Raw genomic sequence first — 57,671 nt, 5'->3', positions numbered from 1 at the left:
CTTGCTGTGCCTACACAGACAGAGGCTACAAAAAATTGATATCAGCAATACCGTAGCGTTTTTAGGGTACTTTGACTATATCTAGCAGCTAATAAAAATTGGCTGTTTAGAAATCTAAAATTGATAATAAAAAAGACCTCTAATTGATTAGAGGTCTTTTTTGTACTTAAGATAATCAAGGTAGCTGCTATAAATTAACGCTTACGGCCAAATTTACGCTGCTTTTTATTGCTAATCTCAGTAATCGCATGGGTAATCTCTTCTTCATCTAGGCTCGCCACTTGTTGCAAGATTTGCATCATATCAGGCGTTAGGACGTACTTGGCATGATGGGCGATGTCATTGATGCGATGATCAAAGGTTAATACCCCTGTTTCATCATCTTTCTGCAAGTAATCAAGACGCGTCAACGCACTGATAAAGCTGGTAAATAATGCTCGGTCAAAGAAGTCAGGAATGTCGTCGGCATACAGCACAGACAAACGCTGCCCAAGCAGATGACACAAGTCAACGACTTCGTTTTCGGTTAGATTGCCCGAGCCTTGCTGAGCCAGTAGTGCCAGCGTCATAAAGTAACGCTCAAGGCTCTGTTCAACAGGCGTTGCGAGTACTTGTAGTTGCTGATAGCACTTGCTATTGGATTCGGGCACGCTAAGAACACCGTCACTCAATTCGACAATCAATCCATGAGAGAGTAGGCTGTCGATTTTTTTGTTGAGCGTCTCGGCCAAGCCATGTGCTGGATAATATAAGAACAGCTCACTTTGTAAGAATGGATATAACTGCTCGGCAATACTGTCGAGACGACTGCGTTCGATACGGCCATTACGAGCTACTAAGGCAGATAAGAACGACAATAAAATAAAGACATGCAATATATTGTTACGGAAATAGCTTAGTAGTGCAGCTTGCTTACCAGCGACTTGAATGATGTCACCCAAGATATGCGGCGTACGCTCAATGAGCTTGAGCTTAATACCATAATCAATGATTTGCTGCGGGCTCATCTCAGTGATGACGGTATCTTCTGAATAGGATAGCTGCTGAGCAAGACCTTGATAGAGGGCGATTTGCTCACGGCAGATATCTTCATCTAGTGCTGCTTTCGGTGCTGAGAGCAATACCAGCGACAATAGTGATACTGGCGTGACCACAGCGGCTTTATTGATATGCTGCATGACTTTTACGCCGATGTTATCGACCATGGCACTGGTTTTATCATCGAGTGGCGTATCAGTACGGTCGGCAGGCAAGCTATTGGCTGGCACGTCAAACTTGGTCATAAAATCGCTAAGGTGCAGCGGTGTACCAAAGCTTAAATGCACATTACCAAAGATACGCTCAATCTTACGGCCAACTTTTAGTAAACCTATGAGCGATTCAGATTCTTTTGGCTTACCTTTTAACTCACCGACATAGGTACCGCCTTCCATGATGCGCTCGTAACCAATATAAGTCGGTATAAATACCACAGGCTTATTGGTATGGCGTAACTGGCTATGTACCGTCATCGCTAGCATACCCATCTTCGGTGGTAGCAGGCGGCCTGAGCGTGAGCGACCGCCTTCGATAAAGTATTCAATCGGTGTATTGCGGGTAATAAGAGTATGCATGTACTCGCGCAATACTGCGGTATAGAGGGCATTACCACGGAAGCTACGACGAATATAGAAGGCAACGGCGCCGCGTAATAATGGCCCCAATACGGGCACGTCTAAGTTGTCACCAGCGGCGACATAAGGAATGCTTAGACCACGCTTATAGATGACATAAGACAGTAGTAAATAATCAACATGACTGCGATGGCAAGGCACATAAACCAGTTCATGGTCAGCGGCAAGCTCGCGAACACGCTCAAAATGATGGACTTCGACGCCATCATATAACTGCGTCCACAACCACGTTAAGAACTTATAAAAACCGCGTATGATAGAGTGCGAATAGTCATTGACCATCTCATTGGCATAGCCTTTGGCTACCATGCGTGCTTCACGAACACTGGTGCCTGACTCTTCAGCTTCTGCTTCTATCGCATGTTTGATAGCAGGAGAGTACACCAGTTTGTCTACCAAGTTACGTTTGTCTGATAGGTCAGGACCGAGCATGCTGGCACGTTGCTTATCTAAGTAAATCGTAAGCTGCTGCTGTAGCATGCGCACCAGTTCACGATTGCCATCGGTTGATGAGACGACAGCGTAACTAGGCTGTTCCTCTGAACCAGATTTAGCATCAGTATCGTTGGTTTGTGCGTCATTACTTTGCAGACTATTGCTATTTTGCAGGTTAGTACCACCCTGCAAGCTCTCGTCAACGTGTAAGCTGTCATTAATCAGGGTGCGTAAGTCTTGCGGCGGATGGAACTGCACAAAGGTATCACGGCCCATCACACCGATATTAAATAGTTGCTTGGTGATACTTGGGTCTTCCCAGTTATCAGCGGTTAGCAGCTTAAATAGCGAGTCCTCTTTTTCTGGTGCGCGCCCCCACAGAATGGACACAGGGACCAAACGCACTTTTAGCTCTGGATATTGCAATACCGCAGACACCAACCGCGACAGGCGAGGCGATAGCTGACTGTCTTTAGCGCTTGGATGGTTTAAAAAGATAATGGCCGCATTTTCTTTGACATTATGGGCGGCATCATTCACCCCAACCAACGCCGGTGGTAAGTTGTGCTCCTGCGTCTGCAAGTCAATCAAAATACTGTTGGAGCGCGAATAATCTTGCAGCACATAAAATCTGAGCGTCTGATCATCTGTATCGAACTCAGGCAGCTCCCCTAATAGCTTGGGCTTTACTGCGACATCAAGTAGCTGGCCAGACAGCTTGCGATAAAGCTGATTGATAGGGGCGTTGGAGTAAGGGGTGGGAGCGATTGGATTGACGTCAGTAGTAGCGTCGCTGTCAGTGACGACTGGCGCTTTAAAAATCCGTTTTTTTAAGAACTTCGGTATCATAATCAGTATCAAAAATAGTCAAATATGTTGCGCTTATGATGCCATAAAAGCCATCAAAGCGATATATAGTGTCTGTATATACTGCTAATATTAATACGCTCGGTTACTATCTGGTGAGCTAAACGATATTTTTGGCGCTCAATTATTTGAAAGTTCAGATGTTTAGGGTAATAATGGTTTAGCAAAGGTAGGATGAAGACACTCCCTACCCATTCGTGAATTCACTTAATTGAGTTAAATAATATGACGCCAGCTGTCGACCTCGCCAAAAAACACGGTATTGATTACCAATTACATGAATACACGCACGACCCTGCTGCTGCGTCGTTTGGTCTAGAAGCAGCTGAAAAGCTAGGCGTGGAGGTTGGCCAAGTTTTTAAAACACTAGTGGTATCGACCGATGCTGGCGCGCTTGCCGTTGCTATCTTGCCCGTCGATAAAACCTTAAATTTTAAAAAAATGGCCAAGGCGCTATCCTCTAATAAAGTGTCCTCTAATAAAGTGCTACCCTGCAAAAAAGTGCAAATGGCAGATACCAAATTGGTTGAGCGCAGTACGGGTTATGTATTGGGCGGTGTCAGTCCATTGGGACAAAAAAAGCGCTTGCCAACTATCGTAGATAGCTCAGCGGAAGCACAGTCAACGATTTATGTCAGTGGCGGTCGCCGCGGCTTAGAGATTGAATTACCACCCACACAATTGGCAAATATTCTCAACGCCCATTTTGCCGCTATTACTGATGATTAAAATTTTTTAAGGATTATAACTATGCCGCATCTAACCCTTCAAGTGACGCCAAACGTTAGTATCGCTCATGAGGAGTCGCTGCTCACATCATTGAATAAAGCGTTATGGGATAGTGGACACTTTGGTAAGCCGAGAGATATCAAAGCGCGTATCGTACCGATTGAGACGTTTTTGGTAGGGGTGGAGGACGACGAGCAAACCAATGGCTTTATTCATGCGCACTTAAAGATAATGGCTGGTCGCGATATTGTTGTTCGTAATCAATTGTCTGAGCTCTTGCTGTCGACCATAGAACAGCAGATAGGCGAGGAGCAACCAGGGCGGGCAGCCGTACAGATATGTGTGGAAGTGGAAGAAATCAGTGCGGTATATCATAAGAAAATGCTGAGCAGTTAAGGTTTTATATACCTAAATTGAGCAGGCAGTATCTTTAATAATTGGGCTACTACTGTTATCTACCTATATATAGTCAAAATACCCTAAAAACGCTACGGTATTGCTGATATCAATTTTTTGTAGCCTCTGTCTGCGCAGGCACAGTAAGCAAGAAAAATTGATAGCAGCAGCGCGTGATGTATCGATATTACTTTTCACTGACTATAACGCTTTTAATAATTAGGCTACTGCTTTCATCTACTCATCTATTCACCCAAAAAAAAGCGCCTAAATAATAGGCGCTTTTCTTATCAATCATCAATTCATGTACTGATTACTTAGTCATTGCGTCTGCAATCCTAGTCTAGGAAAGAGAAGCTATCGATGTCCATTGCTGTCATGCTTTCGCTTGGGGCAACCATGGCTTCAGCGTGACCTGAGGTACGTGGCAACAGCTTGTCGAAATAGAATTCTGCTGTTTGAATTTTAGCTTTGTAGAATTCTGGTGCTTCTGTACCGCCATTTTCGAGCTTGTCATGTGCAACTGCAGCCATACGCGCCCAATGGTAACCCATCATCACATAGCCTGAGTACATTAGGAAGTCGTCTGAAGCCGCTGAGATGATTTCACGGTCTTTACGTGCCATCAACATCAAGCGTACGGTTAGCGTGTTCCACTCAGCACATAGCTTGGTTAATGCCCAAACGAATTTACGCATTTCTTTATCAAGCGCGTACTCACCACACCATTTCATGATGCTTGAGGTGTAATCACGGATGATTTTACCTTTAGACTGCAAGATAACCTTACGACCTAGCAAATCAAGTGCCTGTACGCCAGTGGTACCTTCATACAAAGTAGCGATACGTGCATCACGAGCGATTAGCTCCATGCCCCACTCTTTGATGTAGCCGTGGCCGCCGTAGATTTGCTGACCATGCTTAGCAGCTTCGATACCTAGCTCAGTTAAGAAGCCTTTTAGGATAGGCGTATAGAAGCCTAATTTGTCATCCCACTTTTCAAACTCTGCTTCATTATCGTTAGCAACGCCTTGAGCCATTTTGTCGGCATAACGTGCTGAGTGATAAATCATCGAGCGACCACCTTCAGCAAAGGCTTTTTGGGTCAATAGCATACGACGTACGTCAGCATGGTGAATAATCGCATCTGCTACTTTTTCAGGGTCTTTAGTACCTGATAGCGTACGCATAGAGCGACGGTCTTTGGCATAGGGTAGCGCGTTTTGGAAAGACAATTCAGTGTGTGCTAGACCTTGGATACCAGTACCGATACGAGCAGTGTTCATAAAGGTGAACATCGCTTTTAGGCCTTTGTTTGGCTCACCGATTAAGTAACCAACGGCGCCATCATAGTTTAGGACACAAGTCGATGATGAGCTGATGCCCATTTTGTGTTCGATTGAACCACAAACCACTGGGTTACGCTCGCCAGCTTCGCCATCGCTATTTGGTAGGAACTTCGGTACGATAAACAGCGAAATACCACGAGTACCTTCAGGTGCGTCTGGTAGGCGCGCTAGGGTAATATGGATGATGTTGTCAGTTAAATCATGCTCACCGCTTGAGATGAAGATTTTGGTGCCGCTAATTTTATACGTACCGTCTTCTTGCGGGATGGCTTTTGATTTTACTTGACCCAAATCGGTACCACACTGTGGCTCAGTGAGACACATGGTGCCTGACCACGTACCTTCAACCAATTTAGGTAGATAAGTGGCTTTTTGCTCATCAGAACCGTACTGTAGCAAGGTATTGATACAACCTGTTGATAGACCAGGATACATCGCCCAAGGCCAGTTAGCCGTACCAATCATCTCAGACTTGATGAGGTTGATTGACATTGGTAAGTTCATACCGCCGTACTCTTCAGGGTATGAGATACCTTGCCAGCCGCCTTCTACAAACTGGTCATAAGCGTCTTTGAAGCCTTTAGGCGTTGTGACTTCGCCATCTTTAAAGTGACAGCCTTCTTCGTCAGCTGGCTGATAAAGAGGGGCTAGAACGTTTTCAGAAAAGTCAGCCATGCCTTGTAGGATCATGTCGACCGTTTCTGGATCAGCGTTTTCGCCATTGTCTAGGCTTTTATAATGCGTTTGATAGTCAAAAACATCGTTTATCAAAAATTTGATATCACGTAAGGGTGCTTTGTAAGTTAACATAATCGCTCTCTTTGGTTGGTTCGCTATCATAGGCTTATGGCGCAGTATTTGAGCCAGTGTTTATGTAAGCGATCTTTACTTTTTTTAAATCGAGGTAGACACTATTGTCGGTCGTCAGGTGGACTCATGAAGAACAGCTCATTCGTTATGAGGGTCGTCACGTCATCCTTGATAAAATTTGGCTGTTATGGCGTTTGTATGAGTATAAATCTTATATGCGCACAAATATATAACTAATAACTAATATTCATAATTTATATGTTAATTAATTACTTTTAGTTTTGTAAAGGGTGGCAGGTATGATACTGAGTCTTAATAAACACAGCATCAGTAGTACTGTTTTTAGCAAGTAAAATAGGTATGGTAAATACAATATGAGCAAAAGACCAGAGTAACGTGAATTTATTGGATAAGGTAAGTGACATGAGCACATCACAGCAGACAAAGCGAGTATCTTGGCTGACAGCATTATTGACTCGTCTTAAGTCTCTAATCGATGGTGAGCTTGATCATTTGCTGACGGTCAATCGCAGTAAAAGACCATGGCATATGCCTATCATCGCGGCAATTGCGATTAGCTTTCCAGTGTTCGTCGGAGCGTACTTTGACGCATTGTCCTCTGGTATCAAAGCATCGCTTGGTGCGATGATTATTTTAAATTTACCATTATCCGGTGCGTTGCCATATCGACTGGTCACTGTCATGGCTTGGGGCTTTGCGATGGTGCTTAGCTTTGCTTTGGGATTGATTGCTCAGCAAATGCCATGGCTCAGACTACCGGTGTTTGCCCTGATAGCTTTTGGCGTGGTCATTTTGGGTCGTTATTATCGGCAGCCACCCCCAGCAGGGCTATTTGTGATGATGGCAGGGGCGATAGCGTTATTTATCCCAGTGCCGATGACACAAGTACTATCTGCGGCTGGGCTTGTAATGTTGGGCAGTGGCTTTTCTATGCTGTTGGCGCTGTTCTATACGCTGTTTTTATTATTGACACGTCCTAATGCGCCTGCGCCTGTCTATCATTATGAGGCAGATACCATTGGTGATAGCTTGATTGTGGCGGGCTTTGTCAGTTTGGCATTGGCCATTGCTGTATTCTTTGAAATGCCTTATCCCTACTGGGCAGCGATGAGCTGTTTTATTATTATCCAAGGTATGCAGCTACGGACGATGTGGATTAAGCAATTACACCGACTGCTAGGAACCATCGTTGGGATGGCGGTCGCTGGCTGGATGCTGTCATGGGGGCTGTCGATATGGGGTGTGGCTGTTTCCATACTATTGATGATGCTACTCATTGAATCTTTGGTCGATAGGCACTATGGCATGGCGGTGATATTCATCACGCCGTTGACCATCTTTATCGCCGAGTATGGCAGCATGACCGTCATACCACCGGTTGCCGATGCAATCATACGGGCACGTATGCTCGATACAGCACTCGGCTGCGCGGTCGGGCTAAGTGGCGGATTGGCCATACACTCGCAGCGACTACGCATACCAGTACGCCGTTTAGAAAATTGGCTACTGGAGCGTTTTAGTTAGGGTGCGTCCTCAATCTAAGCATCAAATTTTAAACGCGCTAATCCGACTTTTAATAAGTTAGTTGCCAGTCAATGCCTCAGTGGCAGCAAGCACATCAATACTGTGACCTGTCCAACGCTCAAAGCTAAGTGCTGCTTGCCCGATAAGCATGCCATAACCATCTGATATTTGCGCATCGTGCGCCGTGAAATGTTCTAGAAACGGTAGCGTGCGTCCATACATCATGTCATAAGCATACTGACAGCTTAAGCCATCACTCAATGGCAAGCGGTCGCCTGATAGTCCAATAGAGGTGGCGTTAATAATAATATCAAACGCTCCAGTTAACTCGCTCATTGCACAGGTTTCAATTGCATGCTCGTTAATATTCTCACTGGCTGCGCTAAGCTCATCTACTAAACTGGTTGCTTTGCTCACTGTGCGATTGGCAATGGTCAGCGCCCCGATACCGGATTGAATCAATGGCAATATCGTGCCGCGAGCTGCACCGCCTGCACCAATCAGTGCCACACGCGCTCCCTGCAGCGGCCAACCTAAGCTCATGATATGGTTGACCAATCCCTGACCATCAGTATTGTCACCATATATAGCTTCAGCTATTGGCGCTCCACTGTCTAGCAGTGTTTTATTTAATAACAACGTATTGACCGCGCCGGCGACTTTAGCATGCTCAGACAAGCCGCCACGTGCCGCGCAGCAATCATAAGCGATTTGTTTAAAGGGGATCGTCACGTTGGCACCCACACCGCCACCATGAAAAAACGCCTCAATCACCGCGGTAAAACTGGCCGCATCATCAGGACAATACTGCCGCTGATAGCGGATGTCTATCTCTGCCTGCACAGCGAATTGCGCATGAATCTCAGGGGATTTACTGTGAGCAATGGGGTTGCCGATAACGATAAAGTGTTGAGTCATAATGAGCCCGTTGGCAAAAGGAGGTGAAGAGTGGTAATCAAAGTTGATGATAAATAGTCAATGAATGAGAGGTAAAGCCCACTTATCATAAGGGATAATGCTGGTATTGACAAACTCGTTGCTTGGTCAGCTTTTGAACGGTTTCTGAGTGATATTCAGAGTAATATTTAGAGCCGTACTTAAAGAGATGTTTAGAGCGTCTGTCAGGAAGTATGAGGCTCATTGAGTCTATGGTTGAACCTGTCATCAAGTCTTTCATTCACTAAGGTTTTTGCCACGTAAAGTCTTTAACAAATCTGTACTCTCTGGGAGTGTTATCTGTAACGTAAAGGGTAGTCAAGGGTTAAGCAGTTGGGTAAACTAGGGAGCATTAAAGTACTATACCAATATAGTCAGTCCATTATAAAAGCCTTGTGGTATTTGCCTTTTTATATCGAATAAACACTGTATGTTAGGGCGTGCTCTAGTAACGCCTAGGTTATAAAATTTATGAAATGCATTCTTGATTGAGTGTGTCCCTTACTAAAAAATTCTTCGTTATCAGCGGCATAGCTGCCAGCTCGTTAATACTATTTTGAGATCAATCTAAAAGTGTGAGTAAATTGCCCATGTTGAATAATAACCTACAGAGCCTTTTGATCGGTACGATAATGGCGGTTGGTGTGTCGTTGAGTGGCTGTAATAGCAGTAAAGACGATGCGCAAAATCAAGACGCCAGCGCAGACAGTAGCGAGCAAACAGTCGCTGAAGTGCCAGTGCAAGACAATACGACGTCTGATGCGGATCTCGATGGCGCAACTGCTCAACAAGGCACGCCTGTAAAGTACGATGTGGCATCGTGGGGCAGTGAAAAAGTAGAGTCGCTCACGGTTGATGAACTAGACGGTATCAAATCAACTTTTGGTAAAGTGCTAAGCACTGATGACAACAGTTTGGACTACGCCAGTAATCCAGCGGCCAAATATCGCTTTATGAAAACCGATGCGCCTTATTTGGATGTCATCGACTCTGAAAAATACCTCGAGCTTGGTTGGTATTATGCCAATCCTACCGACTCTGATAAAGAAAAAGAGCTGAGCACAAATCATGCAAAGAAAGCTTACAAGCTGTCGCGTCAATTGATGGGTGATGATGGTGGCAAGGTGATTGCTGATATGCTGACCGGTCAAATCGTCAAAAATAAAGTCGTCGGTGGGCAAAAAATAGAGCTGGCGAAATGTGAATTTTATAGCTGTATGCTGGTCATTAATAAGTCAGCCGCTCAAGCAAATAATAGCTAAGCGATGCAAACGTCGATGCGCGGTTCTGTCTCTGATTTAAGTGCTGATTTAAGTGCTGATTTAAGTGCTGATTTAAGTGCTGATTTAAGTGCTGATTTAAGTGCTGATTTAAGTGCTGATTTGACCTCTGGCTCGGTAGACAGTTCCTTATCCAATGCGGTATCGGAGGATAATTGGATACGTTTAGGCTCGTCAGATGATGCGGCAGCTGCCACACCCGCTGCATTGTCATTAGACAATCGCGGGCTGGCATACGCTGATGGTTTTTTTACCACCATGGGTGTCATTGATGGGCAAATACTGTGGTCGAAGTATCATCTACAGCGTCTTGATTCTCATGCCGACGCCTTGCAGCTGGCATTAGACAGTCAGGAACTACTAGCCATATTACAGGAGCATGCCAAGCAATTACAGCAAGGCATGCTCAAGCTCGTGGTCACTCGTGCGGCACAAGGTATTCGTGGTTATGGCTATAGCCCAAACGCAGCAGGAAGCGCTTGCGAGATATGGCTCAAAGCCTCTGCGATGACGGTTGCGACAGCCGAGACACTGCGTCTAGCAGATGGGTGCTTCATTCCGCTACAGCCTAGCAGCGCTGCTATTTGTTTGACCTCACAATTGGCCTGTCTACCGCTGCCGCTGGCAGGACTTAAGAGCCTCAATCGCCTTGATAATGTCCTCGCTAGTGGTGAGCTACAGCGTATCAAAGCTCAGGCTTCAAGCCCCAACTCCGTACAAGCTGACTCTTTAGAAAATACCCACTCACAAACCAGCGCAGAGTCAACGATTAGCGAAGGTTTGCTGCGAGATATGAGTGGTCACTGGGTTGAGGGCACGATGAGTAATGTATTCTATCAGTTGTCAGAGTTGCCGCACTCACCAGGGTCAAACAATACGTCTGCCATCAATAGCAACAATGCAAACGGAAATAAATACAACGCAGACTATCTCGGCACTGGTCAATGGTACACACCGTCGATGGCACAATCGGGCGTCGCTGGGGTCATGCGGCAAGTGCTTATTGATGAGTTATCGACCAGCAAAAACCCCGTTATCATCCGGTCGTTATCAGATGAGGACTTGCCTCGGATAACGCAGCTTTTCTTTTGCAATGCGCTGCGTGGCATCATGCCCATGAACAGTTTGACGTTGCTGTCGGGTGAGGTAGTAGGCTTTTAATCAGCTATTTTCGCTTAACAATATTAAAGTTGATGTCAATACAATCATCAGGATACAAAACAATTTCTTCACTGCGATACATATCTTGTGCTTTTAATAGTGCTTCTTGCTCGTTCTCTGCGCTAATTTCCACGAGGTTACTGAGCGTCTCGACAATCTCTATCTTAAATACTTTCTCTACTTTGTTATTTGTCTTTATCATCACTATTTCGAATACACCTTTATCAAAATTTCTTTAGCATTTATCTCTGCTAGGTTAGCAAAGGCGCTTAAAAAGAAGTGATCGTCTTTTGTGACAAAGACTTGTGCGCTAATGCAAATCGATCAATGATATTTTCTCAATCATAAAGGTTCAATAGCGCCTTTTAAAAGGAGAAGTATCGATGCGGCCAATTTATGAAGAAACCAGAATCCCCGTACAAATTCGGCGCCTGATGGTGTTTGATGAGATTTGCCGACTGGCAAAAAGTAAACCTGACCAAATAGTACATTTATCCCCTTATACCCAACTGTCATTTGGCGTGATGTATTTACAGGACTTTAAAAAGTTCATTGCCTTTGGCGGAATGTTTGAATATGCGCACACGCGAGAGGACGTTATCGAGCAAGGTATTGCTATCATTCCTAATGATGAGCTGGTGATGTGTGCATTGACCGTTAAGTTGAAAGCCTTCACTCCGCCTGCACGCAATGCGGTTCAATGGTTATGGCAGTGGAATAACTATGTGAAAAACAGAATGCATGCGTACGTTGATTATCGTGAAGAGCATTTTTTTAAAATTAACGACGAACTTGATTGGGAGTACCCAGCGCATAAGTTTCATCAGCGTCTCGTTGCGACTGCGCGATTGCCATTATGGGATGATAGGGCAGAGCTGATTGCCGATGTGTACCGTGACAAAAAAGGACAGCCAATATCTGAACGCTATAACGAGAAGCGCTTAGTATGATTTTCGATAGTGACCACGACTAACGAACTCGATAATGCCTTTATCACGCAATACCTGCAATTGCTGGCGAATTTTATCGCGAACGTGGTTATTATCAGGGTGTTTGAGCTGTAGCTCATTGGCAAAAGCATAAACCTGCTGCAAAGAAAACTTGTCATCAAGTCTATCAATACACTGCCAAACATCCAATGTCCAACCGCGTGAGGCGGTAGACTGCTCTCGCAAAAACAAAGTTTTTTGAAACTGTTCGGTGACGTTTTTGCGCGGTATCACCTGATTGTCTTTGACCAAAAAAACTTTTCCTGATTCTGGCACTTTACGCAAGTCAATATTGCAACCGACCCAACCTGAACGTCTGGCAGTCGCCGATAAGGGTTTGCGCTTGATAATAATATCGGGTTTAAAAAACTGCTTAGGGATAATCAGAAAATTATTAACGCTACATTCTTGGGAATAAGTCAAAAAGAAAAAGCTTGGATTGTCGTCGCTATTGATACGCTCAATCATGGTCTTATAAGCACCATCATTGATAATGTTGCTTAATTTCGATTTTTTACTTTTTAGCTCATACTGCTCATTGCAATGCGAGCAATAAAAATCAGCGACAGGTTTGCCGTTAGCAAATTCATTCAACGGCTGAGTGCTACAGTTGGGGCAGTAACCGTTGTCTTTTACCCATGCTTCACTGAGCACACGAATAATTTGCGCTTTAGAGTTATAATTTTTGGCAAGACTTTGATTAAAATGTAGATTCATAATAGGTCTTAGTTCATTAATCATTAAGCTTAGGATGTCAGCAGACAGGGTTGAGTATTCAGTCATATAAATGAGTGTCAGTAGCAAGATAATTCATAAGCTAAGCAAATACCATTGAAAATCACCCAGTTCAGTGCTAAATTCTAGCAAACATCTGCCTCGCGAGTTGCTATGAGCAAGCCTACACCTGAAACACCACCTGAACATCCTACTGAGTCGTCATCGGATACGCAAGATAGCAGCGCTCAGCCCAATAGCGTTGAGGGACAGCCTGTCGATAGCCCGCTACCGGATTCACAGCCAGTAGCGGACGGAGTGGAGGAGGTGCCGGCGACGGACGTGTCGCTCATCAGCGGTGAGAGTAAGCCGCGCGAGTACAAAGCGGACAATCAGTCTTTCTTTATGCAGCGTGGTTATCAGGTATTGCTTGTCCTTGGCCTGATTGCAGCGTTTTTCTTGGTGATGGTCTATCAGACACTGTTTGGGCGAATTGAGCAGCCACAGCAGATGGTGACGATTGAGCAGGGTCAGACGTATTATGGCTTGCTGCCGCAGTGGCAACAGCAGATTCCGCTGTTCTCTGCCAGTGTTGCCAAGCTTTATATAAAGTCGCAAGTCGATGCACCATTGCATGCCGGTATCTACCAATTGCCTGAAAACCCAACCATCGCTGAGGCGTTACAAGTGCTAGAGCAAGGCGCAAAGGCGGCCATGGTCAAGGTGCAAATTATCGAAGGCAAAACCTCTAAAGATTTATATCAGGCGCTGCGCGATAATGACAACATTGTCAAAGAAGTACTGACTACTGATAGTGACAATGCCAGTATTGCTCAGGGATTGGACTTGGTCGGTATATTGCCAGAGGCAGTGGTGAGCAGTAGCGACCCTATCGTCAATCACAATCTTGAGGGCTGGTTTGCCCCTGATACCTACTACTATGGTGAAGGTACGAGCGACAAAAAAGTCCTGACTGACTTGTATAAGCGTCAACAGCAAGCATTGACTGAAGCGTGGGAAAACCGTGCGCCTGACCTACCTTATAAGACGCCTTACGAAGCGCTAGTGATGGCGTCGATTATCGAAAAAGAAACCAGTGTGCCAGAGGAACGTCCATTGGTATCAGCGGTATTTAAAAACCGTATGAATAAGAGCATGCGTATGCAGACAGACCCAACCATCATTTATGGTATGGGCAGTCGTTATGATGGTAATATTCGCCGTAAAGACATCGATGAAAAAACATCTTATAACACCTATCAAATCGATGGTCTACCACCAACGCCAATCGCATTGCCATCGGCTGCCTCTATCGAAGCCACCCTGCATCCAGCAGATAGTGAAGCGCTATACTTTGTGGCGACGGGTACTGGCGGACACACATTTACCAACAGCTTGGCGGAACACAACCGTGCGGTGCAAGAGTATCTGCGTGTCATGCGTGAAAAGAAATCGCAAACACCGCCGCAGTAATTTGAGCGTTATAGTTATTCAAACCCTATCGTTTATTGAGCGTTATGCCACTGTTTATGTCTGTATATCGAGATAATGCCATAACGCTCATCAATGACATAAGGTCATATCATGTCAGCATCACAAGAAGCATTACCTCAAATCAACTCGCCTAAGCACGTTATTAATGCAGCGTCCACTCAAGGGCGCTTTATTAGTTTTGAAGGTACCGAGGGCGTGGGCAAAACGACGGCTATAGAGCAGTTGTGCACACATTTACAAGACAATGGTATTGAGTATCTGTGTACCCGTGAGCCGGGCGGTAGTCCGTTTGCTGAGCGTTTGCGCGAGATATTACTCGACCCTGCGACCAACATAAACGATGATACGGAGCTGCTGCTATTATTTGCAGCGCGTTGTGATCATATACAGCAAGTGATTTTGCCCGCCCTGCAAGCGGGAACATGGGTGATATGTGACCGTTTCACCGACTCAACCATTGCTTATCAAGGATATGGTCGTGCGCATGGCGATGAGGCGGTACGCGCTAAGATTGATGCACTGATTGAGCAGTTTGTGCCGCAACTGCCTGAGCTGACCTTATGGCTGGATTTACCCGTGCTAGAGGGTATGGCACGCGCCAATAAGCGCAGTGCGGCTGACCGTTTTGAGCAACAAGCGACCGAGTTTTTTACTTGGGTACATAAAGGTTTTGATACCTTGGCCACTCAGTATCCGGAGCGTATGCAACGTATCGATGCCTCAGGTACGACTGATGAAGTGAGCACACGAATATGGCAGGCGGTCAAAGAAAGCTTTAGTCTAGGGTAGTGCTAGATGAATGATGCTCTGAAGCAATATCGATACATCACGCGCTGCTGATATCAATTTTTCTTGCTTGCTGTGCCTGCGCAGACAGAGGCTACAAAAAATTGATATCAGCAACACCATAGCGTTTTTAGGGCATTTTGACTATAGATGAATATCCCTCTGAAGCAATAGCGCCATTAAGCAAAAAGCCCCAACTCAGCAGTTGGGGCTTTTCTGTTTTAGGACGGGACAAAGATAAGACAAAGAATTATTTTTAAAGAACCGCGCTATTCTTTATCTATATCGACGTTATCACCACTGGAGTCAGGAAGACGGTTGGGGTCAAGCGACCCTTTTTTGTTTTTAGGAGCGTTACCATTGCCGTTGGTACTGCTACTGGTAGCAGCCTTTTTTGATGTCGCTGTTGAATTAGCAGACATCACGCCTTTATTAGCAGGGCTGGCAGCATCGGCTGTTGAACCAGAGGACTGACTTTCAGCGCTGGCAGGTGCATTTACTGATACATTATCTGTGTCATTATCGATATTTTTCTCAGCGGCTTTTGGTTCAGCCCCTTTAGGCTCAACGACTTTCGGTTCAGAGCTTTTGTCTTTAGCGATATCGACATTACTGTCACTATCAGTTGCTTGCTCTACTATATCAGTATTGTCGTCATCTAGCTCTTTTTCTTTACGCTTTTCAGGCGCTTTTGAGCTAGATTCAAAGCTGGCATCCGCTGCCATACGGGCTTGCTCTTGTTTCGGCGTCACATCGACTGGCTTTGGCTGCACTTCATCATCCACCACCAAGGAGATAAGCTTGCGGTCACGTGGCACGGTGCCATCGAATTTATCAGTGATGACGTGTAGCTTGCCTTCTTTATCGACGGTATAGAGCGGTACAAACTGCTTATTATCCGCTTTATACTGCTCAAAGCTATAACTGTCTGTGATGTTAGTGATTTTAATGCGTGCCTTTTTCGACAGCATGCTGGCAAGCTTAGTATAGGTAACGTCTTTGCCAAACAGCCACTGCGAATGGAAGTTGCCTTGCTTGTCATCGCGCTCACTTTTGACTTTTTCATCACTGAATTTGAGACGGTAGAGTTTGCGCTCACCGAACTCATGGCGATAATGAATCTCGGACAGGGTGTTCATCTCTTTGTCCATACTCATGGCAAATAAACGACCAATACCGATAAGGTCCAAATGATGGTCAGCGTGGTCAGAGATAGGGTTGCCAAAGTAAGTGCGCAGACCACTCATGCGGGCACGGGCAATATTGGTATAGTTGTTGTGCGCCACGATGACGTCGAAGCCTTGGTCTTTTAAGGAAGTGGCGACCAAAAGTGCGATGGGGTTTGAGCCGACGATTAAAATACCATTGGTCTCAGGCTCACGAACACCTAGCAGATTGCCAACCATTTTTGCGCCCAAACCCTGAATCATGACTGTGCCGATGATGACCATGAATACCAAAGGGACAAGCAGCTCAACACCTTGGATGTCATACTCTTGCAAGCGGATAGCAAACAGTGAGGAGATGGCAGCGGCGACGATACCACGTGGGCCAATCCAGCTAATCATCAGCTTTTCATTGGTCTTTAAGTTAGAGCCAATCGCTGATGCCCAAACAGACAAGGGACGCGCCACAAACATGACGATAGCGAGCAGCACCAAGCCTGCAAAACCAACACTCAGTAAGCTTGATAGCTCTACACGAGCAGCAAGAATGATAAACAGGACCGAGATGAGCAGAATGGTTAACGATTCATTAAATTCTAGAATGGTCTCACGTGGGAATTTTGGCCAGTTTGCTAATGCCACGCCCAATACGGTCACGGTCAATAGACCGGATTCGTGCTCTAAATGGTTCGAGACTGAAAACAGCACCAACACAAAGGCAAGGGTAAAGACGTTGCGCAAAAACTCAGGAATCATATGACGACGCATGAGGAAAGCAAGCAGCCACGCGCCCGCCATACCCATTGCAGTCGCTAACACTACGATTTTGGCAAACAATAGAATACTGCTGGCCTCACCGCCTGAGATGATGTACTCATAGACCAATACCACCGCGATAGCACCGATTGGATCGATGATAATGCCTTCCCATTTAAGGATGTTGGAAATGGTCTTATTAGGGCGTACACTACGCAGTAGCGGCATAATCACGGTCGGGCCTGTGACACACACTAGCGCACCGAAGAGTAAGGCAATCAGTGGGTCGACATCGAACAATAGATACGTCGATAACGCCACGATAGCGATAGTAATTAGCACACCGACCGACACCAGCATCTGCACGACAGTGCCATGTTGCTTAATTTCATCAAACTCTAAGGTCAGCGAGCCTTCAAATAGAATAATCGCCACACCCAAAGAGATGAACGGAAACATCAGCTCACCAAGCACCAAGTCAGGATCAAAGATGCCCAGTACTGGTCCAACGATGATGCCAATCAGTAATAAAAATAAAATGGACGGTTGCTTTAAATACCAAGCCAGCCATTGGGCGGCGATGCCAATCCCAACCACGCCAGATAGTAATAGGGCGGTATCCATACATTAATCCTTTTGTAATCTTGTCATATTTGATATCTATCAATCGCTTGTTTATCAATAGCCTGTATAGCGTTGCTATCTGTTATCGGTAAAAGATGAATCCGTTATCATGACTGCTTTGATAATCGAGCTATCAAACAGACAGCCATCATGAATCACAACATGAGCCAGATATGATATATATACTATAAAGTAATAAAGACAAAAGCATTGCTCGTTAATCGGCTAAATAAAAATACCAACCTCAAAAACATGATGAGCGATGTCAAAGCGACTCACGTTTTTGGAAATGATTTAAAGCGTCACTAGCAATGCAAAAGATGGAAAATAAAAGTGATAATAGCCAATTTGATACACTTATAGTGAATTAAGGTTATTAAAGCTAACTTTTGTTTGCTTGAAATTTTATTTGGCTTGCTATCATAACATGATTTTATTTGATACTTATCAGAGCGCGAGCCATCACCATTTAGCACAGCAGCATTGAATAGCAGTAATATTGAGCCGAGTAAGTATGAAACAATCTATGCTTGGGTTATCCTGCACTATCGAAATAATGACAAAAAGACCGTATGGTTTATCATACAGTAGCCGCCTTTCTCATGCACGCTCATGCACGTGGCGAGTATGGTCATCACTTTTGACTAATATTTGGTTAAATCGAGGGAGCGATACTCAGAATAAAGGTAGAAACATTCATAGCTGACGGTTGCCCTTGATAAAAACCAGTAACTTAATGCATTGTTAATTTGTCATGAAATAAGCTATAAAAGTACAAATAGATTTTGCCTGTTATTTTACACGGTGTTTTTATACAGTTTTTTTGCATATCATTACAATATTGACGCTCTAATGGATAAAGCGCTAATGAAAACGGTGAGCCACCATCAAGCGATGTAAAAGAAAAACAGGCACTAATCGATAGTAGCCAAATAGAACCATTAACAATAATAACGATCACTTATATGGAGGACCTTATGCCTATCAAGATGTCTACAGCGCGTGCTACGTTCAATATGCAGCATTGGTTACAACGTAGCGCATTGGCATTTGCTGTCAGTACCGCGATGGTCGCTGGTATCAGTGCCACGACGATGAGCAGCGCCCAAGCTGCTGTCACCACCGCAGATTTCTCTGACTTAGTCCAACAAGTCACCCCAGCAGTCGCCCGTGTGAATGTCACAAAAACTGTTAGTGAGGCTGAGCTTGCTAAGGCCCAAACGGCGGAGCTGTTACGCCAGTTCTTCGGCGACCGTCTACGCATTCCAGACCAAGCAGCGACGCCCGCGATTGAGCATGCGTATGGCACCGCATTTTTTATTACCTCCAACGGCTATATGCTGACCAATCATCATGTGGTTGAGGGCGCTGACAAAATTACCGTGACGCTCAATGATAGAACTGAGCTTGATGCAACCTTGGTAGGTAGTGATGAGCGCTCGGATGTGGCGGTGCTGAAAGTCACTGGCAGTCAATTCCCAGCGCTACCAATCGGTGATTCGAATGGTTTACGGGTAGGAGAGCCGGTGCTAGCGATTGGCTCGCCATTTGGCTTTGATTATTCAGCATCGGCAGGTATTGTTAGCGCCAAATCTCGCAATTTTTCGCGTGAGACCAGTGTGCCATTTATCCAAACGGATGTCGCCCTGAATCCTGGTAACTCAGGCGGTCCATTGTTTAATCAACGCGGTGAAGTGATTGGTATTAACTCGCGTATTTTTAGTGGTACTGGTGGCTACATGGGGTTGTCATTCTCTATCCCCATTGATGCGGCAATGGATATTTATGAGCAGCTGAAAACCAATGGGGAAGTGGCACGTGCTTATTTAGGTATCTATCCACAAGATATTGACCGTAATTTGGCTGAAGCTTACAACTTAGCGCGTCCACAAGGTGCATTGCTGACCCGCGTTTCGCCAGACTCACCCGCACAAAAAGCAGGGCTAAGACCCGGTGATATCATTTTAAAATATAATGACGTGCAGATTTTAGAAGCTTCAGACTTATTGAACCTCATCAATCGGGCACGACCTAATGATGGGTTTCGCGCGCAAATTCAGCGTGATGGTAAACAATCTATCATAACGGGCAAGCTCAGCGACGCACCCAATGACATGCAATCACAGAGTTCGGCTCAGCAGAATAATGGCATAAGCTTAGGATTGGCACTGCGCAACTTGACGACAGAAGAACAAAGAGAGATTGCCGCTGATAATAAGACCGGTGTACTGGTCACTGCGATTGAACCGACAGGGTTGGCGGCACGCTCAGGCATATTAGCAGGCGATGTTATTACCAATCTGCATCAAAAACCGATTAGAAAGGTTACGGACTTTTCTAGCGCTGTTTCATCACTACCAGAGAAAGGCGTGGTAACCATTGAAGTTATTCGTCAAGGTATTCCTGGTATTATCGGTTTGCGCATTGAGTAATGGCTAATAAGGTAGGATTGGCTGTATTGGTAATTGTACTTGTCTAGTACAGAGCTAGCCCTTTATAATGGCGGGTTTTTGTCCAATGATTGCAAATAATGGCAAATGACTAAATACTGTTATTAACTTGTTCATTGAGTGATTTAATTATTGCTCAATACGTTCTACTATAGGGTATAGCCGATTGATAGGCTGATACTCTCCCATAACCGCCAGGTAATTATGACTGACCACGCATTTTATACGCTAAGTATCTCTACGGCAGCAGCATTGTTAGCGTATATCGTACTGTGGTCGGGGCTACAAACGTTCAATGCCAATCCAACCAAGCGGTTTATGCGTATTTGGTTGAAGCTCCTGCTGTATTATGCGGCTTATACCATGCCAGTTTGGGCAGCGCTATTGCTGGTCGGTTGGATGCAAGGTTTGCTAGGGCTACTATCGTCGCCACTGGTGCTCATAGCGCTATCAGCTATGACGCTTTATTTTTATACGGTAGTGATACAGCCAAATCGTTTACGTCTCGAGCATCATACTGTTGATTTGGATTTATCAGCACCGCTGACAGTCGCTGTACTGGCAGATTTGCGTATCGGGCTATTTAGTGGCAAGCCGCGTCATATTCGCAAACTGGTCGCTACTATCAATGAGTTGTCGGCAGATGCGGTTTTAATCACTGGCGACTGGCTGTACTACCCGAGTGCGGACTTGGTCGGGCAGCTGATGCTGTTTAAAGGGGTCAATAAACCGGTTTATACCGTGATGAGCACGTCAGATTTGCGTTATCAGTCGATTAATACCACCAAGCAGGGTCAGCCATTACTAGAAGATACCTTGGCAAGTGCTTTTGACGTCTTAGACATCAGTTATATCGGTCAACAGTGTACCTCGCTGCCGCTCAAATGTGCTGGCGCGCACAATGTTCAGTCAATGGTTCATCATGTCGGTGGTCGCATCAGTAACCATGAAACTGGCCAAAATACTTTTAAACAGAATCCTGGTATCAAACAGAGCAGCTTGCCTAAACAAAAAAATACTGAAGACAAAAAAGTCGTCGCCATACTTTGTGGCTGGCAAGACATACCCAAGCAGTTCACTGATATTGAAAATGCAAACGCTGCCGACAAGGCTGCCCTTGGTGTTGAAATTGCTAATGCTAGCTACCCCGTCATTATTTTGGCCTCACGTTTCGATAGTATCAGTGACCTGCCAAAATCCTTACAGCCACGGCCGTTATTGATTACTGGTGCTGCAAAAGCCATTCAAAAGAACATATGGTTGGCACAGAAACAAAAAGATATTCAACGCAGCAGTGAGTCGTCAACACTGTTAGACAACAGTCGTATGGGCAAGCAGCGCGGTCTATACCAGCACGGCAGTGCGCAGATATTTGTCAGTAGCGGCGTGGGCACACGAGGTCTGCCGTTTCGGTTGTATCGGCCCACTATCGATGTGTTGACGATTCGTTAATATTTGCCAAAAGACTTATCAGTACTTATCCATTGCGCTAAACTGACTGTTAATTTATAAAGCTTCCAAATTGATGAGATTGAAGCCCAATTGATTGATAGCGGTCAAATCAAAATATGCTACACTAGCAGGCGTTTTTATTGCTATCTATCAGATAGACAATAATAGAATTAGCAGTCGATAAAAAATAGCGTTAATGACGTTACTATATAAAATACTTAGCATCAATATTGAGTAAGACACAGCAAGCAAGAGCCAGCCAGTAGTATTTATGGATGTATACATTATCAAATGCACACGTAATTATTTTAACGTGTAATTATGTCCATTGATAAACCTACAGACTGGCATTTGCAAACGACCTATCATGTGACAGCTTTGAAAAAAGCTAGGATAATACAGTAAGGCACGGTTATGAGCACAGCATACGACGAGATTAAAACCCGACTACAAGGCTCAATGGTAGCCTTGGTAACGCCCATGCATCCTGACGGCACGGTCGACTATAAACGTCTGGCAGACCTCATAGATTGGCAGATTGAGCAAGGTACCCATTGCCTGGTTGCGGTTGGCACCACTGGCGAGTCAGCGACCCTATCTATGCAAGAGCATAGTGATGTTATTCGCTATTTTGTACAGCACGTCAAAGGTCGTGTACCAGTGATTGCTGGCACAGGCGCTAACAATACGATGGAAGCCATCAAACTCACCCAAGACGCCGCTGATGCTGGCGCAGATTGCGCATTGCTCGTAGCGCCTTATTATAATAAGCCACCGCAAGAAGGTTTGTTCCAACATTATAAAGCGATTGCTCAAGCGGTCAGTATTCCGCAGATGTTGTACAACGTACCAGGACGTACCGTCGTCGATATCGCTCAAGAGACCGTCGAGCGCTTATGTGATATTGAGAATATCGTAGCGATTAAAGATGCAACTGGCTCTGTGGGCCGCGGCGAACAATTGATTAAAGCCGTTGGCGATAGAATGGTCGTGCTATCTGGTGATGACGGCACGGCGCTAGATTTGGTGAAAGTAGGTGGTCAGGGTAATATTTCTGTGACTGCCAACGTCGCACCAAAAGCCATGAGTGAGACCTTTACTGCTGCGCTCCGTGGTGACTTTACAGCCGCTGATAAAGTACATGACGTGGTCAAGCATTTGCATCGTGACTTATTTATTGAATCTAGTCCGATTCCAGCAAAGTATGCCCTACATAAAATGGGTATGATTGATAATGGCATTCGTCTACCGTTGGTTTGGTTAGCAGAGCAGCATCATGCTACTATTGATGAAGCATTAGTACGTGCAAACCTGATATAGACTTGCGCACGCTTCAGCTGTATTCGTGCACAGTGTCAGTACAAACTTGTGATAGAAATAGAGTTTAAGGACGCTAAGCCCATCATCGATGATATAGGCCTAGCCATTGCTTATAAAGTCCTATCAATACGATAAACCAATCGTCTAAATGAGCAATCATTGCCAATTCAGAGAGATAACATGATGAAAACATCATCAACGACTACAAAGATATTCCCTGCGATGCTCACTGTCGTCTTGGGTAGTACTTTAGTATTGAGCGGCTGCCAAAGTATGAAAAACGTACTAGGCAAACGTGATAACGGCAGCTTAGAGTACCAACAAAGCAAAAAATTGGCACCGCTAGAGTTGCCAGCGAATACAGAGCCTGCGCCTTTTGTACCTTTATATCCAACCCCTAATGCGGGTGCCAACACGCTCAAATTACAGAACCAATCAGGTAGCCAGTATCAACTGCCGAAACCTCAGCGTACGGTGAGCACGTCTTCAAATTAATGATTTATCCCTATCTATACCGCTGATTTTTTTATCGTCCTTAATGCCAATATGGTTAAGGCAGTAAAATAAAAAATGAGCGGTAGCTGCGCGTTTTTACCACATAAGCTTGAACGAACAGGAACTCCCATAATGCAAAAGCAAAAACTGCTGTATAAAGGCAAAGCTAAATCTGTCTATGAGACAGAAGACAATGACCTTCTGATTCTACACTTCCGTGACGATACATCAGCACTCGATGGTAAGCGTATCGAACAGTTAGCACGTAAGGGCGTGGTTAATAACCGCTTTAATGCCTTTATTATGCAAAAACTGGCTGACGCTGGTATCGAAACACATTTTGAAAAGCAGCTGTCGGAAGACGAAGTGCTGGTCAAACGTTTGGATATGATTCCAGTTGAGTGTGTCGTGCGTAACTTTGCTGCAGGTAGTTTGGTTCGTCGTTTGGGTTTAGAAGAGGGTCAAGCGCTGACGCCACCTACTTATGAGCTATTTTACAAAGATGATGCACTGGGTGATCCGATGGTGAACGAGTCATTATCCATCTCTCTTGGCTGGGCTACTGAAGCACAGCTGACTAGAATGGAAGAGCTGACCCACCAAGTGAATGAGGTACTCAAGGCGCTGTTTGAAGCTGGCGACTTAATACTGGTAGATTTTAAATTAGAGTTTGGTGTATTCCACGACCGTATCGTCTTGGGTGATGAATTCTCACCAGACGGTTGCCGTATCTGGGACAAGACTACGAAGAAAAAACTGGATAAAGATCGCTTCCGTCAATCATTGGGCGATGTTATTGAAGCTTATGAAGAAGTGGCCAGTCGTATTGGTGTGCCATTAAGCTAAATACAAATGCTAGGTTTTGCAACATATAAAATAAAAAAACTGAGCCATGCGCTCAGTTTTTTTATGCAAAAAATAACTGAATCACCAAGAAAGACGCACGACTCAAACGCTTGATTATGGTGTAATGGACATTATTCATGCTGGCGTAGGGTCTAACGCTATATACTGTCTATATTTGCAAGGAATCAACGCCATGAATCAAAAAACTGCCCTTTTTGTCGTGATAAACACACCAAGAAGAATGGACGCAAGCTTGGCAAACAGCAGTACCAATGTCTGGCTTGCAAACGGCAGTTTTTAGGTGGCAAAAGACTCAATAATCAAACCCTATGGAGGGAATACACTCAGGGTAAACAGACCTACCAACAACTGGCTGATAAATACCACTGTAGTCTTAAAACCATACAAAGGCGCTTAGATAAAGTTGATATTGAGTATCAAGTAAAACGTCCTAAGACTGCTAACATCATCATGGACACCACTTACTTTGGTCGCAAGTTTGGTCTAATGGTTTTTATGGACAATACCACTAGAGCCGTTCTTTACTACGCGATAGTCAGTCATGAAACCAACAGTGCCTACGAGCAAGGAATTGATCACCTAGCGTCCTTAGGCGTTGATATACAAAGCATTACCTGTGATGGTAGACGAGGGCTTAGAACCCTGTTTACCCGCACCCCTTGCCAAATGTGTCAGTTCCATCAGGTACAAATAGTGACTCGTTACCTCACTCGTCGCCCTAAAAATATTGCTAGTATCGAGCTTAGACGGCTCACTTTAGACTTAACTAAGCTTGATAAAGCCACGTTCACAAAATGCTTAGATCAATGGTATTTAACCCATGAAGACTATCTGAGTGAGCGTAGCACCAATGAAGATACTGGTAGAACGTGGTATACGCATAAGCGTCTTAGAAGTGCTTATCGCAGTATCAGAACCAATAGTGATTGGTTATTTGCTTATCAAGAGTATGAGCAGTTAGACATACCAAACACCACCAATTCTCTTGAAGGGTTATTCAGTGAGTTAAAGCGACAATTACACAGTCATCACGGGCTAAATGAGGGACGTAAGTTACGGTTTATTAAAGACTTTCTACTATCAAAATCACTCAAATAGCATGAATTTTGTCCATTAGCGACTACCTTCTACTTTTTAGCATGAATTTTGTCCATTACACCTTGATTATTCATATAATGAATTTTATCGTTATAAACAGGCTGATTATATCTATGTCTAACGTCATTACAAACACTGTGCTAGAGTCAACATGGTTTAGCCGTCCTACCTGTGTGGTCGCGGCTGATCTCGTTGGTAAAGTATTATGCAGACGGCTCACAGATAGCGATGGCAAGGAAAAAATTTTGCGCATGCGTATCTCAGAAACGGAAAGCTATATCGGTGAAGACGACCCTGCTTGCCATTCTCATGCGGGCACTCGAACATCACGCACTGAGATTATGTACGAACAAGGTGGCGTGTTTTATGTCTATCTAACGTATGGCGTCCATCATATGCTGAACTTAATCAGTGGGCCTGCAGAGTCCCCTGAATCGGTGTTGATACGTGCTGGCTTTTTAACAGAGGATAGCGATCGCCTAGTAGAGGAGCAATTGCTTAGTCTAGACAAACAATTGACCCATCCAAAGCAATTTTCGGGGCCTGGTAAGCTGACTAAGCGCCTACAAATCGATCGGCAGTTATATGGTAAAGCGATTGCACCAGAGTCTGCGGTTTGGATTGAAGATGATGGCTGTCAGCCGCCAGTATCACTACGACCACGTATCGGTATCGACTATGCTGGTGATGCCAAAGACTGGCTGCTACGCTATATATGGACGAATCATCCATCGATATCTAAAAAGTAACAGCTGCTAGAAATTTGCAATCTCACGCTAAACCTAAAATAGGAGGTGACCCTATGTATAAGTTAACGGTTTTTGTTCCTGATGAGGCATTAGAGCAGGTAAAGTTGGCACTTTTTGCTGCAGGGGCGGGGACGATTGGTAATTATGAGTCTTGCTGTTGGCAAGTGCAGGGAGTAGGGCAGTTTAAACCCTTAGCAGGTAGCAATCCGCATATTGGTGCGCAGGACAGACTGGAGCAAGTAGATGAATGGCGGGTAGAAATGGTGGTTGCCACCGCCAATATTACTCAAGTCATTAAGGCGTTAAAGCAGGCGCATCCTTATGAAACACCTGCTTATGATGTCATCGAAGTGCTAGATTTTTAGGTACGAGTGATAAGCTGATAGCAGTGACTTGAACCTATTTTATTTTAATCACCTGATAGCTTGGATAGCTCAAATCAATCTTATAATCCTTACCTCCGCGCGTGGCTTTGACTTTGATTTTGTCATCACCTTTTTTATACTTAACGTCTTTGACACGGTAGCCCATGCTACTGACTTTATTAGCCGCTCGTTGCTCAATTGCTGGTTGGTAAAATTCTTTATCAATATTTTTAATGGTCTTTTTATGCTTCTTATAGACCTTGCTGTCTTTATAGACATCTTCGTAAAGGTCTCCGTAAGCGTTATAGCCAGGCGCAGTGACACAGCCTGTCGTTATGGCTAACGCTGCAACCATCGCAGTGGCAGCGGTTGGTTTTAACATTTTCAGCGCAGAATTCCCCTACTTCTAAAGTAGTGGGATGAATGCGTCAGACTTTTGATATGGTACAATAGCTTCATGCCAAAACAAATCCTAAAAGCCCATAAAGTAAGATTATACCCTAATGAGGGTCAGCAAATATTTTTTGCTAAATCATTTGGCTGCACACGCTTTATTTGGAATAGGATGCTTAGTGACAAGATTGAGTATTACAACGAGCATAAGACCGAGCTTAAAAATACTCCTGCTCACTATAAAAAAGAATTTGAATGGCTTAAAGACGTCGATAGTCTGGCACTGGCTAACGTACAGCAAAACCTAAGAGCCGCTTATAGTAAATTCTTCAAAGGATCGGGTTTCCCTAAATTCAAAAAGAAGGGGCAGCGTGATAGCTATACCACCAACAACCAAAAGGGCACAGTGGCGATCACAGACAGCACTGTCAAACTGCCTAAAATTGGTCATATCCCCGCTAAGTTCCCAAGCAAGGTAAATGGCTTAATAAAATCAGCGACCATCAGCCGCACCCCATCAGGCAAGTACTATGTCAGCCTACTGGTTGAAACCATCGCTACAACACTGCCAAAAACCCACTCTAACATCGGCATTGATTTAGGACTGACTGACTTTATCGTCTTATCGGACAGCACGAAAGTTGCTAATCCTACCTTTTTATCTAAGCTGCAACATAAGCTTGCGAGAGAACAGAAAATACTAGCCAAACGCAGAGCCGTTGCCAAAGCGGATCAGCGCAAATTGTCTGACAGCCGCAACTATCAAAAGCAAAAAGTTAAAGTCGCCAAAGTCTACGAGCGTATCACGAATTGCCGAAAAGACTTTCTACACAAACTCTCATTCAATCTCATCAAAAACCACGATGTGATTGCGATTGAGGACTTAAACGTCAAAGGCATGGTTAAGAATAGAAAGTTATCTAAAGCCATATCAGACAGCTCATGGTCAACCTTCACCACCATGCTGAACTACAAGGCTGAATGGTACGGCAAAACGCTTGTCAAAATAGACCGATGGTATCCATCTTCTAAGACCTGCTCAGGCTGTGGTCACTTACTGACTAAGGCTGAGCTACCATTACAGGTGAGATCATGGAATTGTCCGAGTTGCCAGAAAAAGCATGATAGAGACATCAACGCCAGTATCAATATCCTAAACGAAGGATTGAAGTTAGCAACAATCAAAACCGTCGGTGCGACGGGGTTAGCTTAGTCCATTTGCCTAACCGCTGATACAAAACATCGTATCAAGTATGGGTACTACCTAAGAAATCGCCACCTCTTTAGGTGGTGGGTAGTTCATTAAGGTTGTCAGTTTCATAAAAGCCTCTTATCAAATTAAAAATGATGCTTAATTGCTAGATAAAATCGTGCGATAAAAAATAGTCAAACAAACCAAGGGCTGGCTTGTCTGACCGTAGACATCAAGCTATCAGCGATGCCAAAAACTTTATTCGATATGGAATGACTCTCAACATCTTATCGTCTTAAAAGTTAGTCTAAGTTCAATTGATTAAGTATTTACATGTTCAAAAGACCCTAGTCTTTTTCAACCTTAATCACATTTAAGTTTGGGTAACCAAGTAAGATTTCATAATCTTGTGAGCCACGTCTGGCTTCTATCTCGAAGACACCGCGATTGTTCTTCTCTTCCAGCTCAATATCTTTTACACGGTAACCCATCGCGCTAACCTTTCTGACTGCTTTTTGTTTAATCGCTGGGTAACGTGATTCTCTTTTGATGCTGTCTTCGATATCGTCTTTCTTATAGCGATTTTTGTTCTTGTTACCTTTGTTCTTATTTTTGTATTTATCTTTCTTATAATCATTTTTGTTATATCTATCATTATCATATCTGTCATCTTGCCAGATATTAGATAGCGCTGTCCTATTTGAGCTAATGAGCCTTAGCTCAGGGTAAGTATATTTAAGCTCATAGGCTTGATTGTTCTTTTTAGCAATGGCAGTGATTGCTCGGTTGCCGCGATAGCTATCAGATCTGATATCCATGACTTGATAGCCTTTGCGGCGTAAGTCATTGCGTAGCTGCTGAGTGACACGACTGTAGTTGGCATTACCGTAGCCAGCATCGCCGCGATAAATAGGCTGGTTGTCATAACCTGGACCTAAAACCGTACAACCGATGGTAGTACCCAACAGAGCGACAGTCAAACCTGCGGATATTGCTGTTTTGAATGAAAAAGGCTTTAATATTTTCATAATCTGATTATCCTATAATGTTTTCAGATAACTTATTATTTGCTAACGGTATCCAGTTAGGAGTAAGCACTCTGTGAACGCTAAGCGTGATAGTATTTATAGAATAACTACTGTGTTAATCCTTTAACGACTATCATCATATGTGCGGAAATATTTTCTTACATTCTCTATAGTAATCGACAAAACTTGATGGTAAGTGTCATTTGCGTTAATAAGTTGTAATCGAAGTAACGGATATGAACCGTGTAAGCATATGCTTACACGCAATGACGCTTACGCGACTTAACATTGGGTTGGGAATTGGGCATTATAGTCACACGGCATTAGGGAATGTGACTCAAGGATTGAGTTGACCGCATTAAGGATAATGATTCACTTATCAGCATCAGGATGATAACGATAAGTGAAGTAAGGACACATAACCTGTGCTGATAGTCGTAACAAAAAGGGCAGGATGCCCAGTATCACAATATACTGAAGAGTATGCAAGGATGCATAGGAAACAGTCGTGATAGGTAACATGGATAGTTAACAATAAAACCGCATAACAATTAATTGCTATGCGGTTTTATCGTGTCTGGGTTTTGAAAACTCTCAACGGATTATATGACTAATAATAAGAGAACCGCATGAAATTCATGCGGTTCTTTTTGTTTAAGATCAACTATTCATTTTGTATTCTGAGAGTAGATTAGTATTTATTTTCGCGGCGCCAGTCATCTACGGCACGCTCAGCATCATCTTTACTGTGACCATAGCGTTCTTGTACACGACCAACCAATTTATCACGGCTACCTTCGATATGGGTGAGATCGTCATCAGTTAGCTCCGCCCATTTTTGTTTAACGGCGCCTTTCATCTGGTTCCATTCACCTTTTAGAGTATGTTCATTCATTATTATATTCCTTATTATCTAATTAGTTATTAAGACAATTATTCCTTCTGTCTTTATCTAACTGTCTTTGTTGAATGTTGCGCTTTTTTTCTAACATTTTACCCAGTGGTTGTAAGTAAAGTCTCATACGCCAACTGGTGATATCTAATATAGGCATTCACACCGGCGCTGTCTGTATAGGCAATGTTTAGAGTGTTGCACCATTATAGGAATTTGGATGACTGTGTTATGAGCTGCCTCTTTGTGTAATAAACGGTGCGTTTTTCAAATAACTGGGTAAATGAGGTCAGCGAGTTTTATAGAAATATAGGATGATACGGAGGCAGTTTACAATACTACTTTTAGAGGATTCCATCTTATTAAAGATTTAATCATAGACTTGGTGTCTAAATGACTATAGCTTAGAAAAGACTGACGACAGGAATATAGATTGAATCGCGGGATAGGCTATTAAAGTCATAAAACGGAATTTATATAGTGAGAACTATATTGCAAAACAACAGGGAGCGCGACCATGGCTAGTGAACAAACCAAGACGAATGAGCAAACACATTTTAGAACCTGCAATTTATGCGAAGCCATGTGCGGTATCGTTATCCAGCACGATGGTGACAAGATATTATCGATTAAAGGCGATAAAGACGATCCATTCTCCAAAGGTTATATTTGTCCAAAAGCGACTGCCTTGCAGGACTTGCATGAAGACGGTGATCGCCTGCATCATCCGGTTGAAAGAACCACTAACGGTTGGAAAGAGATGAGCTGGCCTGATGCTCTCGATAAAGTGGCGGCCGGTATTCAGTCGGTACAGAAAAAACATGGTAAAAATGCCCTTGGTATTTATTTAGGCAATCCTAACGTCCATAATCTGGGCGGCATGTTAACGATTAAGCATTTACTCACCAGTATAAAGACGCGCAGTCGTTTTTCTGCGACTTCCATCGACCAACTGCCGCACCATATTGTCAGTATGCATCTGTTTGGGCATATGCTGCGCATTCCTGTGCCTGACGTCAATCGTACCCAATATATGCTCATCATCGGTGGCAATCCGCTGGCGTCTAACGGTAGTATTATGACCGCACCGAATATGCGCCAAAAGCTAAAAGATATCAAAGCACGTGATGGCAAAGTGGTGGTAATAGATCCAAGACGAACAGAAACAGCAGATATTGCTAGCGAGCATCATTTTATTCGCCCAGCGACCGATGTCTTACTATTGCTCGCCATGCTCAATGAAATCTATCTGCAAGGTTATGCGGATAAAGCGCGCGCTAAAAATAATAGAGCGGCGGCGCTCTCGCCAGAGATTGAGCGGCTGGTAGACTTTGCTAAAGACTATAGCGCCGAATCCGTAGCTGATATTACTGGTATTTCTGCAAGTGAGATTAAACGACTCGTCAAAGAATTTTGTGAAGCCAAAAGCTCCGTTTGTTATGGACGCATGGGCGTATCGGTACAAGAGTTTGGCTTATTAAGTCAGTATTTGATTATGGTCATTAATATTGTCACAGGGCGCTTAGATGAGGTGGGTGGTCTAATGTTCCCCAATCCTGCAGTCGATGTGGTCAATAACTCAGGCCCAGGCTACTTAGGTAAGCGCCATAGCCGAGTGAGTCATTTGCCTGATTTTAATGGTGATTATCCAGTGGTGGCGATGGCAGATGAGATGCTGGTAGAAGGCGCGGGACAGTTAAAAGGATTTATGACTGTCGCTGGCAACCCTGTACTCAGCACGCCCAATGGTGAAAAATTAGACGAGGCGTTCGCCAACTTAGACTTTATGGTCGCTATTGATTACTTCGTTACTGAAACCAGTCGTCATGCCCATATCATTTTGCCACCAGTCTCGCCACTAGAGCGCGATCATTATGACGTTACCTTTAACAATTTTGCCGTACATAACGTGGCTAAATATTCAAAAGCTTTATTCCGTAAGAAAAAAAGTGCCAAACATGACTGGCAAATCTATTTAGAGCTGGCAAAGCGTTTAGATAAAAAAGCACCACTTGTCATCAGAGTTGAGCGTCTACTAGTAAAAGTCTTGGGACCGAAGTTTGTGCTCAACCAGGGACTAAAGCGTGGGCCTTATAAGGATCTAAATTTAAAGAAACTAAAGAAAAATCCGCATGGCATTGATTTAGGGGCTCTCAAAAGGATGTTGCCAGAAGGGTTAAAACATAAGGACAAGCAGATTCATCTTAACGTTGATTTTTATAAAGCAGATTTAGAGCGCGTACAGGAGATGATGCAGGACTATGATGATCAGCAGATTCTATTGATAGGTCGCCGCCATGTACGTAGTAATAACTCGTGGTTGCATAATAGCTATCGGTTGGTAAAAGGTAAGCCACGCTGTACGCTTATGTTGCATCCTGAAACGGCTAAAGAATACGGTATCGAGGACGGTCAAAACGTAAAAGTTACCTCACGCGTTGGTAGTGTGAATATCGTCGCAGAAGTCAACGATGAGCTGATGCCAAGAGTGGTGAGCATCCCTCATGGTTGGGGTCACGGCCGTAAAGGTGTCAAACAAAAGATTGCGCAAGCGCATGCAGGCGTCAGTGTGAATGACTTGACGGACGATACGCTAATCGATCAGTTAAGTGGTAATGCGGCGGTCAACGGCGTACCTGTGCAGTTAGAAGCAGTTGAGCCTGAAGTGGTTGATTTGGAGACTACCGATTCAAGCGTTGATTCTGATATTGAATCTTCCAACATTGAATCTTCCGATATTGAGTCAGGAAATGCTGCATAAAATTAGCATTGCGCTAAATTGAAAGTCTAACATTTGAACAAAGAAGGCGCTTATTGGAGCGTCTTTTTTATGCCTGTTATTCGCTTACGGTTTATACAAGGTGAATACGTATTACGTATGGCTAGTAAAAATTTTCTTGCTTGCTGTGCGCTATGCCAGACAGAGGCTGCGAAAATTTCTACTAGCCAAAATATATTGGCTTTAAAGATACTATCTATGAGAACTCACACCAACAAAGTCAAAATCGACTGGTGGTGTTTCGCCCTGTATTAACAGACTAATAGCTTTTGCCGAACCACAAGCATGGGTCCAGCCAAGCGTGCCATGACCGGTATTGAGCCATAAATTATCAAAACTAGCGCTTGTATTGTGACTACCGTGACGGACGTGACCCTTATGCGCGCGACCTATCAATGGTACGTTTGATGGGGTCATCGGTCGCAGCCCTGTCCAGTATTGCACAGAATTGGCAATAATGCCTTTCGGGAATAGCTGCTGTACACGGCGAGTGATGGCTTCACAGCGTGTGCTATTCAAATCCAAATTGTAGCCATTGAATTCTGCCGTGCCAGCGACGCGTAATTTATCGCCAAGACGTGAGGTCACGAGCTTAAACTCATCATCAATGAGACTGACAAAGGGTGCTAGGTGAGGGGCGCGCGGATTGATTTGATACGTGGCCGAGTAGCCTTTGGCAGGGAATATCGGCAGATGAATATTGAGCGGCTTCATTAGTGCAACGCTATAGCTGCCAAGTGCTAGTACATGGCTGTCTGCACTAAAGGTTTGCGTGTTTTCGCCCTTGGGACGGATAGTAATACTATGGATATGCGGATTAGTAGAGTGAGCGTCAGCATTTAACGCCAATACCTCGGTATCATATAAGAACTGCACGCCAGCCTCAGCGCAGCGCTTCGCTAAGCGTTGGGTAAATAGATGGGCGTTACCTGATTCATCACGGCTAGTATAAGTCGCGCCTTTAAGCTTATGGGCAACAGGGTAGAGCGCTGGCTCTAAACTGACTGCATTATTAATATCAATGACATGGCGTTCGCAGCCTAGCGCTTGCATACGCTCTGTTGGCGCAATGGCGGCATCAAACTCAGCTTGATCGGTATAAAAATGCATGATACCGCGCTTTTGCTGCTCGTAATCAATACCAATGTCAGCACGCAGCTGCTGCAAAGTATCTCGTGAATACAATCCTAGACGTACCATTTGTACTAGATTGGCATCGGCTCTATCTGCGCGGCACTCCTGCAAAAACTGCATCGCCCACTTAAGCTGCGCCTTGTCAGCTCGCAGACGATATAGTAGCGGAGCATCTTCTTTAAACAACCATTTAAGCGCTTTCATTGGAGCAGCAGGATTGGCCCAAGGGGTCGCATGCGAGACTGATATTTGCCCACCATTAGCAAATGAAGTCTGCATACCGGCGGCTGGCTCACGCTCAATGACGGTCACATCATAGCCTGCTTGGCAAAGATACCATGCAGTGGTTACACCCACCACGCCTGCTCCGAGTACCGCAATATGGGTCATGAGTAAAATCTCTTAGTGACTGTTTTAGCTGCTTATTTGACAGTTTACTGCGGTTCAAACAAAAGCTATTGTGGACGCGCGACATCAGCCTGCAGTGCTGGTGGTAATTCTAATATGGTAAGTTCGCTATTATCAAGATGTGCTGGGCGTGCAACAACCAATGCTTCGAAGCCTTCGGCAGTAACAATCGCATTGACCACCTGAATTTTATCCAGCTTGTCACCTGCTGCTGGGACATCACCTGAGCCTTTTACATAATGTAAAAATGCTTTGGGTGCCGCTTTAAAATAAATGCGAGCGATGACCTCTTGACCGAGATAGCAGCCTTTATCATAATCCATGCCGCCGCGCTGATGGAGACGCAGCTCTTGCGGCTGAAATTGTCCCTGCGTTGCTGCCACGATCCAATAGTTGCCGTTTTCGATACTGCGCTGCATCCAAGCTTGAGTGTCCTCCGCAGTATTATGCTCATCTTTATGACTAAAAGTCGGCTCATCGCCAATCACGCAAGGATAAATTGGTGTTGGCGCGCTGGTCTCAAACTTGAAAAAAGCACCGTATTTTTTTAAATGTGCTTGGAAAGATTCAACACAATCGGCACTAACGACCACATCAAATTGATTTTCGTCTTGTTTTTTTATCCAAAGACCAAAATCAATACGCCCTTTAATATTGCTAAGCGCTGTGGGCTGATAGCTAAGGCCGATTTTGGTTACATCAGTGGTGATTTGACCCTGTAGGAATTTTTCGGCATCCTCGCCTTGTAAGGTTAATTGGGCAAACTGCGGCAAAGCCGATACATTTGAAGATTGAGTCATTATTACTATCCTTATAATGGAATTTTATTCTAAATATTTAGGTATTAAAACTATATGAGGCTAAGAAGAGTACCATAAAAAACACTGCGATAAAAAACGCTACGGTTAAGGTCTAGATTGGGTGCAATCCCCAATTTTCAACCGTGCCAATTGGTTAAAGGGCGCGAGTTGCGGTACAATACTATAACTAGGCTGGGTCTAGAATAAACCTAAATGATGATGGCTGCTGAGGAAATTATGAGCTTACCAAATTGCCCAAAATGTGATGCTGAATATACGTACGAAGATGGTGCGTTACTGGTATGTCCGATGTGTGCCCATGAATGGACGGCGGCGGAGACAGATGCGGCTGAAGCTGCAGACCAAGACGCGGTCATTCGTGATGCAGTTGGTAACGAGCTGCAAGACGGTGATGCGGTTACTGTCATTAAAGACTTAAAGGTTAAAGGCTCTTCAATCGTTATTAAAGTAGGCACTAAAGCAAAAAGTATTCGCCTGTTGCCAGATGCTACCGACGGTCATGATATTGACTGTAAACTTGATGGCTATGGCCCGATGAAGCTTAAATCTTCGGTGGTTAAAAAGGCTTAAATAACGTTTAATAAAAGAATGAATTTACTGTTAATAAAATAATAGAGAATAATTATGAGCACTAAAAACGAACAGCTATTTGCGCAAGCACGCAAACATATCCCCGGTGGCGTCAACTCGCCAGTTCGCGCTTTTGCAGGGGTAGGTGGTACGCCTATCTTTATGCATCGTGCTAACGGTAGCAAAATCTATGATACCGAAGACAATGCTTACATCGATTATGTTGGCTCTTGGGGTCCAATGATTTTGGGTCATGCGCATCCAAAAGTAATTGATGCAGTCAAAAAGGCGGCTGATGATGGTTTAAGCTTCGGTACCCCAACACCGTTTGAGACCACTGTTGCAGATAAAATTTGTGAAATCGTCCCGAGCGTTGAGATGATTCGTATGACCAGCTCAGGCACAGAAGCGACCATGAGTGCCATTCGTCTGGCGCGTGGTTATACCCAACGTGACAAAATTGTCAAATTTGAAGGCTGCTACCATGGCCATTCAGACAGTCTGCTAGTAAAAGCAGGTTCGGGCATGCTTGATATTGGTGAACCAACGTCAAAAGGCGTACCAGCGGATTTTGCTAAGCATACTATTACGATTCCTTATAATAATCCGCAAGCGATTAAGGATTGCTTTGAAAAATGGGGTGAAGAGATTGCCTGCGTTATCTTGGAGCCGATTGCTGGCAACATGAATATGGTCATTCCGACCCAAGAGTTCCATGATACTTTGCGTGCAGAGTGTACAGCGAATGGTGCGGTACTTATCTTTGATGAAGTGATGACAGGCTTTCGCGTTGGACTTGGTGGCGCACAAGCGCATTTCGGTATCGACCCTGACTTGACTTGCTTTGGTAAAATCATTGGTGCAGGCTTGCCAGTTGGTGCCTTCGGTGGTAAGACAGACATCATGTCTTGCATTGCGCCACTTGGCGGTGTCTATCAAGCGGGTACGTTATCAGGTAACCCACTGGCAATGCGTGCTGGTATCGCCATGTTTGAAGACTTAACGGCAGACGGTTTCTATGATGAATTAGCAGCGAAAGTAGATAAGCTCGTTGATGGTTTTCAAGCGGCAGCTGACAAGCATGGTATCAATCTGCGTACCAATAAATTGGGCGGCATGTTTGGCATGTTCTTTGTCAGAGACAGTGAGACGACTGTCCCGCAGAACTTTGATGACGTGACAGAATGTGATATGGAGGTGTTTAATACTTTCTTTCACGGCATGCTAGATCGCGGTATCTACCTTGCACCGTCTGCTTATGAAGCGGGATTTATGTCTATCAAGCATAGCGATGCAGACATCGAGACTTCAATTAAAGCAGCTGATGAGATATTTGCAGAAATGGCAAAAGCGTAACGGAGCCAGTTGTAGCTTTAAGTAGTTAAAATAAAAAAACCAGCCACTGTACTGGTTTTTTTATGGCTATTAAATTTTATCAAACTCACGATCTTTTAAGCTGAGCCTGCCACGCAGTACATCGGTATACATACGGAAGTCGCTAGCAAAGCTCTTTAATGGAAACTTAAAAGAGGCAGGTTTGTTTTTTTCAAAGAAAAAATGACCTACCCAGGCGCAAGCATATCCAGCTGCAATGCCTTTGAGTAATGGTTTTGGCGAACGAGTTTTGACTGACTTTGCCAATCCTAATAAACCAAAACTACTACCTGCGAAGTGCAAACGACGACAAGCCATGTTTTGATGTTCCTCTAAATAAAAGTCGTAAAACTTTTGCTTCGTTGGGCTGACGGTCTTCATCACGTCTTTGTTGGTATTGCTAATAGTGCGAGCGTCGGTATTTTTGGTAGCGTTTTGTGTGGTGGTTTGATTCATTTTTTTAGCTTCCTTGCTAATTTTCTGTCAAAGGCAGAGGTTGTTTCTATTGATTAAGAGACTTCGGGTGTAACTTATACTTGCTCAGCTGTCATTAAGTGACTGTTATTTATTATAATATTGATGATATCCAATGTAGCAAACCGATATCAGTAACACAAGCGCTAGATATTGACGGAGCGGTGCTTGATTTATCGATGGCTTTCTTACTGTTTTACCATCGTTTGCGTCACTTGCCAGTGTTTGGCATAAATGCTTTAATGGCAAAAATTGAGTCAAATACGTGAACAGTTTGGTGGCAATAGTACACATTCATATGCTTGTGACTTTCGTACATCAATCGTTTCATGCATTAACTATCAGACTTTGACCAATACCCTCTCTCATTTATCTGACATGGTAACGACTTTTCCTATGCCAATAGACTACTTTACAAATCCGCCAATCGCCGATGATGAAATGATGGCAGCCATTGATATCGGTTCCAATAGTTTTCATTTAGCCATTGCTCGTCTTGACCATGGCGAGGTGCGAAAAGTAGTGTCTATGTCCGAAAAGGTACAGCTCGCAGCTGGTCTGGATGAAAATAATATCCTCAGTGCTGCTGCCGAAAAGCGCGGACTTGAATGTCTAAGCCGGTTTGTGGCGCGTTTAGATTCAGTGCCGCCGGAGCGTATTCGTGTGGTCGCGACCAATGCGCTCCGTCAGGCCAAAAATGCCAATGACTTTATTGCTCGTGCCAATAAGATTTTGCCAAAGCCCATTGAGATTATCGCGGGACGAGAAGAAGCGCGCTTGATTTATTTGGGCGTATCCCATACCAATGCCAGTAGTGATAAGCGTTTGGTCATTGATATTGGTGGTGGCTCGACGGAGTTTATCATCGGTCAAGAGTTCGATCCGTTATTGACTGAAAGCTTACAGATGGGCTGTGTCGCCTTTACGCAAAAGTATTTTGCGGACGGGCAGATTACCAAAGAGGCCTTTAATAATGCGATATCTGGCGCCCGAAAAGAAGTGCTAGCGATTAATGGTCGCTATCAAAAAGTGGGCTGGAGCAGTGTCGTAGGCTCAAGTGGCACAATTAAAGCGGTGCGCAATGTGTTGGTATCTAAAGGTTGGGCGGATGAGCAAGAGCGTATCACCTATAAAGGCGTGAAAAAATTAGAGAAGTTATTGCTTAAAATTGGTAACGTCAATGACATTGAGCTAGAAGGCGTCAAGGAGCATCGTAAAGCGGTATTCCCAGCAGGCGTTGCGGTACTGCGTGCAGTGATGAAAGTGCTGGGCATTGAGACCATGGTTTATTCAGATGGGGCGCTACGTGAAGGCGTGATGTATGACATGCTTGGACGCTTTGCTAGTGAAGACGTACGTGACCGCAGTGTATTGGCGCTGATTAAGCGTTATTCAGGTGATAAAAAACAAGCCAAACAGGTGGTAAAAACCAGTCGTCATTTATTTGAACAAGTACAAGAAAAGCTTAATCTTAGTAGTGAAGATGGGGATTTGCTGAGGCGTGCCGCATTTTTACATGAGATAGGGTTGGCGATTAGTCATAGTAGCTATCATAAGCACAGCGCGTATCTGCTTGAACATTCGGATATTCCAGGATTCTCGCAAGTCGATCAAAAGCGTATGGCGCAGCTGATGCTCAACCATCGTCGTAAGCTCAAGTCCGATATGCTAGAGCAGACCTGTACCATCGGTGGAAACCAGCTTGTTTTTCTCTGTTTGCTATTGCGTTTAGCGGTACTGGCGCATCACAGCCGTAGTGATTATGAGTTGCCAGCGTTGCAATTAAAAGTCATTGGCGATAATAGCTGGCAGATTACGGTTGCCGATAGTAGTGAGCACTATGCTTTCTTGTTGCCTGATTTGCATACGGAAATTGATCAGTTTGCAAAATGGGGCGTAAAGCTGAGCGTGGTCGAAGCGTAAGCGTTAATCCATAGGTCAAAACCGTTACTATTATAATGAGCATGATGCAGATTCACGTAACAAATTCGCCTTTGTCAGTAATGTCATGCGATTTAAGATGTGCTACTATAGCTTCTATTGAGTTTACAACTGTACTTTCATTATTGAAAAGTCGATGATGATTTTATTTTTGTATGTAACCCGTTAGACATAACCAAATAAATGTAGCTATATTAAGCATAATTATAAAAGGGAAGCGATTATGAGCACTGTCTGGGATAGTGTGCAGCTTGCACGGCACGCCAAGCGTCCATTATTTATGGACTATGTTAATCAGATGTTTACCGAATTTGATGAGTTGCATGGTGATCGTGCTTATGCCGATGACAAAGCCATTCTCGGCGGGCTTGCGCGCTTTGATGGCGAGCCTGTGATGGTGATAGGTCAACATCGCGGTCGCAGCACTCGTGAGCGTATCGCTCATAACTTTGGTATGGCCAATCCTGAGGGTTATCGTAAAGTTATTCGTTTGGTAAAAATGGCTGAGCGTTTTAATATTCCGGTCATGACTTTTGTCGATACCCAAGGCGCATATCCTGGTATCGGTGCGGAAGAGCGCGGTCAGGCGCAAGCCATCGCTGAAAGCATCGCGGTATTCTCTAGCCTAAAAGTACCTATCATTGTCACTATCATCGGTGAAGGTGGTTCAGGTGGGGCATTGGCAATTGGGGTTGGCGATAAAGTGAATATGCTACAAAATAGCATTTATTCGGTTATCTCTCCTGAAGGCTGTGCTTCTATTTTATGGAAAACCGCTGAAAAAGCACAAGATGCCAGTGAAGCCCTAAAACTAAATGCCATCAATTTATATCAGATGGGTTTGATTGATGCGGTCATCGAAGAAGGTGAGGGTGCGCATATCCAGCCACAGCCTGTGATGACTGCATTGAAAGCGCTCATCGCAGAGCAGTTGGACGAGATTAAAGATTTGGATGCACACGAGCGTTGCGAGCTGCGTTACGAAAAGCTGAAGTCCTTTAACTCAGAAGTGATGTTGCCTTGCTGATATGTTAGGTCGCTCATGCTTAGCTTTTACTATTAGATAGTGCACTTAATGCTAAAATAAAAACGTGTCATTTTATGGCGCGTTTTTTTGTGGCTGCTCATTTATGTCCACGCTTATTCACATGACAGTCAATCATCGGCTTTACGCGGTGATTGGTTGGTCTTCAATGAATTTAGGTCAATAATAGTAATAAGGTGAATAATGACTCATAGCGCAATCCTCCCATATTCTATTGAACCGATAGCTGCGCTGCCTATTGATGGTCATTTGGCAGAGGCACTATTAAGCAGTCTGGCTGAGTATGGTGCACAGCTGCATGGCCGGCGACTGTGGCTGGCATGCAGTGGTGGGCGTGATTCGTTGGCATTAGCAGCGCTATGCGTACAGCTTTATCAACAAGGCAAGTTGCCTTTTTTACCGCAATTACTACACGTCAACCACGGTTTGCAAGCAGGTAGCGGTGCTTGGGCAACACATGTGGCTCAGTGGGCGGCGGTGCAAAACATACCTTGTCAGATTTTACATGCACAAGTGGACGGCCATGATGAGCAAGCTGCACGGCAAGCGCGTTATGACATAATGCGTGCGCAGCTCAATCAAGATGATGTGTTGCTGCTCGCCCATCACGCTGATGATCAAGCGGAAACGGTGCTGATGCGCTTGATTCAAGGGGCAGGGGTCAATGGCCTGTCAGGCATGCAGACATGGCGTGAACAGACACAGGGTAGGCATCGCAACATACTATGGCGACCTTGGCTGACTGTGCGACGTGCCGATATCAGCGCTTATGCCAAGCGTCTCAAACTGCCTTATATCGATGACCCGACCAATGATACTGGCGATAATGTACGTAGCGGATTGCGCCGCGACATCATGCCTGTATTGGCCAAGTATAATCCAAACGTCATTGATAATATTGCTCGTAGCGCGCAGCTACTAACGGATGCACAATCAATCATTAGTGCTCAAGCAGTCGAGGACTTGCAGCAGGTAGAAGTAGCGTCACTCCAATTACCGCCAGCCCAACGTGTGCTCAATATCAATAAGTTACAAGCTTTACCACTGTCTCGTCAGCGACAATTATTGCACCATTGGCTCGGTCAAGATGAGCCATTACCGCCCGCTAAGCAGCTAGTCGATGATGTGTTAAGCCTGAGCCAACGTGATGATCATAACCATCAAACGGAGCTCTATTGGCAAGGTCGCAAAGAGTCTTATACCATTCGCCGTTATCGTCAGCAGCTTTATCGTCTCAGTAGTGACTGGCTGGCTTGGTTTAAGCTACCGATTACCGAAACAATTCAGACGTTACCAAATCTCGCTATGGCTGATTTTAATTTATCTGATGATAATTCTGTTTCTATACCGCTGCGTGTGAATAGCGATTTTATGTGGCAAGTGCAGATTGTGCCAAATGCTTTGACGCAGCTATTAAAAAGCCATCATGTAGAAAAACATCACCTAGAAAGCCATCAAGATAAAGTTAAGGTTACCTTGACCGCCTTAGATCGCAAGCAACGTATCCAAACCGCACTAGCAACACGGCCACAAGCGGGGAAAAAACTTTATCAAACGTTGGGCATACCATTGTGGCTACGCGAGAGCTTGGTGGTGGTGAGTGTGGCTTTGATAAATGAGGACAGTTTTGAAAGCGAGCTTTTGGAGAATGAGAGTCCAATAGCGTGTCCTATTTTACTCCTGTCTCCTCTTGAAAGCTGGATTTTAGAATGCGACTGTTTAAAAGCTGATAGCAACATTCGTCTTGCGTACAGACAGCTTGCCGCACTGATCAAAAGCCATATGACTATAAACACCGTACACGGTGTACTCTAAATTTTATGGCACTAAAAGATTTATGACATTAACTTTGATGTATGGTTTCTATGTTTTGAGGCAATAAGTTGCAGGTTGAATTTATCAAACGGTGCCAGTAGCAGTATGGTAAACTGAGTGTCATTTTATCTATCGTTATGTTAGTTTGAATACCTTTGAATTTGTTGAGTAGGAGACATGTATGTCAGTATTAGATAATAAGAAAATCAGCTTTATCGGCGGCGGAAACATGGCGCAGGCTTTGATTAGCGGGCTTGTCAGCTGCGGTGTCAAACCAAGTCTTATTACGGTTGCCGACCCTAGTAGCGAAGCGCGTGAGCAATTGGCTGCCAAAGGGTTGAATGCGGTTGACCCAACCGTTGACGCCAAAGCTGCTGTTATCGATGCTGACATCGTGGTACTAGCGGTCAAGCCGCAGGTGATGAAACCTGTGGTCAGCGCTTTTGCTGATGCCTTAGACAATCAGCTGGTGATTTCAGTGGCAGCAGGTCTGTCGACGGCTCTTTTATCTGACATGTTGGGTGGCTACAGCCATATCGTACGTGCCATGCCAAATACGCCCGCGATGATTCAGATGGGTGCTACTGGTCTATACGGTACAGATGACATTTCTGCAGAACAAAAGCAACTAGCAACGGCTGTGATGGAAGCATCAGGGCTGGTCATGTGGGTGGATAACGAAGAGCATATGCATGCGGTAACCGCTGTGTCAGGTTCAGCGCCGGCTTATATGTTTTACTTTATCGAATCGATGGTCGATGGCGCAGTCGCGTTAGGACTCGATAAAGAGCAAGCATCTGCATTGGCGATGCAAACCATGTTAGGTGCGGCAAAAATGGCGATGGGTAGTGATGATGCACCCGCTGAGTTACGTCGCAAGGTAACTTCACCAAACGGCACCACCCAAGCGGCGGTTGAGTCCATGCAAGCCAATGACATTGGTCGTCAAATTGTTGAAGCCATGCAGGCTTGTTACGATCGCAGCCAAGCCCTGAGCGAAGAGATGAGTAAGTAGTCATTCATTATTGACTGTTCATCATCGATTGATAGGGTATGTCATCATGCATGAGATGCCCTATTTGCACTAATAACCAACGCCTGCTAATGACACTCGTCATCTTAGAGCCCGTTAATAACGTCACATTGAGTAGCACTTCATGAACAACATGTTATTTCAAATCTTTGATTTGGTCACCACCTTCGCCATGATGTTGGTGTTCATTCGTTTTATGCTGCAGTTCGCAGGTATGGATGCGAGAAATCCGATGATTGCACCTGCCTATAAAGCAACTCATATTGTCGATGTGTTTGGGCGCATTTTCCCAACTGTCGCCCAAGGTCGTATCAGTCTTGCTGCTATCGTGCTGATGTTTTTAATTCGCCTAATCGATATCTCTGGGAAAGCGGCATTGACGCATAAAGGTATTGCGCCTGTGCCGCTGTTTTTCACGGGTACCACCAGCTTGCTCTTAGACTTTTTGCGCATGTGTCGTTACTTGGTGATAGGTTCCATTATCGTCAGTTGGATTGTGGTGTTTACCCAATCTCAGCATCCAATTATCGGTATTATTGTTAATCTAGCAGAGCCTATCTTGGCCCCGTTTCGTCGTATCACGCCAAACTTAGGCATGCTTGATTTATCACCAATGGTTGCATTTTTAGCTTTCTATTTGCTTGAGATATTTATCGGTGGCTTGGCCGCAAGCTTTATGCCGATGCTGGGTTAAGTTAGCATTTGCTGACTTGAACACATAACGACCTCATAAAATATTTGAAAAAAGGGTGCGCTATCATATATAGCGCACCCTTCTCTTATTCATCGTCTATAAATTATTTTAAAACTCTACAAAACGATTGGGTATCAATTGGGCTGTCACATCATCAGGATGCGGCACGTCAGCGGCACGCAGTGTCTGAGTAATCCAGCTGTCTGCTGCTTTGACTGCATCGATAAGCGCATCGCCCATTGCTAAGCGCCCAGCGATAAAACTCGCCAATGAGCAGCCAGAGCCATGAAATTCGCCCTCTAAACGTGGCAAAATACTTTGATGTACCATCTCACCGTTACTATACAGATACTGCTCGATATCGCCACTATCGAAATCATGTGAGGTCTTCACCAATACCGCATGCGTCCCCTGTGCGCAAAGCTTTTGTGCGCCAATGTGCAAGTCTTGCTCACCGCTAAGTGCGCGCAGCTCATGCGTATTTGGCGTGATTAATGTCGCGTAGGGCAGCAGCTCTCGAAACGCAGCGACCAAGGTTTGCTCATCGCCCAAGCTGCCGCCACTGTTGGCGACCAATACTGGGTCAAGTACAAAAGGGGTGTTCTTCTTAATCACTTTATTAGCGAATAATCTAGTCATCATCTTTATATTATCAGTAGTGCCGAGCATGCCCGATTTGATAACCTTTACTGGCAAATCTTCGAGCACTGCCATGGCTTGATTTCTGACCAGTTCAGTGCTACAAGCTTCAAAGCCGAATACTTGCTGTGAGTTTTGTATGGTGACAGCTGTACAAGCGATGGCAGCATGAGCACCAGCTTGACCGACAGCTTCGATATCCGCTTGTAATCCAGCACCGCCCGAGGGATCCAATCCTGAAAAACACAGTACCACTGGTCGCATAACATTTCCTTTTATGACTAAAATGAGTAACAAATACTATAGCCATACAATGGCAAAAAAGCCATAGCAGTAAACCTCTTATGTCGCAGCTCTTAATAATGTAAGATTAAGAGCTAACTTAGGATATTCTTACTGCTGTAGACGGCGATTTGAACCATTAAAAAGAGCTAAAACCATTTAAATCAATAATTATGGCAAAAGCCGCGTTAAATCTGTAGACAACGCTTGCAATTCGTTTTGGCTTTGTTATAATACTCGCCCACGACATAAGACGTATCGTTAGCATCGATACTATGTTTAAAAGAGTATTTTTTTAAAAGCTATTTTTATAAAATATTTTGATAAGTGTCTTAAATCGTTCGGTGAAGTGGGTGAGTGGCTGAAACCAGTTCCCTGCTAAGGAACCATACGTGTAAGCGTATCGAGGGTTCGAATCCCTCCTTCACCGCCATTTATTCAGTTGTTAGTAGAGTAGTAACGCAAAAACAGCGTTAATTGTCTTTTTAGTAAATGGTTCAAAAATATTTTGAATTTATCTAATAAAGATATTGACACAAGCGATATTATCTATATAATGACCAACCTAATTTGCTGCAATTGTTATCAACAACGCAGTAGATGATGTGCAAAATACGCGCCTGTAGCTCAGTTGGATAGAGCACTTGGCTACGAACTAAGGGGTCGGGAGTTCGAATCTCTCCAGGCGCACCATTTGCATACTGGCTTACATTATTAATATAGTGATTAAGCTAACAAAAAAACTAAATCAATCGCCTGTCTTATGACAATTTGGCGATTTTTTTATGTCTGTCGTTTTTTTACATTTCTATTTTAAATTCTGCCTTCCTATAAATTTTCAATCAACCGTCTTTTGCATCAAAAGTCTTGTCTTATCATAATGTACGATAAGCGCCTGAATTACGGTACAATGAGCGCTCTATTTTTCGCTTGTTATGGGCTTGTATCATGTCAAAACCGTCGCCAAAAGCTAGCAGTAAAGCAAAACAATCAATCAAAACCTCAGCGCATCCAGCCTCTGAAGTTGAAGAAGCGATGATTGCCAAGCCCAGTACCCGTATGGCTGCCATTCTTTATGATGGCATGCTAATTTTGGCATTATTGTTTTTGGTGGGTACGCTACTGACGGTCATTGGCACGCTGTTGACCATGGAGACGGGCACTGAATCGTCACAGGCACAGTCACTGCCGACATGGTACCAAAACATCGTCATGACGCCGTCTTTTGTACTGACCTTGGTAGGGTTTTATGGGATATTTTGGCGCCGTGGTGGACAGACGCTGGGTATGCAAACGTGGCGTCTAAAGACTGTCAACAACGCCGGCCACTTGTTGACATGGGGACAGTCCTTTAAGCGCATTCTGGCAGCCTGTTTGATGCCGTTGTTATTTGGCATTATTGGCAGTCTCATCGGTGGGTCGCGTGCTATCTTATTGACCAGCGCTTTTCTCGGATTGATATTCAACTACGTCTTTTGCTTATTTAATCGTCGTGGTCTTGCGGTGCAAGATATGCTCTCAAACACCATTACCTTAAAAATGCCCAAAACAGAAAATGAAGGGCTCTGGCGAGTGATTAGAAATCGTAAGCAAAACAAATGAACTAAAAATAACAGTTAGCGATATATTCAAAGCGGTAGTAGCACACCCGCCCCAATACTTACATATTGACCGTTTGCATGAGCCATATCGTATAACCGACGAAAAATAGCATCAGCGTCGCGCCAGAAGTTCGACCAAATGGACGTTTGGTGACAAAAGCAAAGATACAGAGTACGACAAGCAGTAAGGTGATGATGATCATCGCCATGACATCGCGCGCTAAGATGATTGGGTTGGCAGTGATGGGGGCGATGAGCGCCGCTAGACCGACAACCGCCAAGGTATTAAAGATATTAGAGCCAATAATATTGCCAAGCGCCATATCGTGCTCGCCTTTTCGGGCTGCGGATAAGCTGGCCACCAGTTCAGGCAATGATGTACCAACGGCTACAATGGTCAAGCCGATAATCAGCTCACTCAATCCCCAAAACGTTGCCAATTCAACCGCGCCCCAAACAATGGCGCGCGAGCTGACAACCAGCATTAATAGTCCAACAAACAGCGCACCCAAGCCGCGCAGTAAACTGGGCTCCGTCTCGTCTGATTCTACCATCTCATTAGCTAATAATTGACTATCCAAGATGGTGCCGTTACTGATTGCGTCTACGTGTTTTGAGCGACCTTCTCGTAAGCTCATCACGATTTGAATAGCCAAAACCACCACAAGCAATGCCAACAGCCCCAATCCATCAGTAAAGCTTAGCAGCCCGTCACGCAGTTGCCACGCTGCCAGAGCGGTAATCCCTACCAGTATCGGTAGATCACGCTTTACGATGCCTTTATGGATGATAACGGGGCTTATCAGTACCGTCGCACCCAATACCAAAGCGATATTGATGATGTTTGAGCCATAGGCGTTACCCAATGCCAATTCAGGACTGCCTTCTAATGCTGCCAGTACCGATACCACCATTTCAGGCGCGGACGTACCAAGCCCCAAAATAATAACGCCAATCAAAAAACTGGGCACGCTTAATTTTTTTGCCAATGCGGTCGCACCGTCAATAAAGACGTCCGCACTCCAAACCAAAATTGCCAAACCGACCAATACTGCAATAACCGCCAACCACATCAATCATTTTCCTTAGTTAAAATACCTCAATGAACATAAAAAAAGCTGAACCCTATTTAGATTCAGCTTTTGAGTACAATAATTTGTTTAATACGTTAACGCTAATAATTGACAGCTCGTTTTAAGATAACATTTAATGTATTAAGCCACTTGCACAGGGATAATATTGGCAGTGTCTTTCACCGTGTTGTCTTCGTTGCAATACACCAGTTTTGGCTGGTACGTTTCGGCTTCAGCTTCATCAAAGTGCGCATAAGCACAGATGATGACGATATCGCCTAGGTCAGCCATATGAGCGGCGGCACCGTTTAACGAGATAATACCAGAGCCAGCTTCAGCGCGAATCGCATAAGTGCGGAAGCGCTTGCCATTGGTCACGTTATAAATATCGATAGATTCGTTTTCACGCAGACCAGCGAGGTCTAATAAATCACCATCGATACCGCATGAGCCTTCATAGTGCAGCTCTGCATGGGTGACGCGGGCGCGGTGTAATTTGCATTTAAGCATATTAAGTAGCATAGGTTGCTTCCTTAGCGTAACTGATATTAATGAACGAAATCATAAGGTTAATGGGGATGGGTTTGCAAAAATAAAAGGCTGTTGAGATTATACGCCATATTATTCAGGCAGTTTAAAACCATTAATTTGTGAACGGGCTTTTTCGATGTCACCACTTAATAGGAGTGGCAAAGCATCAAAAGCGGCGCTCAATGCGCTATCGATGGCAACTTGCTCATCGGGAGACGCTTTAGATAGGACATGTCCACTGACTTTAGATTTATGACCAGGATGACCAATACCCACACGCAGGCGATGAAAGTCATTGCCAATATGCGGGGTGATATCGCGTAAGCCATTGTGTCCGCCGTGACCACCATCTGTTTTAAGTTTGATGCTACCGGCCGGAATATCGAGCTCATCGTGAGCAATCAATAGCTCATCGTTGTCGATACCATAAAAGTTGACCATCGGCACCACTGACTGACCCGATTTATTCATAAAGGTCGATGGCATCAGCAAACGCACATCAGCACCATGAATCTGTCCACGTCCCGTCAAGCCATGGAATTTTTTATCATGAGCGAGCGTAATGTTGAACTGCTGCGCCAAATGATAGACAAACCAAAAGCCTGCATTATGACGCGTAAACATATACTGCTGACCAGGATTACCAAGACCGACAATAAGCTTTATGGCCATTCAAACACCCTGCTTAAATTTAATAAATGAGGCGTAAGGTTTGGAGGATGCCAATCAATCATAGCAATCATTTTAATATTCAAACCTTACTTACAAAAACAGCAGGAGATATTCATCACCTGCTGTTTTTTGACTAAATAAACCTGCTACTAGGTAATGAAAATAACATCGCTACCTAGTGAGTGTTTATTACTCTTCGTCTTTCTTCTCTTCAGCACCTTGCTCAGTAGCAGGTACGTCAGCTGCATCAACTTCTTCAGCGTCTTCGTCAACTTCTTCAACCGTTGGTGGCTGCATGTTAACAACAGTACGGTCATGCGCATCTTCCATATCAAGATCGAAGATGATAACGCCTTCAGGCAGTTTGATGTCTGATAGACGGAATAGATCACCGATTTCCATGCCTGATACGTCGATTTCTAGGTATTCAGGTAATTGTGATGGTAGGCAAACGATTTCGATATCAGAAACTAGCGTAGATAAGATACCACCAGCTTTAGTACCTGGCGCTTCTTCACGACCAGCGAAATGTAGAGGAACGTTCATGTTGATCTTCTGACCTTTCACAATGCGCTGAAAGTCAGCATGCATTGGGAAACCTTTAGCAGGATGGCGCTGTAGGTCTTTGATAACCACTTGATGCTCATCGCCTTTATCAGTAGTGATGGTCAAGATTTGTGAAAAGAAGGCTTCATATTCAAGCGACTTTACTAGCTCGTTGATTTTGATAGAGATAGCCATTGGCTCTTCATTGCCACCATAAATGATAGCAGGAACTAGGTTCTGCTTACGTAGGCGGCGGCTCGCACCTTTACCTTGTTGTTCAGCAGAGCGGTCAACCGCGTTGATTGCAAAATGATCAATAACCATGGATATAATCCTATAGAGAGTATGTGAAGTATCTACCAGAGAGAATAGACTTGCGACCAGTCTACCACTGGATAATCGATACTTTAGAAAGTATCAATCATGTCGCTAACTATAAAGCATCTAAAAATAATAGAGGTTAGCTAATGATGTATACAGGCGCGCATTATACGTGCTTTTGTAGCAATAATAAAGACCTACGTCAAATGCCTAAACAAAAAACAACGCCAAATGGGGCCACTTGACGTTGTTTTTTAGTATTCAAATAGACTTTTATAACGACTATGGCGCTCAAAGACTACAACAACCCTTGAGCAACCATTCAAACATCAGATTAGGCGTCAAACATCGCGCTGATAGATTCTTCGTTATTGATGCGGCGTAAACTCTCAGCCAACATCGGGGCGATACTTACTTGACGGATTTTGCTACAGGCTTGAGCCGCAGGTGATAATGGAATGGTGTCAGTCACAACCACTTCATCCAATGCTGACTCGCTGATGTTTTTCAGTGCATTACCCGATAGGACAGGGTGGGTGATGTAAGCCAATACGCGACGGGCGCCGTTTTCTTTTAGGGCTTCAGCTGCTTTACAGAGCGTACCTGCCGTATCGACCATATCATCAACGATAACGCAATCACGGTCACGAACATCACCGATGATGTGCATGACTTGTGACTCATTGGCACGGGCACGGCGCTTATCGATAATCGCCATGTCAGTGTCGCCTAATTGTTTGGCCATTGCACGGGCACGAACCACACCACCAACGTCAGGTGAAACCACCATGATGTTGTCGTAGTCTTGCTTTTGTAAGTCGTTCAAAAGTACAGGCGTGCCGTAGATGTTATCGACTGGGATATCAAAGAAACCCTGAATCTGATCTGAGTGCAAATCAACGGTCATGACGCGGTCGATGCTAACGATGTTTAGCATGTCAGCGACGACTTTAGCAGAGATAGGTACACGAGCTGAACGAGGACGACGGTCTTGGCGCGCATAACCAAAGTATGGCATGACAGCTGTGATACGACCGGCACTAGAACGACGCAAAGCATCGGCCATCATCATGATTTCCATCAAGTTGTCATTGGTCGGTGCACAGGTAGGCTGCATAATAAACACATCTTTACCGCGCACGTGCTCTTTGATTTCCACAGCAATTTCGCCATCAGAAAAACGCGTGATGTCAGCTTTACCAAGAGGGATGTGTAGGTGGTCGGCGACGGTTTTCGCTAATTCAGGATGGGCGTTGCCCGTAAAAATTGCCAAATAAGGCATGACTGAAGTCCTATTGATTGACTCAAGCAGCGACCGCTAAGCAGTGTCTAACTGCCCAAATATAGAAAAGAGTGGTGAAACTAATTGAAGACTACTATTACAGTAAAAAATGGCAGGGGTAGCTGGACTCGAACCAACGGATGTCAGGATCAAAACCTGATGCCTTACCAACTTGGCTATACCCCTGTAATGTCTAGGTAGTACGAGCGCTGAATGCTAATAAAACATTAGACTAGCGTCGTTACCTATTAACCGTCTAAGACGGCGTTCCCTAGCGGTGTTCATTGCGAACTATACCGAAATTGGGAAGGTGTTGTCAATTGCTATAAAGCAGCAATCCGAACTAAAAAATGGCAGGGGTAGCTGGACTCGAACCAACGGATGTCAGGATCAAAACCTGATGCCTTACCAACTTGGCTATACCCCTATTGAGGCGACCTATTATAAGTAAATTTTCAGATTTTGCAAGTCATTTGCGGCTTTTTATGGCATTTATTCGAAACTAAATGAATTATCTTGAGTTGCATAACTACTATTGTAGTGAATAGAGGTTTCTTATTACGATTGTCAATCGTAAGCTGGTGTTGTGTGATTTTCTTTTAGACGAGAGGATTGACCACTCTACCACTCATAAATATTGCAGGTTCCGTCAAACAAGCTGTATTTTCTGGGTCTTCGATGACAGTATCCCCTTTTCGTAAATAGTAACTACCTATATGCTCTCTAATTATACCGCTAGTGACAACCTCCTCACCGAGTTTGACTTTGGTTCCATTTAGAGAAATGGCTTGTTCATTCTCAAAAAAAATTGCTCTATCGGGATAAAAAATAGGGCTAAGATACTCATTGTTATTTTTAACAAAGTATAAGCAGTTGTTTTTGATAACGTATTTACCTTTGAAAACAAAATTAATCTCACGCATTGATAGCGTAGCAGCATAAGTAAATAGTTCAGTAGGCGAGCTGACTATAGAATTCTGCTGAGAAACCTCTATATTTTGAGGGCTGTCTTTTACTTTTACGTCTAGCTGTTGTGGCAAAGTTATTGTATCGGATAAGCGATTCGCATTAGATTCATCGTGAGATTTAGATAATAATGCACATCCAGTCAAACTTGATGATAAGCAAATAAAAACTGTGGCGGTTATTAGACTCTTATTTAGATATGAATGGTTCATATTAATACCAACTTATTTGAGAGTTTGAATAGGGTATGCCTAGCGCACCATTTTTAGCCATCCGTGTCCATTTTGTACGCTGTTCGCAGCCCATCTTTTTAATAATACCCTATAAACTCTTCACCACATGCCCCGTACAAGGCGCCTCGTCAATCCACTTTTCCAAAAGCTTTTCATCACTGGCAACACTTGCATCCAATGGCAAAAACACCGCGCTACCAGAGCCAGTCATACGTGCTGTGGCCAATGCTACTTTTTCTAGACCATGCAAATACTGTAACGCCTCATCGACAGCAGGGGCGAGGCTCGTCACCACTGGAGTAAAGACATTTTGATAAGGCGTGTTTAAATGTTGGTCATACTCATTGAACTGATTTTTGATGGTTGCAATCGATAGTGGGCCGATATCACGACGCAATTTAGAGTGCGCAAACAGTTCAGCCGTATTGACATGCGCATCAGGCGTCAATACTAAATACTGCTGCTCAGGAAAATCAATGGCTGTCAGCTCTTCACCAATGCCCATGGCAATGGCATCTTGCCCAAAGATAAATATGGGTACATCTGCGCCAATCGTAGCACCGATTTTTATCAGCGCACCTTGAGTAAAATTAAGCTGCCAAATCTCATTTAAAGCTAATAAGGTAGTGGCAGCATTGGAAGAGCCACCGCCTAAGCCTGCGCCCATTGGTAAATGCTTGTCTAAGATGATTTGTATTGGCGAAAGCTGGTTAGGTAGTTTGTACGATGCTATGGCTGCCTTTAATAGGGCGCGTGCGGCCTTAAAGATTAGATTGTCTTCTAAGCTCGTAGTTATCGCTTCTGCACCTGTTAATACTAACAACTGACTACATAGCGTATCAATGTCTAAAGAGTCATCAGTAGTGATCACTTCATCTGTGGCTGAAAAATGCAGATAATCGCCCCAATCAACCAGACGAAAAACCGTCTGCAGATTGTGATAACCATCGGCACGCTTTCCGGTGATGTGCAAAAATAAATTAATCTTTGCCGGAGATAAGCGAGTGATGGTAGTAGTGGATGACGCGGGCAATTTTTTAATCATAGTGGTTAATCGTAATTCTCAGTCATTATGAGGATTGATAGATATTCATGACAGACGCGGGTGTTGGTATGCAGTGATGATTTGATAAATGGTTACCGATTTATCGATAACCACTTATGGGTTGCCCTAATGCTTAATTGGTTGCGTTAATGATTAATAGTCATGACGACTTTATTGCCTTTAGGCTGAGCCGCGCTAATCTTCACAGGCAGTTTGTCAGAACCTTTGTAAGTAAAGCTTGCGGTCCATTCGCCGTTGACCGAGTTGACTAAACGGTTCTGCTCATCCAGCTGTGGCGCGCTGTCTGAAGGCGCTGGGCGACCAGAAATCCAGTAGGGCATTTGTGAAATAGGTGCCTGCCAGCCAGTGGCTTTTTTTAGCAGTGTTTCAGGGTCATCAGCGGTCAATGTGCCGGTTTTTTCACTGACCAAAGTCGCGGTTTGACCATCATATTCGATATTGGTTTTGCCAATACCGAGCGCACCAATCAGTTCAATAGCAAAGCGATCGTTTTGCTGACCCCATGCATAAAAGGCGCTGCCACCTTGCGCACCATTGCTATCAGTTGCTGGTGTTGTCACCCCAATCTTACCAGTGATGTTAAAGCTCTCAAGTTTCTGTGGTTCTTCGCTATTTTGCCCTTGAATCATCGTACCTGATTGATGGGTCGCATTGGCGGTTTTTAGAGACTGGCAACCAGAGGTAATGAGCATTGCGGCGGCCATTGCAGAGAGTAGGGCTATCTTATTAGACTTAAGGTTTGGCTTAAAAGACGTGATGGCGACTGACATGATATATCCTCAAAAATAGACAAGTTTGCAAAAGTAATGATGTTAATTAGAGGGTAGCTTAAGCTTTATTTGTTACTCGCTTATACGTGGCTGTTAGCTTCTTATAAGTGCCTTGTAATCATGAATGGGTGTTGCCCAAAACAAAAATAGCTCATCAGCGATAGAGTGTACTAACAACTCAATTTAATACAGCTGTATTCGGTCATTGATATTGCTTTGACCAAATGAGAAACGCTGCTGTAAATCCACCAGTAGGGCATCGACCTTTTCATTATTACCCAAGCCCTGATAGGCGCGCAGTAGCAATGTCCCAGAGCGTAGGGTCGGAAAGACATCATAAGGTGTCTGCAAATAATCAATGACTTGCTGATAGTTTTCATTGGCCAAAGCGCTGCCTGCCAAGACGTTGAGCGCTTGTAAGTGCAGCTCATTATCATAGCGTGGGTCATCATACGGGATTTGTATGATGTTGGTTGCGAGCGCCAAGCCTTGCTCAGAGCTACGCTCGTTGGCTAGTAGCAGCTGCGCGTAACTGAGCTGATAGGTTAAGTTGCTCGGATCTAGCGCTTGTAGATGGTTAAGGAGGGTGCGCTTGACGATATAGTCGTTTTGGTCGTCGAGGAGCTGCACGCGCGCGAACAGCAGCATTTCATTATCAGGGTACTTACGGGCAGCCCGCGTCAATAGGCGTAGCGCCTCTTCTGACTCGTTTTGCTGCCATAGTATGTCGGCTTGCATCACATAGGTGTCAGGGGCAAATACACTGAATTGTTTGCGCAATTTTTGTAAGGTAGCGATTGCCGCATCGACATCATCATTAAGCAATTCAAACGCCACGACCTTTCTACGTGCCTCTAACACCAAGTCTTCTTGCATGACACCATTGAGATAGTATTTGGCTTGCTCAAAGCGTTGTTGGCGCTCGGCGCTGATACCCAAATAGTAGTAAGCTTGATCAAGATAGCGTGGGCTTTTTGCCAATATATTGAGTAGTTGGTCAGCGCTATCGTATTCTTCGATATCCAAGCTGACCAAGGCCGCAAGCAGGGTAATCTCAGCGTCATCACTAAAACGATTGTGCGCTTGCAGCAATAACTGCCACGCCTCTTGGCTTTGTTTTAAATCCAATAAATAACGAATCTCGTATAGGTATAAGCTTTTGCTATCGGGGTTGCGCAGGCGTGCTTGGCTGAGGTAATTGACCACAGTTTCAGCGGTGACGATTTTGCGCAAGATATCTGCCTTTAGAGTAATAAAGGGGACGTAATCAGGTTGGCGCTCCAAGGCACGATTGATATGGACAATGGCAATCTCAGGCTCATTAAATTGATAGAGTAGACCGGCCTTCAATACCGATAGCGAGGCATTTTGTTCACTATCAAGCGGCTGCAATGCGGCGAGTAGGTCGCGTTTATCAGCATCGGTATTGGGATAGATACCAATCAGGATTTCGCTGAGATCTGCCCGCGGGTCATAACGTAAAATGCGGTTAAGCGTTTCACCCGCTAAGACATAATCATGGGCGCGTAATGCCAGATGCGCGACATAAAACCAAGCCGGTACGTGATCAGGGTTTTGGTCTTGCCAGGTTCTGGCAAACTGTAACGAGTCGCCAATACTTTCATTACGTAGAGATAAGCTAAGCGCACGCTCAAAAACGGCGGTCGCATCTTCTTTAAAGGATTGCTGCTTATAGATAGTCACGGCACGCCGTTTGTCATTACGCGAGGCAGAAAACTCAGCATCTAATAGCGCATATAGGCTCGGCTCTTTGAGCTCCGGCTGCCAGATACTTGCTGGCGCCAGACCATCAATGTCAGCTGTCTCTTCTATGGTTTGTGAGCTTTTATCACTGGACACATCCATCACTGCGTGGTTTTTAGTGGCGCTGACGTGATTGGCAACGCTATTGTCTCTGGCGACGATATTGCGATTGATAACGTTAGGAGTGTTGGTAACTGCTGATATTTTAGGAATATGTGCTGTCGATGGGTTATCAGGATGATTGGCATGGACAGGAGATGACAGGCACAGGCAAATGGCCAACGATAAGGTTAGCTTGTAACGTTGGCATAGACGCTCGATAACGATATTTAATAAAGCACGAAGGCTCAATTGCTCGTTAAGTGCCGGTTGTACTCGAAATAATGATCCAAAAAAAATCATAGATAACTGTGTTCGCCCAATCTTTACCTATTGACAAGGTAACTGTATTTTTATCATCTCAAATCTGACGACTAAAACTTATATCGATACTATTTTATATATGACAAATTATGTATGACAAACATTATAAGAGTAGATTGACAACATAAACAATAGTGGCCGTGTTACTCGACTGTCTGTGACTCACGTATCGCTACTGGTAATGTCATTTGATAGGGTAAAGCAACTTAAAGAATCTCGTTTTAGCAGCACTTATAGTCAAAATACCCTAAAAACGCTACGGTATTGCTGATATCAATTTTTTGTAGCCTCTGTCTGCGTAGGCACAGCAAGCAAGAAAAATTGATATCAGCAGCGCGTAATGTATCTATATTATTTTTCACTACCTATAGTCAAAAACCTTTTCAAAAGACTTTTAAAATACGTTATAAATATAATGGCTTAGCGAAAATAAAGCGAATAAACTACTATTTCCCTGACCTTCATCACCAATATATAGACGAAACAACACTATTACCTATAAAAGTCGTCTAGGTAGTTGATTTGTCACTCATGTGCCCAGATACAAGCAAATAGCCTGCATAGGTGAGTGAGTGTTAATTGAAGCCGCAATAATGATATAATAAGCGGTTTTAGGGTTTTCCTTTCAGCGCTGTCGCCCAAAACTGTTTCTTTAAAAACAAGCAGATAGTAGGGCTGGCAGGTGCGCGTCATATTTATGGTCTATCAATAATGAGATTAGTGGTCATTGGGGTCAATCACAAAACTGCACCAGTCGCTCTACGAGAGCGCTTGGCGCTTGTGGGTGACGATGTGAATGTCGCACTGAAACAGCTAGAGGCTTTTACCGATGGCAGCGTGATCGTCTCGACCTGTAACCGCACTGAGATTTATGCACTGGTGCCTCAGATTTTAGCTACAGCCCCATCAACAGCGCCGCAAGTTGCTGATAAGTCTATACAGGCAAGCGCTAACTTGTCCTCGGCTGCTATCAGCGCTCATATTATCAAAATTAAAAAGTGGTTGGCTGAATTTAAGCAGTTGCCATTGACTGAGGTCGACCCCTATCTGTACGTGCACCGTGACACTCATGCTTTGACCCATTGGCTCAGAGTTGCCGCAGGTCTCGATTCTATGATATTGGGTGAGCCGCAAATCCTCGGTCAAATAAAACGCTCTGTCCATCTCGCACAAGATCAAAAAGCCCTAAGCAATCAGCTTGGCTGGATTGTCGATCAAGTCTTTGCTGCTGCCAAACGGGTGCGTAATGAAACCCAAGTCGGTGCACAAGCGGTGTCCCTTAGCTATGCCGCCGCCAAATTAGTGACGCAAATATTTGATGATTTGCCCAGTCGTACCTTATTGGTGGTCGCGGCAGGTGAGATGAATCGCTTGGTGGCGACTCATATCGCAGGGCTTGGGGT

The 57,671-nt window shown here is 44.4% G+C and carries 48 protein-coding genes, 4 tRNA genes and 1 pseudogene; 29 read left to right on the top strand and 24 right to left on the bottom strand.

All coding sequences use genetic code 11. From position 1 onward, the window contains the following. Positions 1-194 precede the first annotated feature (194 nt). Positions 195-2,957: a glycerol-3-phosphate 1-O-acyltransferase PlsB gene (plsB, locus tag QL919_RS10060; RefSeq protein ID WP_290189407.1), complete on the bottom strand. Its 2,763-nt coding sequence runs from the start codon at positions 2,955-2,957 to the stop codon at positions 195-197. Positions 2,958-3,200: 243 nt separating this feature from the next. On the opposite strand from plsB, the gene ybaK reads away from it, so the two are divergent. Both ybaK and QL919_RS10050 read left to right on the top strand, forming a co-directional pair. Further along, entirely contained in the window at positions 3,201-3,704 is a 504-nt protein-coding gene (gene ybaK, locus QL919_RS10055) for a Cys-tRNA(Pro) deacylase (RefSeq protein WP_290189406.1), read from the top strand. 21 nt (positions 3,705-3,725) lie between these two features. Continuing rightward, positions 3,726-4,100, top strand: a complete 375-nt coding sequence (locus QL919_RS10050; RefSeq protein WP_290189405.1) for a 5-carboxymethyl-2-hydroxymuconate Delta-isomerase — start codon at positions 3,726-3,728, stop codon at positions 4,098-4,100. A gap of 338 nt (positions 4,101-4,438) precedes the next feature. Here QL919_RS10050 and QL919_RS10045 read toward each other — a convergent pair whose 3' ends face one another. Then, positions 4,439-6,259, bottom strand: a complete 1,821-nt coding sequence (locus tag QL919_RS10045; protein ID WP_290189404.1) for an acyl-CoA dehydrogenase C-terminal domain-containing protein — start codon at positions 6,257-6,259, stop codon at positions 4,439-4,441. 423 nt (positions 6,260-6,682) lie between these two features. Between QL919_RS10045 and QL919_RS10040 the strand changes: the two genes are divergently transcribed. Further along, the gene (locus tag QL919_RS10040) at positions 6,683-7,804 is read left to right on the top strand and encodes an FUSC family protein (protein WP_290189403.1); all 1,122 of its coding nucleotides are present in this window, start codon (positions 6,683-6,685) and stop codon (positions 7,802-7,804) included. A gap of 57 nt (positions 7,805-7,861) precedes the next feature. Here the strand turns inward: QL919_RS10040 and aroE are convergent, their stop codons facing one another. After that, positions 7,862-8,722, bottom strand: a complete 861-nt coding sequence (aroE, locus tag QL919_RS10035; RefSeq protein WP_290189402.1) for a shikimate dehydrogenase — start codon at positions 8,720-8,722, stop codon at positions 7,862-7,864. 608 nt (positions 8,723-9,330) lie between these two features. Between aroE and QL919_RS10030 the strand changes: the two genes are divergently transcribed. Both QL919_RS10030 and QL919_RS10025 read left to right on the top strand, forming a co-directional pair. After that, positions 9,331-10,002: a hypothetical protein gene (locus QL919_RS10030; RefSeq protein ID WP_290189401.1), complete on the top strand. Its 672-nt coding sequence runs from the start codon at positions 9,331-9,333 to the stop codon at positions 10,000-10,002. A gap of 3 nt (positions 10,003-10,005) precedes the next feature. Further along, positions 10,006-11,181 (top strand): aminotransferase class IV, encoded by a 1,176-nt coding sequence (locus QL919_RS10025; protein ID WP_290189400.1) that lies wholly within the window; start codon positions 10,006-10,008, stop codon positions 11,179-11,181. A 4-nt stretch (positions 11,182-11,185) separates the two neighbouring features. Here QL919_RS10025 and QL919_RS10020 read toward each other — a convergent pair whose 3' ends face one another. After that, a complete protein-coding gene (locus QL919_RS10020; protein WP_290189399.1) occupies positions 11,186-11,383 on the bottom strand; it encodes a DpnD/PcfM family protein in 198 nt (65 codons plus the stop codon). A gap of 181 nt (positions 11,384-11,564) precedes the next feature. On the opposite strand from QL919_RS10020, the gene QL919_RS10015 reads away from it, so the two are divergent. Continuing rightward, positions 11,565-12,131, top strand: coding sequence for a hypothetical protein (locus QL919_RS10015; RefSeq protein WP_290189398.1), 567 nt, complete (start codon positions 11,565-11,567; stop codon positions 12,129-12,131). Here QL919_RS10015 and QL919_RS10010 read toward each other — a convergent pair. Then, positions 12,123-12,887 carry a DpnI domain-containing protein gene (locus tag QL919_RS10010; protein WP_290189397.1) on the bottom strand — a complete coding sequence of 255 codons (765 nt, stop codon included), beginning with the start codon at positions 12,885-12,887 and terminating at the stop codon, positions 12,123-12,125. The genes QL919_RS10015 and QL919_RS10010 overlap by 9 nt on opposite strands. 171 nt (positions 12,888-13,058) lie before the next feature. Between QL919_RS10010 and mltG the strand changes: the two genes are divergently transcribed. Both mltG and tmk read left to right on the top strand, forming a co-directional pair. Continuing rightward, on the top strand, positions 13,059-14,357 hold the full coding sequence (mltG, locus tag QL919_RS10005) for an endolytic transglycosylase MltG (RefSeq protein WP_290189396.1): 1,299 nt from the start codon (positions 13,059-13,061) through the stop codon (positions 14,355-14,357). A gap of 111 nt (positions 14,358-14,468) precedes the next feature. Further along, positions 14,469-15,167, top strand: a complete 699-nt coding sequence (tmk, locus tag QL919_RS10000) for a dTMP kinase (protein WP_290189395.1) — start codon at positions 14,469-14,471, stop codon at positions 15,165-15,167. Between the two features lie 266 nt (positions 15,168-15,433). Here the strand turns inward: tmk and QL919_RS09995 are convergent, their stop codons facing one another. Next, the gene (locus tag QL919_RS09995; protein ID WP_290189394.1) at positions 15,434-17,710 is read right to left on the bottom strand and encodes a cation:proton antiporter; all 2,277 of its coding nucleotides are present in this window, start codon (positions 17,708-17,710) and stop codon (positions 15,434-15,436) included. 977 nt (positions 17,711-18,687) lie between these two features. Here QL919_RS09995 and QL919_RS09990 point away from each other — a divergent pair. The 8 genes from QL919_RS09990 to QL919_RS09955 all read left to right on the top strand — a co-directional run bounded on the left by QL919_RS09990 (position 18,688) and on the right by QL919_RS09955 (position 26,506). Beyond that, positions 18,688-20,142, top strand: a complete 1,455-nt coding sequence (locus tag QL919_RS09990; protein WP_290189393.1) for a Do family serine endopeptidase — start codon at positions 18,688-18,690, stop codon at positions 20,140-20,142. A gap of 222 nt (positions 20,143-20,364) precedes the next feature. Next, the gene (locus tag QL919_RS09985) at positions 20,365-21,612 is read left to right on the top strand and encodes a hypothetical protein (protein ID WP_290189392.1); all 1,248 of its coding nucleotides are present in this window, start codon (positions 20,365-20,367) and stop codon (positions 21,610-21,612) included. Positions 21,613-22,026: 414 nt separating this feature from the next. Next, positions 22,027-22,932 carry a 4-hydroxy-tetrahydrodipicolinate synthase gene (dapA, locus tag QL919_RS09980; protein ID WP_290189391.1) on the top strand — a complete coding sequence of 302 codons (906 nt, stop codon included), beginning with the start codon at positions 22,027-22,029 and terminating at the stop codon, positions 22,930-22,932. A gap of 180 nt (positions 22,933-23,112) precedes the next feature. After that, positions 23,113-23,427: a hypothetical protein gene (locus QL919_RS09975; RefSeq protein ID WP_290189390.1), complete on the top strand. Its 315-nt coding sequence runs from the start codon at positions 23,113-23,115 to the stop codon at positions 23,425-23,427. 132 nt (positions 23,428-23,559) lie between these two features. Next, positions 23,560-24,273: a phosphoribosylaminoimidazolesuccinocarboxamide synthase gene (purC, locus tag QL919_RS09970; protein ID WP_290189389.1), complete on the top strand. Its 714-nt coding sequence runs from the start codon at positions 23,560-23,562 to the stop codon at positions 24,271-24,273. A gap of 471 nt (positions 24,274-24,744) precedes the next feature. Continuing rightward, positions 24,745-25,392, top strand: coding sequence for a hypothetical protein (locus QL919_RS09965; RefSeq protein ID WP_290189388.1), 648 nt, complete (start codon positions 24,745-24,747; stop codon positions 25,390-25,392). Between the two features lie 113 nt (positions 25,393-25,505). After that, on the top strand, positions 25,506-26,141 hold the full coding sequence (locus tag QL919_RS09960; protein WP_290189387.1) for a DNA-3-methyladenine glycosylase: 636 nt from the start codon (positions 25,506-25,508) through the stop codon (positions 26,139-26,141). A 53-nt stretch (positions 26,142-26,194) separates the two neighbouring features. Beyond that, positions 26,195-26,506, top strand: a complete 312-nt coding sequence (locus tag QL919_RS09955; protein WP_290189386.1) for a YqfO family protein — start codon at positions 26,195-26,197, stop codon at positions 26,504-26,506. Between the two features lie 34 nt (positions 26,507-26,540). On the opposite strand, the gene QL919_RS09950 is transcribed toward QL919_RS09955, so the two are convergent. Then, positions 26,541-26,888 (bottom strand): hypothetical protein, encoded by a 348-nt coding sequence (locus tag QL919_RS09950; RefSeq protein WP_290189385.1) that lies wholly within the window; start codon positions 26,886-26,888, stop codon positions 26,541-26,543. A 75-nt stretch (positions 26,889-26,963) separates the two neighbouring features. Here QL919_RS09950 and tnpB point away from each other — a divergent pair, with 75 nt between their 5' ends. Next, a complete protein-coding gene (tnpB, locus tag QL919_RS09945) occupies positions 26,964-28,112 on the top strand; it encodes an IS200/IS605 family element RNA-guided endonuclease TnpB (RefSeq protein WP_290189384.1) in 1,149 nt (382 codons plus the stop codon). Positions 28,113-28,438: 326 nt separating this feature from the next. Here tnpB and QL919_RS09940 read toward each other — a convergent pair whose 3' ends face one another. Further along, positions 28,439-29,119: a hypothetical protein gene (locus tag QL919_RS09940; protein ID WP_290189383.1), complete on the bottom strand. Its 681-nt coding sequence runs from the start codon at positions 29,117-29,119 to the stop codon at positions 28,439-28,441. Positions 29,120-29,810: 691 nt separating this feature from the next. Then, on the bottom strand, positions 29,811-30,014 hold the full coding sequence (locus tag QL919_RS09935; RefSeq protein WP_290189382.1) for a CsbD family protein: 204 nt from the start codon (positions 30,012-30,014) through the stop codon (positions 29,811-29,813). Between the two features lie 514 nt (positions 30,015-30,528). Here QL919_RS09935 and QL919_RS09930 point away from each other — a divergent pair. Then, positions 30,529-32,772, top strand: coding sequence for a molybdopterin oxidoreductase family protein (locus QL919_RS09930; protein WP_290189381.1), 2,244 nt, complete (start codon positions 30,529-30,531; stop codon positions 32,770-32,772). Between the two features lie 210 nt (positions 32,773-32,982). Here the strand turns inward: QL919_RS09930 and QL919_RS09925 are convergent, their stop codons facing one another. Then, complete coding sequence (locus tag QL919_RS09925) at positions 32,983-34,314, bottom strand: D-amino acid dehydrogenase (protein ID WP_290189380.1); 1,332 nt, start codon at positions 34,312-34,314, stop codon at positions 32,983-32,985. Positions 34,315-34,379: 65 nt separating this feature from the next. After that, a complete protein-coding gene (locus QL919_RS09920; protein WP_290189379.1) occupies positions 34,380-35,132 on the bottom strand; it encodes a folate-binding Fe/S cluster repair protein in 753 nt (250 codons plus the stop codon). Positions 35,133-35,369: 237 nt separating this feature from the next. Between QL919_RS09920 and QL919_RS09915 the strand changes: the two genes are divergently transcribed. After that, positions 35,370-35,723 (top strand): zinc ribbon domain-containing protein YjdM, encoded by a 354-nt coding sequence (locus tag QL919_RS09915; protein ID WP_290189378.1) that lies wholly within the window; start codon positions 35,370-35,372, stop codon positions 35,721-35,723. A 54-nt stretch (positions 35,724-35,777) separates the two neighbouring features. After that, complete coding sequence (gene hemL, locus QL919_RS09910; protein ID WP_290189377.1) at positions 35,778-37,079, top strand: glutamate-1-semialdehyde 2,1-aminomutase; 1,302 nt, start codon at positions 35,778-35,780, stop codon at positions 37,077-37,079. Between the two features lie 69 nt (positions 37,080-37,148). On the opposite strand, the gene QL919_RS09905 is transcribed toward hemL, so the two are convergent. Beyond that, positions 37,149-37,478, bottom strand: a complete 330-nt coding sequence (locus tag QL919_RS09905) for a DUF962 domain-containing protein (protein ID WP_290189411.1) — start codon at positions 37,476-37,478, stop codon at positions 37,149-37,151. 489 nt (positions 37,479-37,967) lie between these two features. On the opposite strand from QL919_RS09905, the gene ppx reads away from it, so the two are divergent. The 5 genes from ppx (at position 37,968) to QL919_RS09880 (ending at position 44,099) form a co-directional block, all read left to right on the top strand. Then, positions 37,968-39,494: an exopolyphosphatase gene (gene ppx / locus QL919_RS09900; protein ID WP_290189376.1), complete on the top strand. Its 1,527-nt coding sequence runs from the start codon at positions 37,968-37,970 to the stop codon at positions 39,492-39,494. A 241-nt stretch (positions 39,495-39,735) separates the two neighbouring features. Further along, entirely contained in the window at positions 39,736-40,539 is an 804-nt protein-coding gene (locus tag QL919_RS09895; RefSeq protein ID WP_290189375.1) for an acetyl-CoA carboxylase carboxyltransferase subunit alpha, read from the top strand. A gap of 201 nt (positions 40,540-40,740) precedes the next feature. Continuing rightward, the gene (tilS, locus tag QL919_RS09890) at positions 40,741-42,372 is read left to right on the top strand and encodes a tRNA lysidine(34) synthetase TilS (RefSeq protein ID WP_290189374.1); all 1,632 of its coding nucleotides are present in this window, start codon (positions 40,741-40,743) and stop codon (positions 42,370-42,372) included. Positions 42,373-42,553: 181 nt separating this feature from the next. Continuing rightward, complete coding sequence (proC, locus tag QL919_RS09885) at positions 42,554-43,387, top strand: pyrroline-5-carboxylate reductase (RefSeq protein ID WP_290189373.1); 834 nt, start codon at positions 42,554-42,556, stop codon at positions 43,385-43,387. 142 nt (positions 43,388-43,529) lie between these two features. Then, positions 43,530-44,099, top strand: coding sequence for a YggT family protein (locus QL919_RS09880; protein WP_290189372.1), 570 nt, complete (start codon positions 43,530-43,532; stop codon positions 44,097-44,099). A 108-nt stretch (positions 44,100-44,207) separates the two neighbouring features. Here QL919_RS09880 and QL919_RS09875 read toward each other — a convergent pair whose 3' ends face one another. After that, positions 44,208-45,002 (bottom strand): hydroxymethylpyrimidine/phosphomethylpyrimidine kinase, encoded by a 795-nt coding sequence (locus QL919_RS09875; RefSeq protein WP_290189371.1) that lies wholly within the window; start codon positions 45,000-45,002, stop codon positions 44,208-44,210. A 361-nt stretch (positions 45,003-45,363) separates the two neighbouring features. Here QL919_RS09875 and QL919_RS09870 point away from each other — a divergent pair. The 3 genes from QL919_RS09870 (at position 45,364) to QL919_RS09860 (ending at position 46,622) form a co-directional block, all read left to right on the top strand. After that, positions 45,364-45,453, top strand: a tRNA-Ser gene (locus QL919_RS09870). A gap of 183 nt (positions 45,454-45,636) precedes the next feature. Next, a tRNA-Arg gene (locus QL919_RS09865) sits at positions 45,637-45,713 on the top strand. Between the two features lie 255 nt (positions 45,714-45,968). Continuing rightward, the gene (locus QL919_RS09860; protein ID WP_290189370.1) at positions 45,969-46,622 is read left to right on the top strand and encodes an RDD family protein; all 654 of its coding nucleotides are present in this window, start codon (positions 45,969-45,971) and stop codon (positions 46,620-46,622) included. Positions 46,623-46,680: 58 nt separating this feature from the next. Here the strand turns inward: QL919_RS09860 and QL919_RS09855 are convergent, their stop codons facing one another. The 11 genes from QL919_RS09855 to QL919_RS09805 form a co-directional block, all read right to left on the bottom strand. Then, positions 46,681-47,694 carry a calcium/sodium antiporter gene (locus tag QL919_RS09855; protein WP_290189369.1) on the bottom strand — a complete coding sequence of 338 codons (1,014 nt, stop codon included), beginning with the start codon at positions 47,692-47,694 and terminating at the stop codon, positions 46,681-46,683. 141 nt (positions 47,695-47,835) lie between these two features. Then, positions 47,836-48,216: an aspartate 1-decarboxylase gene (gene panD / locus QL919_RS09850; RefSeq protein ID WP_149490449.1), complete on the bottom strand. Its 381-nt coding sequence runs from the start codon at positions 48,214-48,216 to the stop codon at positions 47,836-47,838. Positions 48,217-48,315: 99 nt separating this feature from the next. Further along, positions 48,316-48,897 carry an aminoacyl-tRNA hydrolase gene (gene pth, locus QL919_RS09845; RefSeq protein ID WP_290189368.1) on the bottom strand — a complete coding sequence of 194 codons (582 nt, stop codon included), beginning with the start codon at positions 48,895-48,897 and terminating at the stop codon, positions 48,316-48,318. 189 nt (positions 48,898-49,086) lie between these two features. Continuing rightward, entirely contained in the window at positions 49,087-49,767 is a 681-nt protein-coding gene (locus QL919_RS09840; protein ID WP_290189367.1) for a 50S ribosomal protein L25/general stress protein Ctc, read from the bottom strand. Positions 49,768-50,098: 331 nt separating this feature from the next. Beyond that, positions 50,099-51,046, bottom strand: a complete 948-nt coding sequence (locus QL919_RS09835) for a ribose-phosphate pyrophosphokinase (protein ID WP_173239542.1) — start codon at positions 51,044-51,046, stop codon at positions 50,099-50,101. A gap of 110 nt (positions 51,047-51,156) precedes the next feature. After that, positions 51,157-51,232 (bottom strand) — tRNA-Gln (locus tag QL919_RS09830). Between the two features lie 165 nt (positions 51,233-51,397). Further along, positions 51,398-51,473 (bottom strand) — tRNA-Gln (locus QL919_RS09825). Positions 51,474-51,645: 172 nt separating this feature from the next. Further along, positions 51,646-52,224, bottom strand: a complete 579-nt coding sequence (locus QL919_RS09820; RefSeq protein ID WP_290189366.1) for a hypothetical protein — start codon at positions 52,222-52,224, stop codon at positions 51,646-51,648. A 109-nt stretch (positions 52,225-52,333) separates the two neighbouring features. Continuing rightward, positions 52,334-53,290, bottom strand: a complete 957-nt coding sequence (ispE, locus tag QL919_RS09815) for a 4-(cytidine 5'-diphospho)-2-C-methyl-D-erythritol kinase (RefSeq protein WP_290189365.1) — start codon at positions 53,288-53,290, stop codon at positions 52,334-52,336. A 146-nt stretch (positions 53,291-53,436) separates the two neighbouring features. Then, complete coding sequence (gene lolB, locus QL919_RS09810; RefSeq protein WP_290189364.1) at positions 53,437-54,081, bottom strand: lipoprotein insertase outer membrane protein LolB; 645 nt, start codon at positions 54,079-54,081, stop codon at positions 53,437-53,439. A 183-nt stretch (positions 54,082-54,264) separates the two neighbouring features. Next, positions 54,265-56,247 (bottom strand): tetratricopeptide repeat protein, encoded by a 1,983-nt coding sequence (locus QL919_RS09805; RefSeq protein ID WP_290189363.1) that lies wholly within the window; start codon positions 56,245-56,247, stop codon positions 54,265-54,267. A 732-nt stretch (positions 56,248-56,979) separates the two neighbouring features. On the opposite strand from QL919_RS09805, the pseudogene QL919_RS09800 reads away from it, so the two are divergent. Continuing rightward, positions 56,980-57,671, top strand: a pseudogene (locus tag QL919_RS09800) (glutamyl-tRNA reductase); the annotation flags it as partial.

It is taken from the genome of Psychrobacter sp. APC 3426 (assembly GCF_030408035.1).
Classification (GTDB): Bacteria; Pseudomonadota; Gammaproteobacteria; order Pseudomonadales; family Moraxellaceae; genus Psychrobacter.
Note: the sequence above shows the minus strand (reverse complement) of the source record. Positions and strands in the feature narration are given on the sequence as shown.

What these genes read in the sequence shown, in the direction of transcription:
- plsB (WP_290189407.1), bottom strand. Translation starts at nt 2,957, where the DNA reads ATGATACCGAAGTTCTTAAAAAAACGGATTTTTAAAGCGCCAGTCGTC.
- ybaK (WP_290189406.1), top strand. Translation starts at nt 3,201, where the DNA reads ATGACGCCAGCTGTCGACCTCGCCAAAAAACACGGTATTGATTACCAA.
- QL919_RS10050 (WP_290189405.1), top strand. Translation starts at nt 3,726, where the DNA reads ATGCCGCATCTAACCCTTCAAGTGACGCCAAACGTTAGTATCGCTCAT.
- QL919_RS10045 (WP_290189404.1), bottom strand. Translation starts at nt 6,259, where the DNA reads ATGTTAACTTACAAAGCACCCTTACGTGATATCAAATTTTTGATAAAC.
- QL919_RS10040 (WP_290189403.1), top strand. Translation starts at nt 6,683, where the DNA reads ATGAGCACATCACAGCAGACAAAGCGAGTATCTTGGCTGACAGCATTA.
- aroE (WP_290189402.1), bottom strand. Translation starts at nt 8,722, where the DNA reads ATGACTCAACACTTTATCGTTATCGGCAACCCCATTGCTCACAGTAAA.
- QL919_RS10030 (WP_290189401.1), top strand. Translation starts at nt 9,331, where the DNA reads ATGTTGAATAATAACCTACAGAGCCTTTTGATCGGTACGATAATGGCG.
- QL919_RS10025 (WP_290189400.1), top strand. Translation starts at nt 10,006, where the DNA reads ATGCAAACGTCGATGCGCGGTTCTGTCTCTGATTTAAGTGCTGATTTA.
- QL919_RS10020 (WP_290189399.1), bottom strand. Translation starts at nt 11,383, where the DNA reads ATGATAAAGACAAATAACAAAGTAGAGAAAGTATTTAAGATAGAGATT.
- QL919_RS10015 (WP_290189398.1), top strand. Translation starts at nt 11,565, where the DNA reads ATGCGGCCAATTTATGAAGAAACCAGAATCCCCGTACAAATTCGGCGC.
- QL919_RS10010 (WP_290189397.1), bottom strand. Translation starts at nt 12,887, where the DNA reads ATGAATCTACATTTTAATCAAAGTCTTGCCAAAAATTATAACTCTAAA.
- mltG (WP_290189396.1), top strand. Translation starts at nt 13,059, where the DNA reads ATGAGCAAGCCTACACCTGAAACACCACCTGAACATCCTACTGAGTCG.
- tmk (WP_290189395.1), top strand. Translation starts at nt 14,469, where the DNA reads ATGTCAGCATCACAAGAAGCATTACCTCAAATCAACTCGCCTAAGCAC.
- QL919_RS09995 (WP_290189394.1), bottom strand. Translation starts at nt 17,710, where the DNA reads ATGGATACCGCCCTATTACTATCTGGCGTGGTTGGGATTGGCATCGCC.
- QL919_RS09990 (WP_290189393.1), top strand. Translation starts at nt 18,688, where the DNA reads ATGCCTATCAAGATGTCTACAGCGCGTGCTACGTTCAATATGCAGCAT.
- QL919_RS09985 (WP_290189392.1), top strand. Translation starts at nt 20,365, where the DNA reads ATGACTGACCACGCATTTTATACGCTAAGTATCTCTACGGCAGCAGCA.
- dapA (WP_290189391.1), top strand. Translation starts at nt 22,027, where the DNA reads ATGAGCACAGCATACGACGAGATTAAAACCCGACTACAAGGCTCAATG.
- QL919_RS09975 (WP_290189390.1), top strand. Translation starts at nt 23,113, where the DNA reads ATGATGAAAACATCATCAACGACTACAAAGATATTCCCTGCGATGCTC.
- purC (WP_290189389.1), top strand. Translation starts at nt 23,560, where the DNA reads ATGCAAAAGCAAAAACTGCTGTATAAAGGCAAAGCTAAATCTGTCTAT.
- QL919_RS09965 (WP_290189388.1), top strand. Translation starts at nt 24,745, where the DNA reads ATGGACACCACTTACTTTGGTCGCAAGTTTGGTCTAATGGTTTTTATG.
- QL919_RS09960 (WP_290189387.1), top strand. Translation starts at nt 25,506, where the DNA reads ATGTCTAACGTCATTACAAACACTGTGCTAGAGTCAACATGGTTTAGC.
- QL919_RS09955 (WP_290189386.1), top strand. Translation starts at nt 26,195, where the DNA reads ATGTATAAGTTAACGGTTTTTGTTCCTGATGAGGCATTAGAGCAGGTA.
- QL919_RS09950 (WP_290189385.1), bottom strand. Translation starts at nt 26,888, where the DNA reads ATGTTAAAACCAACCGCTGCCACTGCGATGGTTGCAGCGTTAGCCATA.
- tnpB (WP_290189384.1), top strand. Translation starts at nt 26,964, where the DNA reads ATGCCAAAACAAATCCTAAAAGCCCATAAAGTAAGATTATACCCTAAT.
- QL919_RS09940 (WP_290189383.1), bottom strand. Translation starts at nt 29,119, where the DNA reads ATGAAAATATTAAAGCCTTTTTCATTCAAAACAGCAATATCCGCAGGT.
- QL919_RS09935 (WP_290189382.1), bottom strand. Translation starts at nt 30,014, where the DNA reads ATGAATGAACATACTCTAAAAGGTGAATGGAACCAGATGAAAGGCGCC.
- QL919_RS09930 (WP_290189381.1), top strand. Translation starts at nt 30,529, where the DNA reads ATGGCTAGTGAACAAACCAAGACGAATGAGCAAACACATTTTAGAACC.
- QL919_RS09925 (WP_290189380.1), bottom strand. Translation starts at nt 34,314, where the DNA reads ATGACCCATATTGCGGTACTCGGAGCAGGCGTGGTGGGTGTAACCACT.
- QL919_RS09920 (WP_290189379.1), bottom strand. Translation starts at nt 35,132, where the DNA reads ATGACTCAATCTTCAAATGTATCGGCTTTGCCGCAGTTTGCCCAATTA.
- QL919_RS09915 (WP_290189378.1), top strand. Translation starts at nt 35,370, where the DNA reads ATGAGCTTACCAAATTGCCCAAAATGTGATGCTGAATATACGTACGAA.
- hemL (WP_290189377.1), top strand. Translation starts at nt 35,778, where the DNA reads ATGAGCACTAAAAACGAACAGCTATTTGCGCAAGCACGCAAACATATC.
- QL919_RS09905 (WP_290189411.1), bottom strand. Translation starts at nt 37,478, where the DNA reads ATGAAGACCGTCAGCCCAACGAAGCAAAAGTTTTACGACTTTTATTTA.
- ppx (WP_290189376.1), top strand. Translation starts at nt 37,968, where the DNA reads ATGCCAATAGACTACTTTACAAATCCGCCAATCGCCGATGATGAAATG.
- QL919_RS09895 (WP_290189375.1), top strand. Translation starts at nt 39,736, where the DNA reads ATGAGCACTGTCTGGGATAGTGTGCAGCTTGCACGGCACGCCAAGCGT.
- tilS (WP_290189374.1), top strand. Translation starts at nt 40,741, where the DNA reads ATGACTCATAGCGCAATCCTCCCATATTCTATTGAACCGATAGCTGCG.
- proC (WP_290189373.1), top strand. Translation starts at nt 42,554, where the DNA reads ATGTCAGTATTAGATAATAAGAAAATCAGCTTTATCGGCGGCGGAAAC.
- QL919_RS09880 (WP_290189372.1), top strand. Translation starts at nt 43,530, where the DNA reads ATGAACAACATGTTATTTCAAATCTTTGATTTGGTCACCACCTTCGCC.
- QL919_RS09875 (WP_290189371.1), bottom strand. Translation starts at nt 45,002, where the DNA reads ATGCGACCAGTGGTACTGTGTTTTTCAGGATTGGATCCCTCGGGCGGT.
- QL919_RS09860 (WP_290189370.1), top strand. Translation starts at nt 45,969, where the DNA reads ATGTCAAAACCGTCGCCAAAAGCTAGCAGTAAAGCAAAACAATCAATC.
- QL919_RS09855 (WP_290189369.1), bottom strand. Translation starts at nt 47,694, where the DNA reads ATGTGGTTGGCGGTTATTGCAGTATTGGTCGGTTTGGCAATTTTGGTT.
- panD (WP_149490449.1), bottom strand. Translation starts at nt 48,216, where the DNA reads ATGCTACTTAATATGCTTAAATGCAAATTACACCGCGCCCGCGTCACC.
- pth (WP_290189368.1), bottom strand. Translation starts at nt 48,897, where the DNA reads ATGGCCATAAAGCTTATTGTCGGTCTTGGTAATCCTGGTCAGCAGTAT.
- QL919_RS09840 (WP_290189367.1), bottom strand. Translation starts at nt 49,767, where the DNA reads ATGGTTATTGATCATTTTGCAATCAACGCGGTTGACCGCTCTGCTGAA.
- QL919_RS09835 (WP_173239542.1), bottom strand. Translation starts at nt 51,046, where the DNA reads ATGCCTTATTTGGCAATTTTTACGGGCAACGCCCATCCTGAATTAGCG.
- QL919_RS09820 (WP_290189366.1), bottom strand. Translation starts at nt 52,224, where the DNA reads ATGAACCATTCATATCTAAATAAGAGTCTAATAACCGCCACAGTTTTT.
- ispE (WP_290189365.1), bottom strand. Translation starts at nt 53,290, where the DNA reads ATGATTAAAAAATTGCCCGCGTCATCCACTACTACCATCACTCGCTTA.
- lolB (WP_290189364.1), bottom strand. Translation starts at nt 54,081, where the DNA reads ATGTCAGTCGCCATCACGTCTTTTAAGCCAAACCTTAAGTCTAATAAG.
- QL919_RS09805 (WP_290189363.1), bottom strand. Translation starts at nt 56,247, where the DNA reads ATGATTTTTTTTGGATCATTATTTCGAGTACAACCGGCACTTAACGAG.